Source organism: Streptomyces sp. NPDC005017 (assembly GCF_042873115.1).
GTDB lineage: Bacteria > Actinomycetota > Actinomycetes > Streptomycetales > Streptomycetaceae > Streptomyces.
This window is the reverse complement of sequence record NZ_JBIALD010000001.1, coordinates 114,579-170,605: the sequence shown is the minus strand read 5'-3', so window position 1 is coordinate 170,605 and position 56,027 is coordinate 114,579. Positions and strand designations below refer to the sequence as shown.

Annotated in this window: 50 protein-coding genes and 1 pseudogene (2 of these 51 cut by a window edge); 21 read left to right on the top strand and 30 right to left on the bottom strand. The window is 72.0% G+C overall.

Annotated features, from left to right (window positions below; translation table 11 throughout):
- From ACFYR0_RS00665 to ACFYR0_RS00640, 6 genes are all read right to left on the bottom strand, one after another.
- Positions 1-1,017, bottom strand: partial view of a BMP family protein gene (locus ACFYR0_RS00665; RefSeq protein ID WP_389320048.1) — the 5' portion only. Its footprint begins 30 nt before the window's first position; the window shows 1,017 of its 1,047 coding nt (coding positions 1-1,017); the start codon lies at positions 1,015-1,017; its stop codon lies off the left edge, out of view.
- A 652-nt stretch (positions 1,018-1,669) separates the two neighbouring features.
- Positions 1,670-2,902 carry a M20 family metallopeptidase gene (locus ACFYR0_RS00660; RefSeq protein WP_389320045.1) on the bottom strand — a complete coding sequence of 411 codons (1,233 nt, stop codon included), beginning with the start codon at positions 2,900-2,902 and terminating at the stop codon, positions 1,670-1,672.
- 376 nt (positions 2,903-3,278) lie between these two features.
- Positions 3,279-4,349 carry a hypothetical protein gene (locus tag ACFYR0_RS00655; RefSeq protein WP_389320042.1) on the bottom strand — a complete coding sequence of 357 codons (1,071 nt, stop codon included), beginning with the start codon at positions 4,347-4,349 and terminating at the stop codon, positions 3,279-3,281.
- 55 nt (positions 4,350-4,404) lie between these two features.
- Positions 4,405-5,343 carry an N-acetylneuraminate synthase family protein gene (locus tag ACFYR0_RS00650; protein WP_389320039.1) on the bottom strand — a complete coding sequence of 313 codons (939 nt, stop codon included), beginning with the start codon at positions 5,341-5,343 and terminating at the stop codon, positions 4,405-4,407.
- Between the two features lie 13 nt (positions 5,344-5,356).
- On the bottom strand, positions 5,357-6,595 hold the full coding sequence (locus ACFYR0_RS00645) for a cytidylyltransferase domain-containing protein (protein WP_389320036.1): 1,239 nt from the start codon (positions 6,593-6,595) through the stop codon (positions 5,357-5,359).
- A gap of 134 nt (positions 6,596-6,729) precedes the next feature.
- Entirely contained in the window at positions 6,730-8,025 is a 1,296-nt protein-coding gene (locus ACFYR0_RS00640; protein ID WP_389320033.1) for a DUF6716 putative glycosyltransferase, read from the bottom strand.
- 198 nt (positions 8,026-8,223) lie between these two features.
- On the opposite strand from ACFYR0_RS00640, the gene ACFYR0_RS00635 reads away from it, so the two are divergent.
- From ACFYR0_RS00635 to ACFYR0_RS00625, 3 genes are all read left to right on the top strand, one after another.
- Positions 8,224-9,210 (top strand): glycosyltransferase family 2 protein, encoded by a 987-nt coding sequence (locus ACFYR0_RS00635; RefSeq protein ID WP_389320030.1) that lies wholly within the window; start codon positions 8,224-8,226, stop codon positions 9,208-9,210.
- A complete protein-coding gene (locus ACFYR0_RS00630; RefSeq protein ID WP_389320027.1) occupies positions 9,210-10,538 on the top strand; it encodes an alpha-2,8-polysialyltransferase family protein in 1,329 nt (442 codons plus the stop codon). The genes ACFYR0_RS00635 and ACFYR0_RS00630 overlap by 1 nt, the downstream gene beginning before the upstream one ends.
- Positions 10,539-10,769: 231 nt before the next feature.
- Entirely contained in the window at positions 10,770-11,612 is an 843-nt protein-coding gene (locus tag ACFYR0_RS00625) for an FkbM family methyltransferase (protein ID WP_389320024.1), read from the top strand.
- A 69-nt stretch (positions 11,613-11,681) separates the two neighbouring features.
- Here the strand turns inward: ACFYR0_RS00625 and ACFYR0_RS00620 are convergent, their stop codons facing one another.
- Complete coding sequence (locus ACFYR0_RS00620; RefSeq protein ID WP_389320021.1) at positions 11,682-14,015, bottom strand: glycosyltransferase; 2,334 nt, start codon at positions 14,013-14,015, stop codon at positions 11,682-11,684.
- The gene (locus ACFYR0_RS00615) at positions 14,012-15,517 is read right to left on the bottom strand and encodes a glycosyltransferase family 29 protein (protein WP_389320018.1); all 1,506 of its coding nucleotides are present in this window, start codon (positions 15,515-15,517) and stop codon (positions 14,012-14,014) included. Before ACFYR0_RS00615 ends, ACFYR0_RS00620 begins: the two co-directional genes overlap by 4 nt.
- 207 nt (positions 15,518-15,724) lie before the next feature.
- Here ACFYR0_RS00615 and ACFYR0_RS00610 point away from each other — a divergent pair, with 207 nt between their 5' ends.
- On the top strand, positions 15,725-16,888 hold the full coding sequence (locus ACFYR0_RS00610; RefSeq protein ID WP_389320016.1) for an acyltransferase family protein: 1,164 nt from the start codon (positions 15,725-15,727) through the stop codon (positions 16,886-16,888).
- Between the two features lie 437 nt (positions 16,889-17,325).
- The gene (locus tag ACFYR0_RS00605) at positions 17,326-18,297 is read left to right on the top strand and encodes a class I SAM-dependent methyltransferase (RefSeq protein ID WP_389320013.1); all 972 of its coding nucleotides are present in this window, start codon (positions 17,326-17,328) and stop codon (positions 18,295-18,297) included.
- Here ACFYR0_RS00605 and leuE read toward each other — a convergent pair.
- Both leuE and ACFYR0_RS00595 read right to left on the bottom strand, forming a co-directional pair.
- On the bottom strand, positions 18,238-18,894 hold the full coding sequence (gene leuE, locus ACFYR0_RS00600) for a leucine efflux protein LeuE (RefSeq protein ID WP_389320010.1): 657 nt from the start codon (positions 18,892-18,894) through the stop codon (positions 18,238-18,240). The two genes, ACFYR0_RS00605 and leuE, sit on opposite strands and share 60 nt — an antisense overlap.
- A 69-nt stretch (positions 18,895-18,963) precedes the next feature.
- Positions 18,964-20,544 (bottom strand): methylmalonyl-CoA mutase, encoded by a 1,581-nt coding sequence (locus tag ACFYR0_RS00595; RefSeq protein ID WP_389320008.1) that lies wholly within the window; start codon positions 20,542-20,544, stop codon positions 18,964-18,966.
- 126 nt (positions 20,545-20,670) lie between these two features.
- On the opposite strand from ACFYR0_RS00595, the gene ACFYR0_RS00590 reads away from it, so the two are divergent.
- On the top strand, positions 20,671-21,510 hold the full coding sequence (locus tag ACFYR0_RS00590) for a L,D-transpeptidase family protein (RefSeq protein WP_389320005.1): 840 nt from the start codon (positions 20,671-20,673) through the stop codon (positions 21,508-21,510).
- Positions 21,511-21,885: 375 nt separating this feature from the next.
- Here the strand turns inward: ACFYR0_RS00590 and ACFYR0_RS00585 are convergent, their stop codons facing one another.
- The 9 genes from ACFYR0_RS00585 to ACFYR0_RS00545 all read right to left on the bottom strand — a co-directional run bounded on the left by ACFYR0_RS00585 (position 21,886) and on the right by ACFYR0_RS00545 (position 30,012).
- Positions 21,886-23,028 carry a hypothetical protein gene (locus ACFYR0_RS00585; RefSeq protein WP_389320002.1) on the bottom strand — a complete coding sequence of 381 codons (1,143 nt, stop codon included), beginning with the start codon at positions 23,026-23,028 and terminating at the stop codon, positions 21,886-21,888.
- Entirely contained in the window at positions 23,028-23,690 is a 663-nt protein-coding gene (locus ACFYR0_RS00580; RefSeq protein ID WP_389319999.1) for an RNA polymerase sigma factor, read from the bottom strand. Before ACFYR0_RS00580 ends, ACFYR0_RS00585 begins: the two co-directional genes overlap by 1 nt.
- Before the next feature lie 419 nt (positions 23,691-24,109).
- A complete protein-coding gene (locus tag ACFYR0_RS00575; RefSeq protein ID WP_389319996.1) occupies positions 24,110-24,973 on the bottom strand; it encodes a hypothetical protein in 864 nt (287 codons plus the stop codon).
- Positions 24,974-25,041: 68 nt separating this feature from the next.
- Entirely contained in the window at positions 25,042-25,650 is a 609-nt protein-coding gene (locus tag ACFYR0_RS00570) for an RNA polymerase sigma factor (protein ID WP_386377467.1), read from the bottom strand.
- Positions 25,651-25,773: 123 nt separating this feature from the next.
- Complete coding sequence (locus ACFYR0_RS00565) at positions 25,774-26,205, bottom strand: hypothetical protein (RefSeq protein WP_389319993.1); 432 nt, start codon at positions 26,203-26,205, stop codon at positions 25,774-25,776.
- A 366-nt stretch (positions 26,206-26,571) separates the two neighbouring features.
- The gene (locus ACFYR0_RS00560; RefSeq protein WP_389319990.1) at positions 26,572-26,979 is read right to left on the bottom strand and encodes a hypothetical protein; all 408 of its coding nucleotides are present in this window, start codon (positions 26,977-26,979) and stop codon (positions 26,572-26,574) included.
- A 109-nt stretch (positions 26,980-27,088) separates the two neighbouring features.
- The gene (locus ACFYR0_RS00555) at positions 27,089-27,649 is read right to left on the bottom strand and encodes a hypothetical protein (RefSeq protein ID WP_389319987.1); all 561 of its coding nucleotides are present in this window, start codon (positions 27,647-27,649) and stop codon (positions 27,089-27,091) included.
- A gap of 76 nt (positions 27,650-27,725) precedes the next feature.
- A complete protein-coding gene (locus tag ACFYR0_RS00550) occupies positions 27,726-28,214 on the bottom strand; it encodes a hypothetical protein (RefSeq protein WP_389319984.1) in 489 nt (162 codons plus the stop codon).
- A 199-nt stretch (positions 28,215-28,413) separates the two neighbouring features.
- On the bottom strand, positions 28,414-30,012 hold the full coding sequence (locus ACFYR0_RS00545; protein WP_389321066.1) for a glycoside hydrolase family 20 protein: 1,599 nt from the start codon (positions 30,010-30,012) through the stop codon (positions 28,414-28,416).
- A gap of 204 nt (positions 30,013-30,216) precedes the next feature.
- Between ACFYR0_RS00545 and ACFYR0_RS00540 the strand changes: the two genes are divergently transcribed.
- The 10 genes from ACFYR0_RS00540 (at position 30,217) to ACFYR0_RS00495 (ending at position 38,028) form a co-directional block, all read left to right on the top strand.
- The gene (locus ACFYR0_RS00540) at positions 30,217-30,774 is read left to right on the top strand and encodes a 2-oxo-4-hydroxy-4-carboxy-5-ureidoimidazoline decarboxylase (RefSeq protein WP_389319981.1); all 558 of its coding nucleotides are present in this window, start codon (positions 30,217-30,219) and stop codon (positions 30,772-30,774) included.
- Positions 30,775-30,964: 190 nt separating this feature from the next.
- Positions 30,965-31,345 (top strand): succinate dehydrogenase, cytochrome b556 subunit, encoded by a 381-nt coding sequence (gene sdhC / locus ACFYR0_RS00535; protein ID WP_389319978.1) that lies wholly within the window; start codon positions 30,965-30,967, stop codon positions 31,343-31,345.
- Positions 31,346-31,350: 5 nt separating this feature from the next.
- A complete protein-coding gene (locus ACFYR0_RS00530; protein WP_389319975.1) occupies positions 31,351-31,833 on the top strand; it encodes a succinate dehydrogenase hydrophobic membrane anchor subunit in 483 nt (160 codons plus the stop codon).
- 22 nt (positions 31,834-31,855) lie between these two features.
- Complete coding sequence (gene sdhA, locus ACFYR0_RS00525) at positions 31,856-33,610, top strand: succinate dehydrogenase flavoprotein subunit (protein ID WP_389319972.1); 1,755 nt, start codon at positions 31,856-31,858, stop codon at positions 33,608-33,610.
- Complete coding sequence (locus ACFYR0_RS00520) at positions 33,610-34,371, top strand: succinate dehydrogenase iron-sulfur subunit (RefSeq protein WP_389319969.1); 762 nt, start codon at positions 33,610-33,612, stop codon at positions 34,369-34,371. Before sdhA ends, ACFYR0_RS00520 begins: the two co-directional genes overlap by 1 nt.
- Before the next feature lie 102 nt (positions 34,372-34,473).
- Positions 34,474-34,938 (top strand): VOC family protein, encoded by a 465-nt coding sequence (locus ACFYR0_RS00515; protein WP_389319967.1) that lies wholly within the window; start codon positions 34,474-34,476, stop codon positions 34,936-34,938.
- A gap of 93 nt (positions 34,939-35,031) precedes the next feature.
- A complete protein-coding gene (locus ACFYR0_RS00510) occupies positions 35,032-35,427 on the top strand; it encodes a hypothetical protein (protein WP_389319964.1) in 396 nt (131 codons plus the stop codon).
- Entirely contained in the window at positions 35,424-35,975 is a 552-nt protein-coding gene (locus tag ACFYR0_RS00505; protein WP_389319962.1) for a thiol-disulfide oxidoreductase DCC family protein, read from the top strand. The genes ACFYR0_RS00510 and ACFYR0_RS00505 overlap by 4 nt, the downstream gene beginning before the upstream one ends.
- A 299-nt stretch (positions 35,976-36,274) precedes the next feature.
- Positions 36,275-37,258 carry a trypsin-like serine peptidase gene (locus tag ACFYR0_RS00500; RefSeq protein ID WP_389319959.1) on the top strand — a complete coding sequence of 328 codons (984 nt, stop codon included), beginning with the start codon at positions 36,275-36,277 and terminating at the stop codon, positions 37,256-37,258.
- 23 nt (positions 37,259-37,281) lie between these two features.
- Positions 37,282-38,028, top strand: a complete 747-nt coding sequence (locus ACFYR0_RS00495) for a TetR family transcriptional regulator (protein WP_389319956.1) — start codon at positions 37,282-37,284, stop codon at positions 38,026-38,028.
- Here ACFYR0_RS00495 and ACFYR0_RS00490 read toward each other — a convergent pair.
- Positions 38,021-40,432, bottom strand: a complete 2,412-nt coding sequence (locus ACFYR0_RS00490) for an MMPL family transporter (protein WP_389321063.1) — start codon at positions 40,430-40,432, stop codon at positions 38,021-38,023. The two genes, ACFYR0_RS00495 and ACFYR0_RS00490, sit on opposite strands and share 8 nt — an antisense overlap.
- Positions 40,433-40,604: 172 nt before the next feature.
- On the opposite strand from ACFYR0_RS00490, the gene ACFYR0_RS00485 reads away from it, so the two are divergent.
- On the top strand, positions 40,605-41,294 hold the full coding sequence (locus ACFYR0_RS00485; protein WP_386377452.1) for a response regulator transcription factor: 690 nt from the start codon (positions 40,605-40,607) through the stop codon (positions 41,292-41,294).
- Positions 41,291-42,757, top strand: a complete 1,467-nt coding sequence (locus tag ACFYR0_RS00480; RefSeq protein WP_389319953.1) for a sensor histidine kinase — start codon at positions 41,291-41,293, stop codon at positions 42,755-42,757. The genes ACFYR0_RS00485 and ACFYR0_RS00480 overlap by 4 nt, the downstream gene beginning before the upstream one ends.
- Positions 42,758-42,809: 52 nt before the next feature.
- On the opposite strand, the gene ACFYR0_RS00475 is transcribed toward ACFYR0_RS00480, so the two are convergent.
- From ACFYR0_RS00475 to ACFYR0_RS00465, 3 genes are all read right to left on the bottom strand, one after another.
- Positions 42,810-44,351 carry an ABC transporter substrate-binding protein gene (locus ACFYR0_RS00475; RefSeq protein WP_389319951.1) on the bottom strand — a complete coding sequence of 514 codons (1,542 nt, stop codon included), beginning with the start codon at positions 44,349-44,351 and terminating at the stop codon, positions 42,810-42,812.
- Positions 44,352-44,953: 602 nt separating this feature from the next.
- Positions 44,954-46,249 carry a metallophosphoesterase gene (locus tag ACFYR0_RS00470; RefSeq protein WP_389319948.1) on the bottom strand — a complete coding sequence of 432 codons (1,296 nt, stop codon included), beginning with the start codon at positions 46,247-46,249 and terminating at the stop codon, positions 44,954-44,956.
- An 87-nt stretch (positions 46,250-46,336) separates the two neighbouring features.
- Complete coding sequence (locus ACFYR0_RS00465) at positions 46,337-46,576, bottom strand: SCO4848 family membrane protein (protein WP_386377447.1); 240 nt, start codon at positions 46,574-46,576, stop codon at positions 46,337-46,339.
- Between the two features lie 91 nt (positions 46,577-46,667).
- On the opposite strand from ACFYR0_RS00465, the gene ACFYR0_RS00460 reads away from it, so the two are divergent.
- Positions 46,668-47,999 carry a D-alanyl-D-alanine carboxypeptidase family protein gene (locus ACFYR0_RS00460; RefSeq protein ID WP_389319945.1) on the top strand — a complete coding sequence of 444 codons (1,332 nt, stop codon included), beginning with the start codon at positions 46,668-46,670 and terminating at the stop codon, positions 47,997-47,999.
- Here ACFYR0_RS00460 and ACFYR0_RS00455 read toward each other — a convergent pair.
- Positions 47,953-48,861, bottom strand: coding sequence for a YihY/virulence factor BrkB family protein (locus tag ACFYR0_RS00455; protein ID WP_389319943.1), 909 nt, complete (start codon positions 48,859-48,861; stop codon positions 47,953-47,955). The two genes, ACFYR0_RS00460 and ACFYR0_RS00455, sit on opposite strands and share 47 nt — an antisense overlap.
- 135 nt (positions 48,862-48,996) lie before the next feature.
- Here ACFYR0_RS00455 and ACFYR0_RS00450 point away from each other — a divergent pair.
- Positions 48,997-49,134 (top strand): annotated as a pseudogene (locus tag ACFYR0_RS00450) (decaprenylphospho-beta-D-erythro-pentofuranosid-2-ulose 2-reductase); the annotation flags it as partial.
- Between the two features lie 52 nt (positions 49,135-49,186).
- Here the strand turns inward: ACFYR0_RS00450 and ACFYR0_RS00445 are convergent.
- The 3 genes from ACFYR0_RS00445 to ACFYR0_RS00435 form a co-directional block, all read right to left on the bottom strand.
- Positions 49,187-49,768: a 2'-5' RNA ligase family protein gene (locus tag ACFYR0_RS00445; RefSeq protein ID WP_389319940.1), complete on the bottom strand. Its 582-nt coding sequence runs from the start codon at positions 49,766-49,768 to the stop codon at positions 49,187-49,189.
- A 169-nt stretch (positions 49,769-49,937) separates the two neighbouring features.
- Positions 49,938-50,951: a tryptophan--tRNA ligase gene (gene trpS, locus ACFYR0_RS00440; RefSeq protein WP_389319937.1), complete on the bottom strand. Its 1,014-nt coding sequence runs from the start codon at positions 50,949-50,951 to the stop codon at positions 49,938-49,940.
- A gap of 263 nt (positions 50,952-51,214) precedes the next feature.
- Positions 51,215-52,666, bottom strand: a complete 1,452-nt coding sequence (locus ACFYR0_RS00435) for a glycine hydroxymethyltransferase (protein WP_389319934.1) — start codon at positions 52,664-52,666, stop codon at positions 51,215-51,217.
- A 278-nt stretch (positions 52,667-52,944) separates the two neighbouring features.
- On the opposite strand from ACFYR0_RS00435, the gene rocD reads away from it, so the two are divergent.
- Complete coding sequence (gene rocD / locus ACFYR0_RS00430; protein ID WP_389319931.1) at positions 52,945-54,150, top strand: ornithine--oxo-acid transaminase; 1,206 nt, start codon at positions 52,945-52,947, stop codon at positions 54,148-54,150.
- 38 nt (positions 54,151-54,188) lie between these two features.
- Here rocD and ACFYR0_RS00425 read toward each other — a convergent pair whose 3' ends face one another.
- The 3 genes in view from ACFYR0_RS00425 to ACFYR0_RS00415 are tightly spaced (at most 43 nt apart) and all read right to left on the bottom strand, a layout consistent with a single transcriptional unit that may run on beyond the window.
- Positions 54,189-55,373, bottom strand: a complete 1,185-nt coding sequence (locus ACFYR0_RS00425) for a glutathionylspermidine synthase family protein (RefSeq protein ID WP_389319928.1) — start codon at positions 55,371-55,373, stop codon at positions 54,189-54,191.
- 22 nt (positions 55,374-55,395) lie between these two features.
- A complete protein-coding gene (locus tag ACFYR0_RS00420) occupies positions 55,396-55,752 on the bottom strand; it encodes a hypothetical protein (protein ID WP_389319925.1) in 357 nt (118 codons plus the stop codon).
- Positions 55,753-55,795: 43 nt separating this feature from the next.
- Positions 55,796-56,027: the 3' portion of a PLP-dependent aminotransferase family protein gene (locus ACFYR0_RS00415; RefSeq protein ID WP_389319922.1), read on the bottom strand. The gene runs 1,160 nt beyond the window's last position; only the last 232 of its 1,392 coding nucleotides appear in the window; its start codon lies beyond the right edge, outside the window; its stop codon occupies positions 55,796-55,798.

Sequence of the window (56,027 nt, the reverse complement as noted above, 5' to 3'; positions counted from 1 at the left end):
GGTGATGCCTTCCTTGGCCGCGGCCACGGCCTCGGTCAGGCCGGCGATCTTGGCGAACTCGGGGTTGCTCTCGGACAGGCCGACGCCGTTCACCTTCAGGTCGAAGGTCTGCACGCCGGTCAGCGGCTTGCCGTCCTGGACCGACGCGGCCAGCGTGTACACCGCACCGCCGACGTCCTTCAGGGCGGAGGTGAGGATCTTGCCCTTGTACGCCGCGAGGGCTTCCTGCTTGTACTGGTCGGAGTCGACACCGATGGCCCAGACGCCGGCCTTCGAGGCGGCCTCGATGACGCCCTGGCCGGACAGACCGGCGGCGGCGTAGATGACGTCGGCGCCCTTCTCGATCTGACCCTCGGCGGCGGCCTTGCCCTTGTCGGGGCTGGAGAAGCCGCCCTCTTCGGCGGTCTGGGTCAGGTACTGGGAGATGACCTTGACCTTGGCGTTGGTGTCGGCCACACCCTGCTTGTAGCCGGCCTCGAACTTGTGGATCAGCGGGACGTCCACACCGCCCACGAAGCCGACCGTGTTGCTCTTGGTGGCCTTGGCGGCGGCGACGCCGGCGAGGTAGGAGGCCTCCTGCTCGGCGAACACGAGGGAGGCGACGTTCTTGCCCTCGACCACGGAGTCGACGATGCCGAAGGTGGTGTCGGGGTACTTCTTGGACGCGGCCTCCATGGCCGGGCCGTAGGCGAAGCCGACGCCGATGACCGGGTTGTAGCCCTGCTTGGCGAGGGTCTCCAGACGCTGCTGCTTGTCGGCGTCCGTCTCGCCCTCGGTGGGCTCGATGTCGGCCGTCTTGTAGCCGAACTCCTTCTGGGCCTTCTGCAGACCGGCGTACGCGGCGTCGTTGAAGGACTGGTCGCCCTTGCCGCCGATGTCGTAGGCGATCGCGAGGCCGAGGTCCTGCTTGTCGCCGCTGTCGCCACCGTCGCTGCTGGTGCCGCCGCAGGCCGTGGCAGCGAGCGCGATCGACGCGACCCCCACCGCGACGCGAGTCAGTTTGGATATCCGACGCATCTGAAGTTCCCCATTCTCCACAGCCCCGCAGTGGGTGCTAGGTTCGGCGCAGATTAACGCGCGTAGACACTCCTGGGAACGGGGTTCCGCGCGGCCGTTATCCATTCGTGCCGATGGCCGGTTACGCCCTCGTTACCCACTGGTTCGAAAAGGACAGAGGACCACAGGCCGCCCGCACTCACGGTCAGACTCCCTCCCCTCCGACCCGCCCGCAACCCGAGGGGGGCGGCTGAGGTGAGACCGGGGTGGACTGCCCGGGGAGGCCGGGCCTCGACGCGGCGTTTCGCCGCCGGGGCGTGTTTGGCGGGGGCGGGCGTTACCCAGCTCGGCGTCAGCGAGGTACCTCCCCCGGAGGGGGGACCCCAGCGCCCACCCGCGCCGCCCCTGGCGGCACGCATGCCCGCGGCGGCGGCGCGCGACCCCAGGCGGCAAGGCGACAGGCGACAGGCGACGGGAAGGCGCGTACGGCGGCAAGGGGACGGGGCGGGGGGTGTCCGCCCGCAGCGGCCGCCGTCAGACACCAGACCCCCCGTGGGGGGCGGGGGGGGGGCCCGGCGGCCGCACCCCCCCCGCCCCGGCCCCGCACCACCCACCCACGTACCGCGCTACAACACCAGGTCCCGCAGGAACACCGGACCCCGCAGGCGCGAAGCTACACGCCCTCGTCCACCAGCGCCGCCGCCGTGAACAGCTCCACCCCCACCGTGATCGCCGACTCGTCGACGTCGAAGTCACCCTGATGGAGGTCCCGCACGGTCCGCTCGCCCGGCGGACGGACCCCGAGCCGCGCCATGGCGCCCGGGACGTGCTCCAGGTACCAGGAGAAGTCCTCGCCCCCCAGACTCTGCTCGGTGCTCTCGACAGAGTCGGCCCCCCGCCGCGCGGTCATCGCGTCCCGCAGCAGCGCGGTCGCCCCGGCGTCGTTGACGACCGGCGGCACCCCCCGCACATACGTGATCTCCGACTTCGCCCGGTGCAGGTTCGCGACCTCGTCGATCGCCGCGACCACGAGGTCCGGCGCCTGCCGCCACGCCTCGATGTCCAGGCACCGCACGGTCCCGGACAGCTCGGCATGCTGCGGAATGACGTTCGAGGCATGCCCCGACTCGATCCGCCCCCATGTCACGGCCAGCCCGGCCCGCGTGTCCACCCGCCGGGCGATCAGCGCCGGCACGTCGGTGACGACCCGCGCGGCGGCCGTCACCAGGTCGGTCGTCAGATGCGGCCGCGCGGTGTGCCCACCGGGCCCGCCGAGCGCGATCTCCAGCCGGTCGCACGCGGAGGTGATCGCACCCACCCGCAGCCCGATCCGCCCCGCGTCCACCCGGGGGTCGCAGTGCACGGCGAGAATCCGCTCGACGCCGTCCAGCACCCCGCCCTCGATGGCGTCGGCGGCCCCGCCGGGCAGCACCTCCTCGGCCGGCTGGAACAGCAGCCGCACGGGCCGGGGCAGCAGCCCCCGCCGGTGCAGATCGGCCAGCACCAGCCCGGCCCCGAGCACGACGGTGGTGTGCACGTCGTGGCCGCAGGCGTGCGCCCGGTCGGGCACGGTCGAGCGATACGCGCACTCGGTCTTGGCGTCGGGGATGGGCAGCCCGTCGATGTCGGCCCGCAGGGCGAGCATGCGGGGGCCGCCGCTCCACACCCCGTCGGGCACACCGATGTCACAGACGAGCCCGGTCCCCATGTCGAGCACCCGCGGCTTCAGGCCCGCCCGCTCCAGCCGCGCCTTGATCGCCGCGGTGGTACGGAACTCCTGGTTTCCCAGCTCGGGGTGCATGTGCAAGTCGCGGCGGAAGGCCACGAGTTCGGCACGGAGCTCCTCGGGGAGGGTGCCGGGAAGCACGGCCTCCCCGGGAGGAACGGCCTCGGACTCAAGGGACATGGGTTGCTTCACCCTCTGAAGGGTAGGACGCCGGGACGGTCAACTGACCCGCGATCAACAAAAGTTCAGCCCGTTAGGGGAAGAAAACCTGACCGCCCCAGGCATAGCTGCGGACTGCGATGGGTAAACTCGCCCGCCCGTCAGCTTTTTCGATCATGAAATCCGCGACGAGCGACCTCATTCCCTCCACGGATACCACGGTTCACTCGAGTACGACGGGAGTGTTCGCCTGTCGGGACCTCACTGTGTCAGGTCACACACCACAACGGCCACCCACGAAGAACACGCTCAGTGACGAAAGCCCAGCCGGCCCAGCCAGCCCAGCCGACACAGCCCAATCGACCCGGTCAGCCCGCGCTCACCCCCCTCACCCCCCTCACCCCGCGGCAACCGCCGCCAGCCGTGTCACGTCACGCGCGGACCCCGTCACCCCGGACAGGAACCCCTGCGCCCGGGGCGACGCACCCTGCGTAAGCCACCGCGGGTCGATGTCGCACACGGCGACTCGAACGTCCGTACCAGCCAGCGCCAGCGGCAACGTGTGCACCACGGTCGAGGGGAAGCTCAGGATCGTCCGTCCGATGGGCCCACGCCGGGCGATCAGCTCCAGCGGAAGATCGGGCCGCACGACCTCCAGCTCCGTCTCGACGGCGAGCCGGTGCAGTTTCTCGGCGCTCTCGCGGCGATGGGCGAAGTAGCGCGTGGCGCCGTGCGTCCTGGCGAGGCCGGTCACGGCCTCCAGATAGCGGTCGCCGTCGACGACACCCGTCTCGACCAGCGATGTGCCGACCATGTCGGCGGTTCTGGTGATCCGCGGCGGCCCGAACCGGGCGCGGGTCCAGGCGAAGGAGTTGGCCGTGACCGTGACGCCGTCCGGGCTCTCGGAGATCGGCATGGACGAGAACACCTCGACCTGCCGCTGCCCGCCCGGGGCCAGGCGGCGGCGCGCGGCGGAGGAGACCGGCGCGAACACCAGGTCGCGGGGGCCGGGCCTGCTGCCCTTGCGGTGCCAGCGCACCAGTTTCTCGCCGCGCGCGAGCTGGGTGACGAACTCCATGGTGGCCGTGCCGTCGTCGACGACGACCAGCTCCCGGGCCCGGGTGATGGTCAGCAGCAGCTGGACGTACCGGGAGAACGGATCGCCCATGACGATCCGCTCGGCCCGGCGCAGCGGGCCCATGAGCCCGCCGATGGTGTGGAAGGGGGCCGCGGTGCCCCCGCGGGCCTCCTCCCAGCGGACCTCGTATCCCTCCTCGCGGGCCAGTTCCGCCATCCGGCGTAGCTGGCCGCGGGTCATCGGGTCGACGGGCGAGAGGACCACGAGTGCGAGCCCCGCGCCGAGCGCGTGCGCATGCGCGTGCGCCCATTCCAGTACGTTCAGCAGCTGTACCGGGCTCTCGACGAACGCGAGAGTGGGGGGGCCGGCATTCCCGGCGCGGGGGCTCATCGGCGGTACGACCGTCCCGTCGTAGGAGGATCTTGGTCCGGGTGGATCAGAGTGCTCAGACGGAGACCGGCTCGCCCGCGGCGGCGGCGATCTCCGCCTCGGCGACGACACCGGTGACACGGCGCAGCTTCTTCATCGGGCCGAGCTCGGAGTCGTAGACCTTCTTGACGCCGTCACCGAGGGACGCCTCGATGGTGCGGATGTCGCGCACGAGGCGGGTGAGGCCCTGCGGCTCGACGGAGGCCGCCTGGTCGGAGCCCCACATGGCGCGGTCCAGGGTGATGTGGCGCTCGACGAAGACGGCGCCGAGGGCGACCGCGGCCAGCGTGGTCTGCAGGCCCGTCTCGTGGCCGGAGTAGCCGATCGGGACGTTCGGGTACTCCTTCTCCAGCGTGTTGATCGCGCGGAGGTTGAGCTCCTCGGCCTTGGCCGGGTAGGTCGAGGTGGCGTGGCACATGACGATGTTGTCGGAGCCCAGGACCTCGACCGCGTGGCGGATCTGGCGGGGGGTCGACATGCCGGTGGAGAGGATGACCGAGCGGCCGGTGGCGCGCAGGGCGCGCAGCAGCTCGTCGTCGGTCAGCGAGGCGGAGGCCACCTTGTGGGCGGGGACGTCGAACTTCTCCAGGAAGGCGACGGCCTCGGTGTCCCACGGGGAGGCGAACCAGTCGATCCCCTTGTCCTTGCAGTACTCGTCGATCTGGCGGTACTCGTCCTCACCGAACTCCACACGGTGGCGGTAGTCGATGTAGGTCATCCGGCCCCAGGGGGTGTCGCGCTCGATGTCCCACTGGTCGCGCGGGGTGCAGATCTCCGGGGTGCGCTTCTGGAACTTCACGGCGTCGCAGCCGGCCTCGACGGCGACATCGATCAGCTTGAAGGCGTTCTCCAGCTCACCGTTGTGGTTGATGCCGATCTCGCCGCAGATGTAGACGGGCTTGCCGGGGCCGACCTCGCGCGAACCGAAGCTGCGCAGACGGGAGTTGGTGCTCATAACAGGGGTGTCCTTACTTGGTGGAGGGGTCGAGAGAGTCGAGCGAGGGTCCGAGAATCCAGCCGGCGATCTCTCGGATCGCGCCGTCGCCACCCGCGACGGTGGTGACCGCGCGTGCGGCGCCGCGCACGACGTCGTGGGCGCTCGCGACCGCCACGGGCCAGCCGACGACGGCGAAGCACGGGAGGTCGTTGACGTCGTTTCCGACGTAGAGCACGCGCTCCGGCGCGATGCCCTGCTCCTCGCACCACTGCTTCAGTGCGAGGTCCTTGCGGTCGATGCCGTGCAGCACCGGGAGCTTGAGCTTCCGGGCGCGGGCGGCGACCACAGGGTTCTGTTCCGAGGACAGGATCAGCATCTTCAGCCCGCTCCTGCGCAGGGCGGCGATGCCGAGCCCGTCTCCGCGGTGCACGGAGACGAACTCCCGTCCGTCGGAGTCGACCAGCACCCGGTCATCGGTCTGGGTGCCGTCGAAGTCGAGGACTACGGCGTCGATGTCGCCGTAGGCGGGAAGGGCGCCGGGGCGGTCCGCGTCGAACAGCGGGGCCAGCGCGCGGGCGCGTGCCAGGTCGTGCGGGTCGTCGATCTCCAGCACGCGGGCGGGGTCGGTGCGGACCAGTTCGGTGCGGCCGAAGAAGCGGTGGTTGTGGGTGCGGAACCCGGCGGCGTCCATGGCGTACGCGGCGCCGGTCTCCAGGTGGTCCTGGGGACGGTCCTGGCGGCGGGGCCGGTAGGACTTGTCGTGGTTGACGCCGACGCCGCCCTCGCTCTGGTCCTCGGCGTCGCGCCAGACGAAGCCGTGGAAGGGGGCGACGGTGACGGCGCTGTCGGCACCGCCCCGTACGACGGCCCCGGCCACGCCGTCGATGTCCTCGCGGACGACGAAGGGGCTGGTGCACTGCACGAGCAGGACCACGTCGACGGGCGAGCCGTGCAGGGCCTCGTGGGCGTCCATGGCGTGCAGGACGGCCGCCTCGGAGGTGGCGGTGTCCCCGGCGATGGCGGCGGGACGCAGCACGACCTCGGCACCGGCCGAGCGCGCGGCGGCGGCGATGGCCTGGTCGTCGGTGGAGACGACCACATCGGTCACGAACCGCGCCGCGACACACTCCCGCACCGCCCGGGCGACCAGCGGAACACCCCCGACGGGCGCGAGATTCTTCGCGGGCACGCCCTTGGACCCACCCCGGGCGGGAATGACAGCGAGCACGCGACGCACGGACGCGCCCGCGTCAGCCGACGAGTTGGACATGGGATGAACTCCTTGCGCAAGGTTCGCGGAGGGGATGGCGGCGAAGCCGCCTTCAAGGGGCGCGGGGAACTGCGCGACCGGCCCAGGCGGCGCGGCGGACGAAGGACGGCCCGAAGCGGCCCCCTGAGCGGAGCTCACAGCTCCCCCATCCGCCGGATGACAGGGGCGACGCGCTGCACCCCGTGCCGGTAGGCACCCCGCGCGGCCCGCCGCACGATCTGCCGGACGGCACCCGGCTCCCTGTCATGCGCGGGCGCCCCCGGCAGCACCGCCCCGTCGGGCCCTAGGTGATGCCGGGCGAGGATGCCGGGCAGATACCCGGGCGCGCTGGCCGGCGTGTAGTACGGCGTGAGCGGCGCACGCCCTCCCGGCTGCGCGAGCAGCTTGGCGACCCGCTCCCGCGCGGCGTCGAACGCCCCGTCGACGGCGACGCCCTGCCGGGCCACCCACTCCGCGTCCGCCGCCGGCCGGTGCCCCGCGTCGAGCTGCTCCCAGGAGGCGAGGCACCCGGAGCCGACGAAGTGGTGGTTGCCGAGGACCTCGCGGACCCCGAGGTCGGTGAGCACGACGGTGGGGATGCCGCGGTGCAGCGACTCCAGCGCGGCCGTCGAGCTGATCGTGACCAGCAGGTCGGTGCGGTCGAGGACCTCGCCCATGTTGCCGTACACCAGGCGGAAGTTGGACGGCAGATCGAGCTTCTGCGCCAGCTTCTGGTACGGCAGCTCCTCGATGTGCGTGGTGTGTTCACCCGGCTTGGAGCGCAGCTTGAGGAGCACCTCGCGCTCGGGGTGCAGCCGCGCGTGCCGGACGAGCCGCTCCAGCAGGTACGTCCGGTCCCTGCGGGAGTCAGGGACGGAGGGCTGGGCGGCGAACACCACGGTGTACGGGTCGTGTTCGCCCTCGTAGGGGGCGCCGCCGAGGAACGGCAGGGCCACCTCGGTGACCGAGTCGGCGTCGGCGCCGACCCCTTCGTACACCGCGCGGAACCGCTCGGCGTCCTGCCGGGAGTTGGCGAGGACGAGGTCCGCGCCGTGCCGCAGGAGCAGGCCGTCGGTGAGCTTCTCGTAGACGACGCCGACGTAGCCGGTGACGACGACGGGCCGCTCGGGGACGTCCTCCCACACGCGCTTGAGGCCGTGCAGCATGGCCTGGACGCCGCCGCCGACGAGGGAGAGGACGAGGACGTCGTACGACCCCTCGGCCATGGCGCGCAGGAACTCGACGGCCGTGACCTCGGTGAGGGAGTCGGCGGGCACGCCCACCTCGGCCAGCTGCCGGGCGGTGGGTGTGGCCCGGCCGCGCAGCAGGAAGCCGTCGAGGACGGTTTCACCCGGCGTGATGCGGCGCGCGGTCAGCGCACCCCATTTCCATCGGGTGTCCGAATCCGCGAGCACGGCGATCCGTGTGGGGTTCGTTGAACTAGGTGGCACGTCGAAGACGCTAGGAAGCGATTCCAAGTTATGGGCCAACCACGACTCAACGAAAAGTTAACAGCAGCCCACCGAGAGCCGAACTGGCCCCCGGAAAGGCCGAATGCACTCGTGGTGCACCGTTCCGACACATCGAGTTCACTCCCTGTACGCCCGTCGGCTAGTCACTCACCGGGCCTACCTTCTAGGCTTTCGCGAGTGCCAAAGCTTTCCGTGATTGTGCCGTTCTACAACGTCCAGCAATACGCGCCGGACACGCTCCGAAGTCTTCGTATGAACGCTCGAAGCGACTTCGAATTCGTGTTGGTGGACGATCATTCCCAGGACGAGACCCCGGCGATTCTCGAACGGGCTGCCGAGGAGCTCTCCGAGGTCGCCCGGGTGCGCCATGTCCGCCACGAGGTGAACGGCGGTCTCGCCACCGCCCGCAACACCGGACTGGACCTGGCGACCGGCGAGTACGTGACGTTCCTGGACGGCGACGACTGGCTGGCCCGCGGCTACCTGTCGGACCTGGTCGACGCCCACGAGCGGCTGGGCTGCGACTTCGTGCGTGTCGACCACGTCCAGGCCACCGCCCGCGCCCGGACCGTGCACCGGGTCCCGGTCGGCCTGCGCGGCGAGGTGCTGGACCCGCGCGCGGCCATCCTGCCCGCCGACCGCTCGACCTCCGTGGACTACGCCTACGCCTGGGCCGGCTGCTACCACCGCCGGCTCGTCGACCGGGGCCTGGTGCACTTCACGGACGGGCTGCGCACCGCCGAGGACCGGCCGTGGATCTGGAAGCTGCACCGGGAGGCCGATTCCTTCGCCGTGCTCGACCTGTACGGGGTGTTCTACCGGCGCGGAGTCGCCACCTCTCTCACCCAGATCGGTGACGTCCGCCAGCTCGACTTCATCCGTGCCTTCGACCAGGTCGTCGAGGAGACCGCGGCCGACCGGGACGCCGACCGGCTGCTGCCCAAGGCCGTGCGCACCTACTGCGCGATCATCGCCCACCATCTGTCGGAGATCGAGAAGTTCGAGCCGGCCGTCGCCAGGGAGCTGCGCGCGCGCAGCGCGGCCGCCATACAGCGCATGCCGCAGGACGCCCTCGGTGACGTGCTCGACACCATGGATCTCAAACGCTCCACCAAGCTGCGGCGGCTGCGGCGCCGGGCCTCCACTGCGAAGGCGGCTGCCTGATGTCCCGTACCACCCAGATCTTCTGCGTCTCCACGCTGTACGGCGCCGCGACCCTGGTGGCCGCGATCGACTCGGACTGCTTCACGGAGGCGGACCGCCGGGTGCTGCTGGTGTTCAACAACGCCGCGTGCCCGGAGACCACGCCCGCGGTGGACGAGATGCCGGGCTTCGAGCATCTGCGCGACCACTTCGACGACGTGCTCTCCTTCAACGAGGCGATCCACCCCTTCCACCCCGGCGCCTGGGCGCCGCGCGCCGACGACCTGCCGCTGTTCGAGCGGTATCTGCGGCTGCTGTGGGGCCTCGGCGACGACCGGGTCGAGCTGGTCCTGGAGTCCATCCAGGTCAACCCCGCGCTCAGCCTCGCCCAGATCTTCACCGGGGCGCCCGTCGACGTCTACGCCGACGGACTGATGAGCTACGGCCCCACCCGCAACAAGATCGACCCGCTGGTCGGCACCCGCGTACGGCGCCTGCTGCACCTGGACCTGGTGCCGGGCCTGACCCCGCTGCTGCTGACCGAGTTCGGCGTGCCCGCGCAGGTGCTGCCCACGCCCGCCTTCCTGAAGGTGATGAGCTGCCTGGCGGGAGCCTCCGGCGAGCTGCCCGTCCTGCCGGACGACGCGGCGCTGCTGCTCGGCCAGTACCTGTCCGCGCTGAACATCCTCTCCGCGAAGGAGGAGGAGGAACTGCACGTGCGGATGATGCGCGGGGCGGTCCGGCGCGGACACAAGGCCGTCGTGTTCAAGCCCCACCCGACCGCGCCCGCCTCCTACAGCCGCGCCCTGGAGACCGAGGCCGAGAGGCTCGGCGTCACGCTCACGGTCGTCGACACGCCCGTGCTCGCCGAGGTGCTCTTCGAGAAGGCCCCGCCCGCGCTGGTCGTCGGCTGCTTCTCCACCGCCCTGTTCACCGCGTCCGCGTTCTACGGCCTCCCGGTCGCCCGGATCGGCACCGAGCCGCTGCTGGACCGGCTCACGCCGTACCAGAACAGCAACCGGGTGCCGGTGACCCTGGCGGACGCGCTGCTCGCGGACCTGGAGGCGGAGGGCGGGGACGCGCTGCCCAAGGACCGGCTGACCGGGCTGCTCGAGGCGGTCGGCTTCACCATGCAGCCGCAGATCCTGCCGCGCCTGCGCCCGGCGGCGGAGCGGTTCCTCTCCACCCACCTCGGCGCGCGCACCCAGCGCTACTTCAAGCGCCGCCGGCTGACCACCCTGGGGCTGCCGGGCGGTATCCCGGAGCGGCTGTCCTTCCTGCCGCGCAACTCCACGGCCCGCCGGATGGTGCGGCGGGCGAAGGCGCTGAGGAAGGCCGTACGCCGCTGAGCCGGTCGCGAACCGATGAGCGCGTCGCGGGGCGGCGTCGGGGTCCCGAGAACCACGGGAACGCCGCCCCGGCCCGGAACCCAAGCGGAGATTAACGGAAGGGAACATCGACGGGAACTCCTGCTTGCGGCAGAAGCAATGGCAGTGCGGTCCCGTGACGGCTGACTCACGAGGCGGAATAGCTTTTCGCAAAGCTGCGACACGCCGGGCTCGCGGCTCTACGATCGCGGGATGCGTACTTCCCAGCTTGAAGAGTCCAATGCCCGGACGCTGGCCCACGCACCATCTGTCCGGCCGGTTGCCACGGGCGAGATCATCCGCACGCACCGCAAGAAGTTCCCCTACCGGGGCCTCGTGGAGATCGACTCCCCGTACTGTCCGCCGTTCGTCATGTTCTGCGTCAACGACGAGGCGGTCGCCCTGGACACCGTGTGGAACGGGCGGTTCGGCTACGAGCCCGGCAGCCTGTCCACCTGGTCACGGCTGGCCGCGAAGAGCGCGACGATAGCCGACGTCGGCGCGCACGTCGGCTACTTCTCGATGATCGCCGCGCTGGCCAATCCCAAGGCGAAGGTGCACGCATTCGAGCCGGTGGACGAGATCCACGCGCGGCTCGCGGTGAACCTGCGGATGAACAACGTCCAGAACGTCAGACGCTTCCAGGCGGGCGTGTCCTCCGAGGCCGGCTGGGCCGAGATCAGCGTCCGTTTCGCGGGGAACCTGCTCTCGACCGGCTCGTCCCTGGAACACGGGGCGGACGACGCCCAGTTGAAGCGGATCCAGCTGCTGGCCCTGGACGACGTCTTCGCCGGCACCAAGCTCGATCTGATCAAGATCGATGTGGAGGGCCACGAGATGTCGGTCCTCAAGGGCGCGCGCCAGGTGCTCAAGCGGGACCGTCCCACGGTGATGCTGGAGGCCCTGGCGGGCGCCCCGCTGGACCCGCTGCTCGCCGAGTTCGAGCCCCTGGGCTACGACGCCCACTGGGTGGCCGAGGCCGACGGCGAGCTGGTCCCGTCGTACGCCCCCCGCCCGCGTGCGACGCGCAACCTTCTGTTCACGCCCCACGCGTGAGCGTCCGCTCCCGCACCTCCTGACGCATGGGTGAGCCCCCGCACGGCCGTGCGGGGGCTCACCCATGCGTCAACCGCCCAGGATCACGCGGAGGTCGGCCGCGTTCGCCTCGGTGATCTTCCAGAGTTCCTGCTGGCGCCCGTGCACGTCCGCCACGGTCCCCGCGTGGTCGGCGAGCAGGTCCCTCGCCCGCTCCACCAGCCGGGCGGCCAGGTCGCGGTCGTGGACCGACACGCCCCACTCGGGGCGCTCGATGTCGGCGAGGAAGTACGCCATCTTCGGGTGCGAGATCAGGCTGATGATCGGTGTGCCGCAGCCGAACGGGATCATGCCCGCGTGGCCGCGCATGCCGATGACCAGCTTGGTGCGGGCGTACAGGGCGCGGATCTCGTCGTTCTCGAAGTCGTACATCGGGACGACCGGCAGCGACAGCCCGTGCTCGCGGCGCAGGTCGAAGGCCAGCTTCTCGTCGTCGAGGGAGTGCGCCACGATCTTCACCTCGGCGAGCGAGCCGAGGTCCTTCACGGCGCGGGCCATCTGGGCCAGGAAGTAGCCGTAGTCGTGGCCGAAGCGCAGGCCCGCGCGGTCGTAGGCGCCGTTGACCAGGATGGTGTCGTCGCGCGTGGCCGGGTCCTGCCAGTCCGCCACCAGCTGGCGGGTGACGGTCGTCGGACAGGGCTGGAAGCGGACCTTGTCGTGCAGGTGCTCCGGGATCATCGCGCGGACCTTGGCGATGGAGCCGTGGTTGCGCAGGCCGAAGAAGGAGGACTTCTCCACCAGCAGCCGCAGCGACTCACGGAAGCGCTGGGCGCGGTAGGACTGCCCGTCGAAGGCGTTGAAGCCGACCGCGTACACCGCGATGGGCACGTCGACGCGCTCAAGTAGCTCGTCCGGGACGTTCCACTGCCAGGCGCTGTTGCCGTTGGGCATGGTGTCCGGGATGAACAGGCCGCCGCCGCCGATGACCATGCCGCGGCGGGCGTTGACCCGCTCCAGGGCCGCCTCGTCGAACAGGCGGTGGGCGTGCACCGAGTGCCAGCGGCGGGCGCCGAAGTCCTCGTCGAAGGCGAGCCGGACGCTCTCGGGGAGCAGTTTGTCGCCCGCGTTGCCCTGCCGGTCCATGTAGAAGGCGACGTGGGCGAGCTGCTGTCCGGGGCTGCCCTGCTGCTGGACGGGGACGCCGACGGACCGCTGGTGCCAGACGCGGGCGGCGCGGTGCGTGGGGTCGACGGTGATGCCCTGGAGGGCGTACTGGTGGGCGGCGGTGTCCTCGCCGTGCACCCAGGAGATCTGGGCGAGGCGGGCGAAGGCGGTGGCGGCGCGGTTGGGCGCGGAGGTGGCCAGCAGCAGCTGGGCGCGGGCCTCGTCGTAGCGGGAGACGCTCATCAGGGCGTGCCCGTAGACCTCGTGCGGCCAGGCCTCGTCCACGGGGATGTGGACGCGCTCCATGATGTCGACGGCCGACTGGTAGTCGCCGGAGCCGATGTGCGCGAGGGCGACCTTGCGGGCGGTGTCGACGTCGCCGGTGCGTTCCACGTGCGGGGTGCCGAAGTGGACCACCAGGTCGCGGTGGAGGGTGCCGCCGCGGGAGAGGAAGGCGGACTGCAGGGCCGCGTCGCTCAGGTCGAACTCGGCCCACCGCTCCTGGGCCTGGGTGTAGCCGGCCTCGCCGCCCTGCCAGGGCTTGTGGCGGCCGGTGAAGTGCAGGATCGCGGTGTCGTCGGGGACCGGGAGGTCGCCGGACAGCCGCCGCTTGACGAAGTTGTACCTGGGGTCGAGACGCACGAAGTCGCCGTCCAGGACGGCGTTGAGGATGCCCTGGTCGTGCTTGTCGAGCTCGTAGGAGCCCTCGCGGCCGACCTTGTCGATCTTCGCGTAGAAGGCGTCGCTGAGGTACTCCTTCTGGATGACCAGCAGGCCGCTGTTGAGTTTGTGCTGGCCGTAGAAGAACTGCGGTACGGCGGCCAGGCCCTCGCGCAGGGAGAGCAGTTCCGCGAGCGGGCCGAGGACGACCATGTCGGTGTCCAGGGTGATCACGGTGTCGTAGTCGCGGATCTTGAAGACGTCGAGGATGAAGTAGGCCTTGCGGACCAGGTAGTTGTCCTGGTCGCCCTTGGCGTAGGTGTCGTAGTGGTCGGCGTCGACGCGACGGAAGTCGACCCGCGGGTGCAGGGCGCGGATCCTCGCGATCGAGGAGGGCTTGAGGTCGTCGTGCAGGACGACGAAGTCCTCGCACACCCCTGGGTTGGACAGGGCGAGGGAGCGCAGCAGGGCGAGGAAGCCCGGCAGGTAGTTCTCGTCGACGAAGCTGGCGAAGGCGATGCGGCGCTTGCCGGTGAGCGCGCGGGCGTCGGTGGCCGGAGCCGCGGAGCTCGGCGCGGCGGATATGTGGGTCGCGGTCATCGCAGGGAGATCCTCATGCCGGAGACGCTCTGGGCCCGTTCCATGACCCACGCCTTCTCGCTGGTGTATTCGTGCACGGACGTGATGGGCATCTTCATGGCGGCGTCGACGCGGTAGGCACCGGACTCGTAGAAGTCGAAGCCGACGAGGTCCAGGGTGGGGCTGACGTCGAGGAAGTCGAGCAGCCACAGCATGTTGAAGCCGCTGGTCGGGATCGAGGGCCAGACGTCGGCGCCGAGCTTGCCGATGTTGCGCAGGGGCCAGCGCAGCGTCTCGTCGCCGAGGTAGGTCTGGGCGCCGGGCACCAGCCGGGTGCGCAGGGAGTGCTTCCAGTCTCCGGAGATCCCGCCGAAGACCAGGCGGGTGTCGACCTTCTTGTCCCAGTTGAAGCCGTGCTTGTGGATGGTGACGTGGATGTCGGTGCGTCGGCCGGTGTGCGCGGCGTCGATCCTGTACGAGTTGAAGCGCACGACCAGGTCGTAGGCGTCGATCTCGGCGCCCAGCGAAGAGGTGCCCACCTTGCCGGAGTTGGCGATCAGGGCGATGGACTTCCCGGCGATCCGGTTGCGGAACTCACCGAGGGTCAGCCAGTTGACGCCGCCGTAGGTCGGGTCGGGCACGGGGCCGCGCATGCGGTTGCGGCGCTGCTCGGCGAACAGGGCTATGAGTTCTGTGAGCTGGGCGTCGGGGCGGACCTGGGCACTGGTGGCGAGGTCCAGGTAGTGGCCGAGGGCCTCCTGGAAGTCCTGCTCGGGCGCCTCGGCGCGGTCCATGGCGAGGAGCGCTCCCACCAGACGGGCCCGTGCGGTGTCCCAGTCGCCCTCGGCGTGCGCGGCGAGGCCCTCGGCCCAGGTGCCGGTGGCGGGCCGGCCGGCGAACCCGGTCGCGGCCGGGACGGTGGTGCGCAGCAGGGCGAGCATCTCGCGGCGCCGGTCCTGGGCGACGCGCAGGCCGGCGGTCTTCGCTCGGACCCCGAAGCCGTCGTCGTCGGTGAGCGCCAGATAGCGGTCGAAGGCCTCGACGGCGGCCTCCGGGCGGCCCGCCGCCTCCAGCAGCCGGCCGCGCAGCCGCCAGCCGGCGCGGGAGTTCCTGCGCAGGGTCAGGACGGTGTCGCTGATGAGCAGGGTGAGGTTCAGCTCGTCGTCGTAACCGCAGTCGAGCGCCTTGTTGCCGACGGCCAGCAGGGCGTCCAGCAGGTCGTTGCCGATGGCGGGGCTCGTGGTCCGGGTGCCGCGGCGCAACAGGCCGCCCGCTCCGGCCGGGGCCGGTTCGGACTGCTCCTGGGCGGCCCACAGGGCGAGCAGCTTGCGCAGCTGTTCGGCCAGGGCGGTGCGGCGGGGGTCGAGACTGCCGACGAGCTTGCCGCTGTGCGCGGCGCACGCGCGCAGGCAGTCGTCCAGGTCGGCCGGGGTGACCTGTGCGGTCGGCGGGCCGGCGTCCGTGGGCGCGGATGCCGGGTCCCCGGACCGGGGACGTGACCATCGGCTGCGAACCCTCGTCATGGTGCTCCTGCTCTGGGATGAGGCGTAGAAGGCAAAGAAGTTGCCAAAGCATGCGTGAAGGTCGGAGAACAGTAAGAAACCAATGCGACGTGGAGGTGAACCGATCAGGACCGTCAGGCAAATCGTGCTTCCCTCGAACGGAATTCCGTGGAATGACATCTAGGGTTGGCCCGTTGACACTTCCGGTGACTGACGAGGATTGGCTCCATGACCGAAACGGTCGTCGGCACTCCGGCGCCCCCGCCCGTCACGACCGCACCCGGGAAAGCCCTCGGCAACGCACCGGCACGGGCCGGGAATTCCGGCGGACGGCTGCGCGCCCTCGACGGACTGCGGCTGCTCGCGGCGCTGTTGGTCGCCCTTTATCACTACGGCGGCCGCGGCGGCGAAATCAGCGAGGCGTGGGGCTCCTCGGCGAAGACGCAGTTCCCGACGCTGCACCCGTGGTTCGCCTACGGCTGCCTCGGTGTCCAGATCTTCTTCGTCATCAGCGGTTTCGTGATCTGCATGAGCGGCTGGGGCCGCCCGTTGCGCTCGTTCTTCGCCTCCCGCGTCTCCCGGCTGATGCCCTCGTACTGGGTGGCCGTCGTCTTGGTCACGGCGGTCTTCGCGCTGCCGGTGGTGGCGTACGAGGCGATCTCCCCCAGTGACGCCCTGCTGAACCTGACGCTGCTGCAGCAGCCGCTGGGCGCCGACCGGGTGCTCGGTGTGTGCTGGACGCTGTGGGTGGAGGTCCGCTTCTACGCGCTGTTCGCCCTGTGCGTCGTGCTGCCGGGGGCGAGCCGGCGCCGGGTGGTGCTGTTCTGCGTGGTGTGGACGATGGCCGCCGCGATCGCCGACGCGGCGGACCAGCCGCTGCTGGACCTCGTCCTGATGCCGGAGTACGCGCCCTTCTTCGTCGGCGGCATCGGCGTCTACCTGCTGTACCGCGACCGCCGGGACGTCATCGCCTGGGGCATCGTGGCGATCAGCTGGCTGACCGGTCAGCACTACGCGGTCGCCGAGCTGTGGCACCCGCCGGGGCCGGGCCACTTCTCCTACCGCTCGGCGTACGTGATCATCGCGATCGTCACCTTCGGCTTCGTCGCGGTGCTCGCGGTGGCGCTGGGCTGGCTGCGCCGGGCCGACTGGCGCTGGCTGACCGTCGCGGGCGCGCTGACGTACCCGTTCTACCTGGTGCACGAGCATCTGGGCTGGGTCGCCGTGGAGACCTTCCACCGGCACCTGGGGCTGCCGTCCTACGCCACGCTGGCCGCGACCCTCGCCTGCATGCTGTTCCTGGCCTGGCTGTTCAACCGGTTCGTGGAGCGGCGGGCGACGCCGCTGCTGCGGGACGCGTTGTCGCGGGAGGTGCCGGACAGGGTGCGCTGAGCCGGGCCTGCCCGGTATCCCCGCCGCGGGTCTCCCGCCCCGGGCCTCCTGTCCCCCGGGTGACTGGGGGGTGAGGCTGCGCCGGGGTGGGGTGGGGTGGGGTTGGGGTTGGGGTGGCCGGGTCCCGTGGGGCGGGGGGTGTTCGTGGCGGGCTGGCCGTCCGTCGTGGCTGGTCGCGCCCCGCGGCGGAGCCGCTGATCAGCACGGCCCCGCGCCCCTTGAGGGGGGTGGGCCTTCTCGGCACAGCGATGTGCCGGGGGCTTGGCGGGGGTACCCCGAGTGGTGGGCCCGTCGTGCGAGGGGTGGGGGGTGGGGTGAGACTGGGTCGGGTCGGGGCGGGTTCACGCGTCGTTCAGCCGCGCCGGCGTTTGGCTCGCTCCCCCGGGGAAGGCGCCGGGAGCGAAGACCTCGTCCCCGTGCAAGGAGTGCCCGATCCCATGACCGCCGCACACACCACCACCGCCCGGCCGATGAGGCTCGAAGACGTCCCCGGCTGGTTCCCCGTCCTCGACCAGGTCCTGTTCGACTGGTTCCTGGACCGCCAGGAGGCCGCCGGCCTGTCCGGTGACCTGCTGGAGGTCGGGGTCTACCTGGGCAAGAGCGCGATCTTCCTCGGCCGGCACCGCCGCGAGGGCGAGCGGTACACGGTCTGCGACCTGTTCGGCGGCGAGGCCCCGGACACCGCCAACCGCGCCGAGTCGGCCAAGTCGTACGGCAGCCTCACCCGGCGGGCGTTCGAGGACAACTACCTCGCCTTCCACAGGGAGCTGCCGCGCGTGCTGCACGGCCCCAGCTCCCTGGTGCCCTCCGAGGTGCGCCCCCGCTCCTGCCGGTTCGTGCACGTCGACGCCTCGCATCTGTACGAGCACGTGTACGCCGACATCGGCGCCGCCCGCGAGGTCCTGCTGCCGGACGGCGTGGTCGTGCTGGACGACTTCCGCTCCGAGCACACCCCGGGCGTCTCGGTCGCCGCCTGGGAGGCCGTGCTCAACCGGGGCCTGCGCCCGGTCTGCCTGAGCACACAGAAGCTCTACGGCACCTGGGGCGACCCCGAGGCCGTACAGGAGGAACTGCTGGCGATGGCGCGCTCGCGCGAGGACTGCCGGCTCGGCGTCCAGGAGGCGGCGGGCCACCGGCTGATCAGGCTGAAGTCCGACAAGGCCATGCGCGCCCCGGACTTCCCCCTCTCCCGGTACGCCGACCACGCCCCGCTCACCGTCGTACCGACAAAGGCCCCGCCCGCACGCTCCCGTCCGCCGCACGGGCGGCCCGCGGCGCAGCCTGCCCGGCGCCGCAGCCGCACCCGGCGGATCGCGGCCGACCTGCTGCCGCCCGTGGTGACCCGGGCGCTACGCGCCGGCGAGCGACAGCTTCACCGCAAAGCCCAGGAACAGCGCGCCGGCCGCTGACGTGGCCCCGGCCGCGAGCCGCCTGCGGCGCCGGAAGGTGTCGGCCAGCCGGGTGCCGCCGAATATCAGCAGCGACAGATAGAGGAAGCTCGCCGTCTGGAGCAGGGCGCCCAGGACGACGAAGGAGAGCGCCGGGTAGGCGTAGTGCGGGTCGACGAACTGCACGAAGAACGAGATCAGGAACAGGATCGCCTTCGGGTTGAGCAGCGAGACCACCAGCGCCCGCCGGTAGGGGTGCTCCTCGGACGGCTCCACGGACGCGACGGCGGCCTCCACCAGGGGCCGCTCGCCGCGCGCCTTCCACATGGCCCGTGCCGAGCGCAGCATGCCGTACGCCATCCAGGCCAGATAGGCGGCACCGGCGTACTTCACGACCATGAACAGCAGCGGGGTCGTGGTGAGCACGGAGGCCGCGCCGAGCGCCGCCAGCGTCATCAGGACCGCGTCACCGGTGAAGACACCGGCCGCCGCCGCGTAGCCGGTGCGCACGCCCTTGCGGGCCGCGACGGAGAGCACGTAGAGGGAGTTGGGGCCGGGCAGCAGGACGATCAGGACGAGGCCTGCCAGATAGGTGGGGAGATCGATGACGCCGAACATGAGAGGGAGTGTCGCACGCGGGTCCGACACTCCCCCGGCCTGTCCGCCTGCCGGTCGTCCGCCCGCAGGTCAGAAGGTGTCCGAGGGCACGTACGTGCCCCACACCCCGCGCAGGGCGTTGCAGACCTCGCCGACGGTGGCCCGGGCCCTGAGGGCGTCCTTCATCGGGTAGAGGACGTTGTCCTCGCCCTCGGCGGCCTTCTGGAGTGCCTGGAGCGCGGCGTCCACGGCGGCCTGGTCGCGCCCGGCGCGCAAGGAGGCGAGGCGCTCGGCCTGCCGGGCCTCGATGGCCGGGTCGACGCGCAGCGGCTCGTAGGGCTCCTCCTCGTCGAGCCGGAACCGGTTGACGCCGACCACGACCCGTTCGCCGGAGTCGGTCTCCTGCGCGATCCGGTAGGCGTTGCGCTCGATCTCGCCCTTCTGGAAGCCGTGCTCGATGGCGGCGACCGCGCCGCCCAGGTCCGCCACCTTCCGCATCAGCTCCAGCGCGGCCGTCTCGACCTCGTCGGTCATCCGCTCGACGACGTAGGACCCGGCGAAGGGGTCGACGGTGGCGGTGACGTCGGTCTCGTAGGCCAGGACCTGCTGGGTGCGCAGCGCCAGGCGGGCGGACTTGTCGGTGGGCAGGGCGATGGCCTCGTCGAAGGAGTTGGTGTGCAGCGACTGCGTGCCGCCCAGCACCGCCGCCAGGCCCTGGACCGCGACCCGGACCAGGTTCACCTCCGGCTGCTGCGCGGTCAGCTGCACCCCCGCGGTCTGGGTGTGGAAGCGCAGCATCATCGACTTGGGGTTCCGCGCGCCGAACTCGTCCCTCATCACCCGGGCCCAGATCCGGCGCGCGGCACGGAACTTCGCGACCTCCTCCAGGATCGTCGTACGGGCGACGAAGAAGAAGGACAGCCGGGGCGCGAAGTCGTCGACGTCCATGCCGGCGGCGACGGCGGTACGGACGTACTCGATGCCGTCGGCGAGGGTGAAGGCGATCTCCTGCGCGGGCGAGGCACCCGCCTCGGCCATGTGGTAGCCGGAGATCGAGATGGTGTTCCACTTCGGGATCTCGGCCCGGCAGTACCTGAAGATGTCGGCGATCAGCCGCAGCGAGGGCTTGGGCGGGAAGATGTACGTCCCGCGCGCGATGTACTCCTTCAGCACGTCGTTCTGGATCGTGCCGGTGAGCCGGTCCGCGCTCACCCCCTGTTCCTCCGCCACCAGTTGGTACAGCAGCAGAAGGAGCGCGGCCGGGGCGTTGATGGTCATCGAGGTGGACACCTTGTCCAGCGGGATCCCGTCGAACAGCACCCTCATGTCGTCCACGGAGTCGATCGCCACGCCCACCTTGCCGACCTCGCCGTGCGCGATCGGCGCGTCGGAGTCGTGGCCCATCTGGGTCGGCAGGTCGAAGGCCACCGACAGGCCCGTGGTGCCGTTGGCGATCAGCTGCTGGTAGCGGGCGTTGGACTCGGTGGCCGTGCCGAACCCCGCGTACTGACGCATCGTCCAGGGGCGGCCGGTGTACATCGACGGGTACACGCCCCGTGTGAACGGGTACGCGCCCGGCTCGCCCAGCTTCCCGGCCGGGTCCCAGCCCTCCAGCGCCTGCGGCCCGTACACCGGCTCGATGGGCAGTCCGGACTCCGACTCGCGTGCCATGGTGTGCCTCCGCGTCGCTTCGTTGGACCTACCTCACAACGATGCGGCCTCGTTCGCAACCAGTCACGCGGGGGGAGACATCTCATGGGACACAGGTGACGAACGGCGGAACGACGGGGGTAGGACATGCGCGGTCCTGGAGCAGGGAGAGCGGTCGCCGCGGCGGCCGCGCTGGCGGTGCTGAGCGGATGCACCGCGGGGGCCGCGGGCCAGGAAGGGAACCGGTCGCCGGTACGGGTGGAGGCCACCCGGACGCAGCCCGCCGCGCCGTCCGGCCAGGGCGCCGCGGACGGCAAGCCCGGCGCCGGGCCGACGAAGGCGAAGCCGAGCCCTCCGAAGGTGCTCTGGTCGCGCGGCGACGACGGGCGGGACATCCGCGAACTCCAGGCCCGGCTGCGCCAGGTCGCCTGGCTCTTCGACGGCCCCACGGGCACCTACGACGAGCGCACCGAGGAGGCCGTGAAGGGCTTCCAGGGCAAGCGTGGACTGCCGCGCACGGGGCGGACCGACACCGTCACCTGGCAGCGGCTGCTCGGCATGACCCGTGAACCCGGGCGGTGGGAGCTGTATCTGATGGGCGGCCAGCCCGCCGACGCGCCCGACGAGCGCTGTATGACCGGCCGGGTGCTGTGCATCAGCAAGGAGAGCCGCACCCTGCGCTGGATGATCGACGGGCGGACCCTGCGCGCGGTCCCCGTCCGGTTCGGCTCGCAGTACACCCCCACCCGGGAAGGCGTGTTCAGGGTCTACTGGAAGTCCCGGCACCATGTGTCCACGCTCTACGACTCGCCGATGCCGTACGCCATGTTCTTCAGCGGCGGCCAGGCGGTGCACTACTCGGCCGACTTCGCGGCCCGGGGCTACGCGGGCGCCTCGCACGGCTGTGTGAACGTACGGGACGAGGCGGCGATCGCGGATCTCTTCGCGCAGGTGCGCGGCGGCGACAAGGTGGTTGTGCACTGGTGAGGACGTGTGGGGCGCGGGTGGGACCGGGGGAACGTGTCCCACCCGCGCCGAATGCACGAGCCCTGGGGTACGGGGGGAACCCCGGCTCAGTGCTAGGCCGATGACCAGTCGGCTCACCTACTACTGCGCCTGAGCCCGCGAAAACGTCACACCTGAGCCGAGAATTCTCAGACCCCCAACAAAACCGCAGGTCAGAGCCACACCTGTGACAGCACCATCCCGACGCCGCGAAGAACACCCGCCCGAAAAGGGGCGCGGGGAACCGCGCAAGACGACAGCATCGTCCCGACGCCGCGAAGAACACCCGCCTGAAAGGGGCGCGGGGAACTGCGCGACCAGCCCGCCCCGGCCCCGCATCCACCAACGGCGCTGGACCTAGCCCCGCCCCTCACGGCCCCGCTCGCCGCGACCCCGGTCGCCATGGTCGCCATCGCCACGGTCACCGCCATGGTCGCCGTCGCCACGGTCACCGCCATCGTCGCCGTCGCTGTCACCACGGTCACCGCCGTCACCGCCATGACCACGCCCCTGGTCACCACCGCCACGGTCACCGCCCCCACGGCCCCGCTCATGCCCACCCCGATGGCGATCGCCGCCGCCCTCGTCGGAGTCGGAGTCACCGTCGCCGCTCCGGCCCTTCTCCGCCCCCCGCCCCGCCTTGCCGCTCCCGGCGCCGCCCTGGTCGTCGCCGTCCTGGCCACCCCGGTGCGCGGGGCTGTCGAGTTCGGCGAGGAGGCCCTTGCAGTAGGACCACACCCGTCCGGAGCCGCCCGCGGCACCCTCCAGAGCCCGCCTGCGGTCGGCCGCGAGGTGCCGCCCGTCACGCACCGCCCGGCAGGCGGAGGCGGCGTTCCGCAGACCGCGGCCGGTGCCCTCACGGGCGTCCGGGGCGAGGCCGTTGCGGCCTCCGGGCGTACGGCCGCCGCCTCCGGCGACGTCCCGGCCCGCTCCGCCGGGCTCGCCGGACGTCTCGGGCCGCGCCGTGCCGCCCAAGGCGTCCGGCGACGGGGTGACCGTCGGCAGCCGCGGGGGCGCGGCCGTGGAGACCGAGGAGGCGGGGCCGGGTTCGGCGTCGTCGAAGGGCGTGGGCAGCACTCCGGTTCCGGCCGCCAAGGCCACCCCGCCGACCATGCCGACGGCGAGCGAGGCGGCCAGGGCGTAGCGCAGCGGGCGGACCCAGCGGTGGCCGCCGGGCGCGCGCCGGGAGGCACCGAGCCGGAACAGCCCGGCGTCGGGAGTGCCCGCGCCGCCCGCGCGACGGGGGGCGGAGGAGGCGTCGGCGTGCTCGGCGAGGACGGCCGGACGGCCGGCGCGCGCACTGCGGAACGCGGCCAACGCGGCGGCCTCGCCGGGGAGTTCGGTGCTGGTCGGGGCGGGCTCCGAGGACAGTGCGCCCAGGGCGTCGGCCAGTCGCTCGGCCTGCGCACGCGCATCGGCGTCGACAGCGTCCAGTGGCTCTCCGCGCAGCAATCGCTCCGCCGTTTCGCGGTCCAGCCACCCGTACTGCTCGTCGGCCATCACATGTCCCTCTGCGTCCGCGGACGCGTATGCGTCACACTCGCGGACGTCACCCTCCGGCCGTGCGGTTCTCGCTGCGCGGGCATGGCGTCGAGCGCCCCCGTGGATTCCGGATCCTCGCCGAGGAGTTCGGCAAGCCGTTTCAGTCCGCGGTGCGCGGCCGTGCGGACGGCTCCGGCCCGCTTGCCGAGGGTCTCCGCGGCGGACTTGGCGTCGAGGCCGACGACCACGCGCAGGACGACGGCCTCGGCCTGGTCCTGCGGGAGACGGGCGATCAGGGAGAGCGTGCGGCCGGTGGCCAGGGCCTCGATGGCCTCTCCCGCGGTGTCGGACTCGGCGGGCTTGCCGGTCAGTTCGGTCTCGTCGCCGCCGATGGCGGGGCGCCGGCCGCGCATGCGTATGTGGTCCAGGGCACGGTTGCGGGCTATCCGTGCGGCCCAGCCGCGGAACCGGTCGGCGTCGCCGTCGAACCGGTCGAGGTCGCGGGCTATCTGGAGCCAGGTCTCGGAGGCGACGTCCTCGGCGTCGGGCTCGCCGACGAGCGTCCGGACGTATCCGAGCAGCCGCGGGTGCACCGTGCGGTACACAGTCCGGAACGCGGTCTCGTCCCCGGCCTGTGCCGCAAGCACCGCGGCGGTCAGCTCCGCGTCGTCCCCCAGCACCGCGCCCCTTTTGCGCACCGATCCGGTCGTGCGCCGGGCCCCTGGGGAAACACAGCCCAGGCAGTCCGACGCGAAAGGCACGTTACGGCCTGAAACCGCTCCCCGTCCATGCATGTAGAAGACACGTACAAGATGCAACTAACTCGTGACGCGGTGGACGAGTGCGGGGTGTGACACAAATCGCGGCCGCGGCGCTGAAGGAAGTACGGGCCGCCGCGCGGCCCGTCCGCGCGACGGCCGGGGCCTCTCCTGTGGGGGGTGGCGGCCCCGGCCGTTGCCTTCGGCTCCGCACCGCCCGCCCCGCGGGCACGCACAGGAACGCCCCGGACGCGATGCGCCGGGGCGTTCCTGTGCGTGTTGGTCCGGTACCGCGCGATGCCCGCCTCCGTCACCGGCCTCGCGGCCCCGGCGGGTCACGGTCACGGGTTCTTGTCGGTGCCGCCCTCGGTGCCGTTCGCGGTGCCGTTCGCGGTGTTGCCGGAGTCGTTGCTCCGGCCGGCCGGCTCCTCGGTGCGGTTGGCGTCGTTCCGGCCGCCGTCCGGGCCGCCGCCCTGGCCGCCGCCCTGCCCGGTGGCCTGGCCGTTGTTGCCGTCGACGCCCTGGCCTTTGTCCTCGCCGTTCCGGTTGCCCTGCCCGGAGTCCGGGGAGGCCGTGGAACCGGCGGCGCGCAGGACCTCCGCGCAGTAGGCCGGGACGCGGTCCTCGCCGCCGGCCGCCCGCACCATGCGCTGCCAGGCGGTCGCGTCCAGCGCGTTGCCGCGTTCGGTGACCCGCTCGAAGGACCGGCAGTGCGCCTCGGTGTCCTGGGCGGCCGTCGGGCGGCCGTCGGGGCCCTGCCCCTGGGACGGGCCGCCGGTGGAGGCGGAGGCGCCCGGCTGGTCGGAGGCGCTCCTGGACGGGGACTGCGGCCCCTCGGCCGTGTCGTCGGGCCCGGTGTCGCCGCCGACGGCCGCGTAGGCGACGCCGCCGAGGGTGAGGCCGGCCAGCAGCACGGCGAACGTGGAGCGCACCGGTCGCGCGGCACGCGCGTGGCGCGGCCGCCAGTCGTCGCGCCGCCGGGTGCGCGCCCGGTGCTCCCCGGCCTCCCGTGCCTCGAGGAACGCGGCCACGGCCCGCTGCTCGGCCTCGGCGTCCGGCACGGTCCGCCGCAGCGCGTCGGCGAGGAAGGCCTCCAGGGCGGGGGCGTGGAACGTGTCGGCGGGCGGCGGCTCGGGGGTGCGGCGACCGCCGGCGTGGTGGTGCCGGTGATCGGGTGCTGCCCCTTCGTTCAGCCGCTCACCCATGTCCGCATCCGTTTCCGTTCGGCCTGTCCGGCCTGTCAGCCTGTCCGACGGTCTGTCGCCGTCGTCGTTCATTTCGACTCCCCCAGCGTCCGGGAAGCCTCATCCGTCACACCCAGCTGCCGCGCCAGGCGCTTCAGGCCCCGGTGGGCGGCCGTCCGCACCGCGCCGGGGCGCTTGCCGAGGACCCGGGCGGCCGCCGGGCCGTCCAGTCCCACCACGACCCGCAGCAGTACCGCCTCGGCCTGGTCGCGCGGCAGCGACCGGACCAGTTCCAGGGCCCGCTCCGTGGAGAGCGACTCCAGGGCCTGCTCGTGGGTGCTGTGCGGCCCCGGGAGCTCCAGCATGTCCTGCTCCAGCGCCGAGCCCCGCGGGCGCACCCGCAGCCGGCGCAGATGGTCCAGGGCCCGGTGCCGGGCGATCGTGGCCGTCCAGCCGCGGAAGCCCGCCCCGTCGCCCTTGAACCGCCCGAGATCCCGGGCGATCTCCAGCCAGGCGTCGGACGCCACGTCCTCGGCGTCGTCGCCGACGAGTCCGCGCAGATACCCGAGCAGTCCCGGCTGCACCAGCCGGTACGCGACCGCGAAAGCGGCCTCGTCGCCGTCCTGCGCCCGTGCGACCGCCGCGCCCAGCTCCCCGTCGTACGCCTGCGCGCGCCGGGGTTCCCCTCCCTGGCCCAAAACCGTCCTCGTTCGCACCGGTTCGCCTGCGGGTTCCCGCCGTTCGGCACACTCCGTCGGTGCCGACGCCCCCGTCTCAACAGCGCCGCGCCTCACGGAAGTGTCACAGTCCCCCACCCGTGTCTACGCAGCCGTCCGCCGGGCCCGGCCGTGCAGGGTCAGATAGAAGGTCTGGAGGGACTCCTCCGGGCCGCCCGTCTCGAAGCGGTTGCGGACCTTGCCGAGCGGGTTCCAGACCCGGCCGTCGGGCAGCCGCACCCCGACCGGCTGCGCGAACCAGGCGCGCTGGTCGGCGTCGAGGTCGACCCACACCCCGCCGGCCCGGCGCACCAGCACCTCGCCGACGTACGCCCCGAGTCCCGCGAGCGTGTCGCGGACGGCGTCGGCGTCGGCGCCGCCCTTGCGCAGCCCGTCGATCAGCCGGTCCACCACCCGCAGGCTGGCCACGGACCAGTCCAGCGGTATCCGGTGGCGCGCCGTCAGCCGGGCGGTGAACCGCACGGCGTACGGCCGCATACCGGCGGCCCGCGGCAGACGCCCGTCCCAGGTGTCCATGAGCCCGCCCCTCCGTCGTCGCCTCCGGAGAACTCCGGACGGTTCCCCGTCCGATCCAGCGGGCGCGGCCCCGGGAACATCACGGGTCGCAGGCGTGTGCCATCCCACACGAGAAGCTTGGCGCCCCCATGCAACCTTTCGGGTCCTCGCGCGTCGGCGGGGCGCGGTGACGCTCCGCCGGACCGGTGCGCTCTACAAGTGGCACCTGTGTGACAGGTGGTGCCGCCGGGGTCCCGCCGTACCGCAACCTGACGGCGTACGGCCGGGACGCCGGACCGGCCGGGGGCTCCGCACGGTGACCCCGGCCGGTCCGAGCCGGTCCACGACCGCGACGCCGCGGAGATCCGCCAGAAGGGCCCCGGGCCCTCAGAACCCGTCGACGCGGCTGCCGCTGGTCGCGTCGCGGCACAGCAGGCGCAGGGAGCCCACGCCGGAGAAGCAGCGGCGGGCCTCGTCTATCGGGTCCCACAGCTTGCCGTCGGGGGTGCGCACCCAGTGGTCGTTGCCGGTCGCCCACCACTCGGCGCCGGTCTGCCGGACGATCACCTCGCCCGCGTACGCCCCCAGCCCGCGCAGCACGGCCTCGAAGGCGGCGAACGGCGGCTCCTCGCGCCGCAGGTCCTCGATCATCCGGTCGACGCGCCACAGACTCTGCGCCGAGTAGTCCAGGCGCAGCCGCGCGCCCTCCCGCATCGTCGCCACGGCGTCGGCGGCCCAGCGGGCGGGCTTCGCGGCGGCCTGGGGCCTGGTCTCCTGAGGTGTCGTCGTCGTCACATAGGCAAGAGCGAGGTCAGGGGCGGTTTCGTCACTCCCCCCGGGCGCGTTCCCACAACCCGCGCAGGACCGCCCCGCCCCGGTCACAGGATCCGCCGCCCGTGAGAGTTCAGCCCTCCTGCTGCCGGGTGCGCCGTGACACCACCGCCCGCAGCACCCGGCGGCCCTCCGTGGAGACCTCCAGGGCGCGCCGCAGTCCTGCCGTGCCGTGCCCCGCGAGCAGCTCCAGAACGGCGACCTGGCGGCGCAGCTCGGCCTCGACGAGCGGGGACACGCCCTCGGTGCGGCCCGCGCGGCTCGCGTCGACCGAGTCCGCGGAGTTCTCGGCCGGGTCCAGCAGCCGGTGGATCTGGAGCGAGGCGACGGAGCAGGCGTCGGCCCACACCCGTACCTCGGCCGCCGAGCGCTCGGCGGGCGCGGCCTCCAGCATGCGCCGGGCGAGCGTGGCGGCCTCGTCGGGAACGCTCCCGGACGCCTCCAGTTTCCCGCGCGCCTCGTCCAGCAGGCCGCCCCACACGGTCGGATCGGCGCCGTCGGCGAGGCTGGCCCACAGCGGGCGCAGCAGCTCGTCGTCGCCGCCGAGCAGCGGCACGCACCGATCCAAACAAGCCAGCCCGCTGGCGGCCAGTCCGCGCTCGTCGGCCTGCGCGATCAGTTCCACCAGACTCATGCACGCCTCCCTGAACGGGGCGCCATCCGTCACGGAGCCCGCACTTTCCCTTTCTGCGCGTAACGGCCCGGTTGTGTCACAGGGGCACCACACCGAGCCGGTCGAGCAGTCGGAAGAAGAGGTTTTCGGCCAAGGGATCGGGCTCCGCGGTGAACACGTCGAGCAGTACGCCGGGGTCGGCGGTGCGCCCGGCCTCGGCGGCCCAGGCGGCCGCTCGCTCCGCGGCGTCACGGGGGTCGAGGAAGTAGTCCTCCACCGACAGGCCGTCCTGACCGAGGTACCCGGCCATGGCCGCGCGCCCCAGACAGGCCGACCACGCCCCGCTCTCCGGCGCCGCCGCCTCGATCACCACGCAGTCGCTGTCCATCACGTACCCGAACAGCGCCGGTGCCTCGGTCTCCCGGGCGAGCGCGTTCATGCTGCCGACGTCGCCCTCGCCGCTCGGGTACTCCCACACCTGCCAGTCGTCCGGTGCCGAGACGTGCGGCCGCAGCCCCTCGACGGGCAGCAGCTCCCCCAGCGGTCGTGGGCCGCGGCCCACGACGAAGTACCCCCAGTAGCCCATGTCCGGCCCCCCGACTGTCGTGTGCAGGCTCGCGCCGAATACATCACAGCTCCGGGAAGCGGCGCAGGCGGATCGGACAATCCGCCCCGGGCCGGGCGCCGGCCGCCCATCGCCCAGCCGGTCCGGCGGGACTGAAGGCGCGCGGCCCGGGGCGCGGGGCGGGGGGCTCGTGGTGCGGGGCTCGGGGCGCGGACCGTCCTCAGTCCACCCGGTCCGCCAGGGCGCGGAACTCCGTCCAGGACAGCGCCGGCCGGCCGGCGTCCCAGAGCTTCTGGGCGGTGGCCCGCAGCGGCATCCGGATGCCGGCGGCGACCTGGGCCTCCGTCTGCGAGTCCGCCAGGTCGCACCACACGGCGAGCGAACCGCCGAGGATCTGGGCGTCGTAGCGGGCCGGGACGGCCTCGGTGCCGCGCAGGACGCGCGGGGTCCACTGCTCGTAGATCCGCTCCCCGGTGGGGTAGACGAAGGTCTGCGGCTCACCGAGGACGTAGTAGAGGAACTCGTCGTTGTAGTTGATCACCTCGCGGCCGGCGCTCAGATAGTCGGCGGGCGGGCGGGCGCCGATCTCCTTGCCGGTCCAGTAGGCGACCTGGATGTCGGCGTCGGCCTTCACGGACGTGCCGCGGTAGAAGCCGTCGTTCCACGCGCGCGGGGCGCGGCCGAGGGTCCGTGCCGTGTCGGCGCGGTCGTCGAGCCAACCGGTGGCGAGGTCGGCGACGCCCGCGCCGGGGCCGTGGGCCTCGCGCGCGGCGGTCGCGAGCTGCGGGTAGGACGCCTCGGGGTCGGACCTGGTGAGCGCCTGGTACTCGTCGCCGCCCAGGTGCCAGGGCTCGCCGGGGAACAGCTGCGCGTACTCGCCGTACAGGTCGTCGAGGATCTCGGCGGCGTCGGGGTCGGAGATGTCGACCGCGCCGCGCGTGGGCGCGCCCGCCGCGTCGCGCAGCTGCAGCCCGGGGTGGGCGTCGATGACCGCGCCGAGATGCCCGGGCGAGTCGATCTCGGGCACGACGGTGATGTGCCGGCTGGCGGCGAGGGCGACGATCCGGCGGACCTCGGCCTTGGTCAGATGCTGCCGGGAGACGATCTCCGGGTGGGTGTCCGACTCGATGCGGAAGCCCTGGTCGTCGGAGAAGTGCAGCCCGAGCTGGTTGAACTTCAGATCGCCCAGCTCCCGCACCCGGTCCTCGATCCACCGGGCGGAGAAGTGCTTGCGGGCGGTGTCGACCATCAGTCCGCGCACCGGCTTGGCGGGCTCGTCGCGCACGACCCCCTCCGGAGCCGTGCCGCCGCCGCGGACCACCTGCTTCAGCGTCCGGGTGCCGTAGAAGACGCCCGCGTCGTCGGGCCCGCTGATGGTCACCCGCCCGTCGCGCACGGTCATGCTGTACGACTCCGGGTCCGCGCCCTCGTCGCCGCTGAGCGCGAGCAGCACGTCCCCGGCGCGCACGTCCCGGCTCTCCCCGGCGTAGGACAGTCCCAGCTCCCCGGCGAGCAGCCGTGCCTCGTCGCGCAGCCCGGCGTCGTCGGCCACCACCCGGTAGGACTTCCGCGGCCGCCAGCCGGGCCCGCGGGCGGGGGTGTGCTCCCGCACGGCGGGGATGGTGCGTGGCGCCTCGGACAGCGGGTAGCTGCGGGTCGGGCTCGGCGAGGGACCGGGGGACGTACTCCCGTCTCCCCCGCTGCTGGTCGGAGCGGCGGCGGGCGGGGAGGCGTCGTCGTCGCCCCCGGAGGCCCACACCCCCACGCCCACGCCGAGGACCACGACGGCCACGCCGATCAGCAGCGCGCGCCACCACACCTTCCGTTCCGCTCGCCCCGACCGCCTCGCGCGGGAGCGCCTGTGCCGACTCACGGACCCAACCTACGGCCGCCGGGCGAACCCTTCGTCCACCACAGGTTCGGAAACTCTCCCTTCCGGGTGAAATTCGGGCATCCGTCGGACAGGTGATGACCGGTCTCGATACGGTGTCGGCACATCTCCCACACCTTCCCCTGCCGAAACGTGACTCGTCTCCTTCCCGAGCAGACCCGCGCCGAGCCGTCCCCGCTGGAGCGCTTCAACTCGGTCCCCGCCGCCGAGGCCCGCCGCACGCTCCTCATGTGCCTGCGCAGCCTCCGCTGGGCCGACCGGGTCACCGCCCACCGTCCCTACCCGGACCTCGACTCGCTGCTGGCCGCCTCCGACGAGGCCGCCTACGACCTCACCCCCGACGACCTCGCCGAGGCCCTGGCCGACGAGACGCTGCCCGACCTCCCGGAGGACGTGTACGAGGCGGCCCACACGGCGCTGAGCGCGGCCGGCACGGCGTACGAGGCGCGATTCGGACACGCGTTCGTCATCTATACGGGCGACACGCCGCCGGAGGAGACGCTCGACCGTTTCCTGGAGGGCATCCGGTCACGATTGACGAACGATCCCGAGGACGAGCGGGTGCTGGCGGCGGAGGAACTCCGCAGGCTGGCGAGGGGCCGGCTGATCAGCGCCCTCAGGGAGCCCTCCGTACGGGCAGCCGCGCCGCAACGCGCTGACCTCGGCAAACATTCCGCATCCGGCAAATAGCGGCACAAGCCCCCACACATCACGGAATACTCACCCATCCGCGTGCCACTTTGATCACACAGGTAGGCCCCCGCTGAGCCCAGCGCGTACGCGTCGCTACGATGCTGGGGGCCGGTGGACCGTACCCGGCCGGGCCCGACCGACAACCGAAGCCGGCGCGGCCCTAGTCCCCGCTCCCGGAGGGTCTTCCGTGCCGGCTGGAACGCTGTACCGCGGCCGGGAAGGAATGTGGTCCTGGGTGGCTCATCGAGTCACCGGCGTCCTCATCTTCTTCTTCCTGTTCGTACACGTCCTGGACACCGCTCTCGTGCGTGTCTCCCCCGAGGACTACGACGAGGTCGTAGCCACGTACAAGACGCCGATCGTCGCGCTGCTGGAGTACGGCCTCGTCGCCGCCATCCTGTTCCACGCGCTCAACGGTCTGCGCGTCATCGCCGTCGACTTCTGGTCGAAGGGCCCGCGCTACCAGAAGCAGCTGCTCTGGACCGTCGTGGGTCTCTGGGTCGTCCTGATGGCGGGTGCCGTCTACCCCGTCCTCGGCCACGCCGCTCGTGAAGTGTTCGGGAGCTGACGCGCATGTCCACGACTGAAATCAACGCTTCCGGCATCGGTCCGGTCGAGGGCGCGCCGGTCTACGGCGTCGACAACCCCGCGCCGGTCATCGAGGCCCCCCGCAAGCGGACCAAGAAGACCCCACGGTCCACCCGTGGCAACTTCGAGATGGCGGCCTGGCTCTTCATGCGCCTGTCCGGCATCGTGCTGGTCGTCCTCGTCATCGGCCACCTGCTGATCCAGCTGGTGCTGGACGGCGGTGTCTCCAAGATCGGCTTCGCCTTCGTGGCCGGCCGCTGGGCGAGCCCCTTCTGGCAGGTCTGGGACCTGCTGATGCTCTGGCTGGCCATGCTGCACGGCGCCAACGGCCTGCGCACGGTCATCAACGACTACGCGGAGCGCGCGAACACCCGGCTGTGGCTGAAGGGCCTGCTCTACACGGCCACGGTGTTCACCATCCTGCTGGGCACGCTGGTGATCTTCACCTTCGACCCGAACATCCGCTAGGCACGGGGCTGAGGAATACCTGATGAAGATCCACAAGTACGACACCGTCATCGTCGGCGCGGGCGGCGCCGGTATGCGCGCCGCCATCGAGTCGACGAAGCGCAGCCGCACCGCCGTGCTGACCAAGCTCTACCCCACCCGGTCCCACACGGGCGCCGCGCAGGGCGGCATGGCCGCCGCGCTCGCCAACGTGGAGGAGGACAACTGGGAGTGGCACACCTTCGACACGGTCAAGGGCGGTGACTACCTGGTCGACCAGGACGCCGCCGAGATCCTGGCGAAGGAGGCCATCGACGCCGTCCTCGACCTGGAGAAGATGGGCCTGCCGTTCAACCGGACCCCGGACGGCACCATCGACCAGCGCCGCTTCGGCGGTCACTCCCGCAACCACGGCGAGGCCCCGGTCCGCCGGTCCTGCTACGCGGCCGACCGCACCGGCCACATGATCCTCCAGACGCTGTACCAGAACTGCGTCAAGGAGGGCGTGGAGTTCTTCAACGAGTTCTACGTCCTGGACCAGCTGATCACCGAGGTCGACGGCATCAAGAAGTCGGCCGGTGTGGTGGCGTACGAGCTGGCCACCGGTGAGATCCACGTCTTCCAGGCGAAGGCCGTCATCTACGCCTCCGGCGGCACCGGCAAGTTCTTCAAGGTGACCTCCAACGCGCACACCCTGACCGGTGACGGGCAGGCCGCCTGCTACCGCCGCGGTCTGCCGCTGGAGGACATGGAGTTCTTCCAGTTCCATCCGACCGGCATCTGGCGCATGGGCATCCTGCTGACGGAGGGCGCCCGCGGTGAGGGCGGCATCCTCCGCAACAAGGACGGCGAGCGCTTCATGGAGAAGTACGCGCCGGTCATGAAGGACCTCGCGTCCCGTGACGTCGTCTCCCGCTCCATCTACACGGAGATCCGCGAGGGCCGCGGCTGCGGTCCCGAGGGCGACCACGTCTACCTCGACCTGACGCACCTGCCGCCGGAGCAGCTGGACGCCAAGCTCCCGGACATCACGGAGTTCGCGCGCACCTACCTCGGTATCGAGCCCTACACGGACCCGATCCCGATCCAGCCCACCGCGCACTACGCCATGGGCGGCATCCCGACGAACGTCGAGGGTGAGGTCCTGTCGGACAACACCACCGTCGTCCCGGGCCTGTACGCGGCCGGCGAGGTCGCGTGCGTGTCGGTCCACGGCGCCAACCGTCTGGGCACCAACTCGCTGCTGGACATCAACGTGTTCGGCCGCCGTGCGGGCATCGCCGCCGCCGAGTACTCCCAGAAGGCCGACTTCGTCGAGCTGCCGGAGAACCCGGAGTCGCTGGTCGTCGAGCAGATCGAGCGGCTGCGCACCTCCACGGGCACCGAGCGGGTGGCCACCCTCCGCCGCGAGCTCCAGGAGACCATGGACGCCAACGTCATGGTGTTCCGCACCGAGCAGACGATCAAGACGGCCGTCGAGAAGATCGCCGAGCTGCGCGAGCGCTACAAGAACGTGGCGATCCAGGACAAGGGCAAGCGGTTCAACACCGACCTGCTGGAGGCCGTCGAGCTGGGCAACCTGCTCGAACTCGCCGAGGTCATGGCCGTCTCCGCGCTGGCCCGCAAGGAGTCCCGCGGCGGTCACTACCGCGAGGACTACCCCAACCGCGACGACGTCAACTTCATGCGCCACACCATGGCGTACCGCGAGGTCGGCGCCGACGGGTCCGAGACCGTGCGTCTCGACTACAAGCCCGTCGTCCAGACCCGCTACCAGCCGATGGAGCGTAAGTACTGATGGCTACCCCTGTTCTGGACAAGGTCGAGGCGGACTCCGCGGCCTCCCCCTACATCACGGTCACCTTCCGGGTCCGCCGGTTCAACCCGGAGGTCTCGGCCGAGGCGACGTGGGAAGACTTCCAGCTGGAGATCGACCCCAAGGAGCGCGTCCTCGACGGCCTCCACAAGATCAAGTGGGACGTGGACGGCACCCTGACGTTCCGCCGCTCCTGCGCGCACGGCATCTGCGGCTCCGACGCCATGCGGATCAACGGCAAGAACCGCCTGGCGTGCAAGACGCTGATCAAGGACATCAACCCGGACAAGCCGATCACGGTCGAGCCCATCAAGGGCCTGACGGTCCTGAAGGACCTGGTCGTGGACATGGAGCCGTTCTTCCAGGCGTACCGGGACGTGATGCCCTTCCTGATCACGAAGGACACCAACGAGCCGACGCGTGAGCGCCTTCAGACGGCCGAGGACCGTGAGCGCTTCGACGACACGACGAAGTGCATCCTCTGCGCCGCCTGCACCTCCTCCTGCCCGGTGTTCTGGAACGACGGCCAGTACTTCGGACCGGCGGCCATCGTCAACGCGCACCGCTTCATCTTCGACTCGCGTGACGAGGCCGGGGAGCAGCGGCTGGAGATCCTCAACGACAAGGACGGCGTGTGGCGCTGCCGCACGACCTTCAACTGCACGGACGCCTGCCCGCGTGGCATCGAGGTCACCAAGGCGATCGCCGAGGTGAAGAAGGCGCTGATCACGCGCCGCTTCTGAGCCCGGAAACGCCCGAGGGCCCTGCTCCGTACGGAGCAGGGCCCTCGGCGTTTTCCGCGCCTTCCCGGCGGGCCGGTGGGACAAGGAACCTAATGTGATGCCATGTCAGATGACGAGTCCTACGAGCTGCTCGGGTTCGACAACGTACTGCTGCCGGTCGGGCGGCTCGGCGAGGCGGTGGAGTTCTACGAGCGGGCCGGGTTCACGGTGGGGTTCCGGTTCGACGAGGCCGGGATCGCGCTGCTGAAGGCCGGGGGCGAGACGCCCGGGATCCTGCTGCGGCAGGAGGAGGCGCTGGGGCACCGGCCGCCGCCGTGGTCCTCCGCGCGGATCTGGCTGGAGGTGCCGGACGTGCGGGCGGCGGCACGGGCACTGCGGGGCGCGGGGGTCGCACTGCTCGACGAGCCCTTCCCGGTGGCCACGGGGTGGACGGTGGAGATCGCCGACCCGTGGGGGAACGTCATCGGGTTCACGGACTACTCCAAGCGGCCGGAGCTGGGGCGCAGGCCCCTGACTCCCGAGCAAACCCCTTCGTCATGCACCGAGTTGGCGGCACACCGACCGTGACGCAGGTCTCCGGACTATCGCGTTGAACGCGTTCAAAACCAGGTCTACAGTCAGTCCTGTCAGCTTTTTGAACGCGTTCAGAAGGGGGAGGCCATGGACCGCGTGGTTGTCACGTACACCATCTACCTGGCCATCAGCATCGCGCTCACCGTCTGGGTGGCCCGCACACTCAGCCGCAACGGGCGCATCTTCCTCGCGGATGTCCTCCGCGGGAACGAGGAGCTCGCCGACGCCGTCAACCGCCTGCTGGTGGTCGGCTTCTATCTGGTCAACCTCGGCCTGGTCGCCCTGTTCACGACCCCCAGCGGGGACGTCTCCACCAACGCGGGCATGTTCGAGAACCTGTCGGCCAAGCTCGGGGTGGTGCTGCTGGTGCTGGGCATGATGCACCTCGGCAACGTCTACTTCCTCAACCGCATCAGGCGCCGGGGCCGGATGGAGCGCGAGCAGGTACCGCCGGTCGAGCCGCAGGGCTGGGCGGAGGCGTGAACGCCGGGGCACCGGGGCCGGGCAAGGACCCGACGGCCGGGCCCGCCGGCCAGGACCGGGACGCCGCGCGCGCCCCGGTCCGCCGACTCACCGTGCTCTACGACGCCGAGTGCCCGCTGTGCGCCCATGTGCGCGACTGGCTGGGCCGCCAGGCGCAGTTGGTGCCGCTGGACCTGGTCCCGGCCGGGTCCGCCGAGGCCCGCGCCCGTCACCCCCGCCTCGACCACGCCGCCACGCTCGACGACATCACCGCCGTGGGCGACGGGGGCCAGGTCTACCGGGGCGCCGCCGCGTGGGTCGTCGTCCTGTGGGCGCTGCGCGAACACCGGCCCCTCGCCCACCGGTTGAGCAGCCCCGCCGGGATGCGGCTGGCCAAGGGCGCGGCGCTGGCGGCCGCGCGATGGCGCGAGGGCCGGTGGAGCCGCGACGAGCGGGGCGAGGCGGTGTACCGCCGGGCGGACGGATGGACGTACGACCCGTCCCGGGGCTGGAGTCACAGCCCGCCGGGGTGCGAGGGCGGGAGCTGCGCGCCGGGGCAAGGGGCCTGAGGGGCCCGCGCCGGTGAGGGGCCCGCGGGCCGACGCGGACGGGAGCTGCACGCCGGGGCAAGGGGCCTGAGGGGCCCGCACCGGTGAGGGGCCGCACCGGTGAGGGGCCAGCGGGCCGACGCGGGCGGGAGCTGCGCGCCGGGGCAAGGGGCCTGAGGGGCCCGCACCGGTGAGGGGCCCGCGGGCCGGCGCGGGCGGGCGGCACCCGGATCCTCGTGAGTTTGGCATGAACCCTTCCATTTTGGAGGCCGCGTTGGCACCCTGCCCCCGCAGCTCGCCCCCACACAGAAGGAGTCCGCGTGAGAGGCACACCCCGCATCTCCGGCACCCTCCTCGGCGCACTGACCTGCGTCGCCGCGCTGCTCGTCACCGGCGCCTCGGCCACCCCCGCGGGTGCCGCCCCGACACCCGGCCCCGCCGTAAGGCAGGTTTCGGCCGCCGCGCGGGAACACGCGCGGGACTTCTGGACCCCGCAGCGGATGCGCGCCGCGAAACCGCTGGACCTGCTGAGCGTCGGCCGGCACGCCGGCTCCGGCACGGCACCCCGCGAGGGCACGCCCCGCACGGTCGCGCCCACCGCCCCGGACGTAGGCGTCCAGGCCTTCCCGAACGGCGGCGGCGCCTGGACCGGCGGCGGCAGGGTGGTCTCCACGGCCGGCCGGGTCTTCTTCTCCTACCAGGGCCGTACGGCGTCCTGCTCCGGCAACGCCGTCACCAGCGCCAACAAAAGCACGGTCGTCACGGCCGGCCACTGCGTGAAGCTGGAGGGCGCCTGGCACACGAACTGGGTGTTCGTACCGGGCTACCACGACGGCCAGTCGCCGTACGGCCGGTGGACCGCGACCAGGACCCTGTCCACACCCCAGTGGACGGCGAGCGAGGACATCAACTACGACATCGGCGCGGCGGTCGTCGCCCCGCTGGACGGCCGGTCGCTCACGGACGTCGTCGGCGGGCAGGGCATGGCCTTCGACACGGGCTACAGCCAGCGCATGTACTCCTTCGGCTTCCCGGCGGCCGCCCCCTACGACGGGGAGAAGTTCGTCTACTGCAGCGGCACCACCAGCCGGGACTTCCTGCTCTCCCGCGACCACGGCATGACCTGCAACATGACCGGGGGCTCCAGCGGCGGCCCGTGGTTCACCCAGTTCAGCGAGGCCACCGGGACGGGCCTGCTGTCCTCGGTGAACAGCTTCAAGTACAACTTCCTGCCCAACCGGATGTACGGCCCGTACTTCGGCGCCGACGCGCAGAACCTCTACCAGGCGGCGCAGTCGTCCTGAGCCGCACTGGTTAGGCTCGTTCCGTGCCCCCGAAGAACGCCGGCCCCGAGCCCAGCAAGTCCGAGCAGACCCGCGCGCTGATCCTGGAGACCGCCATGCGGCTGTTCCAGGAGCGCGGCTACGACAAGACCACCATGCGGGCCATCGCCCAGGAGGCCGGGGTCTCCGTCGGCAACGCGTACTACTACTTCGAGGGCAAGGAACACCTGATCCAGGGCTTCTACGACCGGATCGCCGCCGAGCACCAGGCGGCGGTCCGGGAAGTCCTGGACCGCGAGACCGAGCTGGAGGCGCGGCTTGCGGGCGTGCTCAGGGCGTGGCTGGACGTCGCCACGCCGTACCACGAGTTCGCCGTCCAGTTCTTCAAGAACGCCGCCGATCCCGACAGCCCCCTCAGCCCCTTCTCCCCGGAGTCGGAGCACGCCCGCGAGGAGGCGATCAGCGTCCACCGCGAGGTGCTCGCGGGGGCGACGAGGACCAAGGTGCCGGAGGAACTCCGCGACGTGCTGCCGGAGTTGCTGTGGCTCTCCCAGATGGGTCTCGTCCTGTACTGGATCTTCGACCGCACCGAGGGGCGGGAGCGCAGCTACAAGCTCGCCGCGCGAGGTGCCCGGCTCACCTCGCGCGGCGTCGCCCTGTCCCGCTTCCGTGTCCTGCGCCCCCTGGTCCGCGAACTGCACGAGCTGTTCACGGACTTCCTGCCGGGGATGACGAGGGTGCCGCCCACGCCGGGCAGGGGCGGGAAGGACAGCCTGGCGGACCCTAGTTGACCGGGTCGACCTCTCCCTCGGCGACCAGCTCCACGTCGTACACCAGCGGCCCGTCGCCCACGGCCACCTGCCGGGCCCGGGCGCCGTGCCCGCCCGCGCTCGCCGACAGCAGGTAGGTGCCCGGGCCCGGGACCGCGACGACGTAGGAGCCGTCGGCCAGGGAGGTCACCCGGTCCAGCTGCCGGCCGCCTCGGGTGTGCAGGGTGACGGAGGCGACGACGGGCTCACCGTCGGGCGTGCGGATGAAGCCGTGGACCACCGAGGACGGGCCCCCGGCCGGGTCGTTCTCCCGCGCCGGCTTCTCCTCCGAGGGCTCCACCGCCAGATGCGGCAGCCGCTTCTCCAGCCCGGCCGGGAGCCACCAGTTGGCGTTGCCGAGCAGATGCATCGCCGCCGGAACCAGGGCCGTGCGCAGGATGAACGCGTCCAGCGCGACCGCCGCCGCCAGGCCGATGCCCGCCATCGCGCCCTCCATGTCGCCGCTCAGCACGAACGCGCTGAACACACAGATCATGATCAGGGCCGCGCAGTTGATGACCCGGCTGGTCTCCGCCAGGCCGACCCGGACCGCGCGGGCGTTGTCCTTGGTGTGCACCCACTCCTCGTGCATCCGGCTGACCAGGAACACCTGGTAGTCCATCGACAGGCCGAACAGCAGGGACAGCATGATGACCGGCAGGAACGCCGTGATCGGGCCCTCCTTGCCGATGCCGAGCAGCTCCGTGCCCCAGCCCCACTGGAAGATCGCCACCAGGACACCGAAGGACGAGGCGGCCGCGATCAGGTTCATCACCGCGGCCGTCAGCGGGACCACCAGGGAGCGGAAGGCGACCAGCAGGAGCAAAAAGCCCAGCGCGATGATCGTTCCCACGAAGTACGGCAGCCGGTCGCCCGTCACCTGCGCGAAGTCCTTGAACACCGCCGTCACACCGCCCACATGGGCCTCGGCGCCCGTCGGCGGGATCACCTCGTCGCGCAGCCGGTCGATCAGCTGGTCCGTCGCCTCGGACTGCGGGGAGGTCGTCGGGACCACCTGGATCACGGTGACGCCGTTCACCTCGGGTGCCGCCGCCACCTGGGCCACGCCCCGCGCGCCGCGGATGCCGTCGACCAGCGCCTCGGGGGCCGCGCCCTCGACGACGACCTGGAGCGGGCCGTTGACGCCCGGCCCGAAGCCCTCGGCGAGCAGGTCGTAGGCCTGGCGGGTGGTCTGGGACTCCTGGTGGTTGCCCTGGTCGGTGGCGCCGAGCCGGAGCGAGAGGACCGGCACCGCGAGCGCGGCCATGACCACCACCGCGAGCAGCGCGACCGACCGGGGCCGCCGTTCGACGACGGTCGACCAGCGGGCGGCGAGACCACTGGCCTCCTCCGGCTCGGGGCCGGTCGCGGCCAGCCCGCGCCGCTGGCGGCGGCTGAGCACCCGCATGCCCAGCAGGCCGAGGAGGGCGGGCAGCAGGGTGATCGCCGCGAGGACGCTGAGCACCACGGTCAGCGAGGTCGCGATGACCACGCCGTCCAGGAAGCGCAGGTTCATCACCAGCATGCCGGCCAGCGCGATGCACACCGTGCCGCCCGCGAACAGCACGGCCCGGCCGGAGGTGTTGAGCGCGGTCGCGGCCGAGTCCTCCGGGGTGCCGCCGCGCAGGATGCCGCGCCGGTGCCGGGTGACGATGAACAGCGCGTAGTCGATGCCGACACCGAGGCCGATCAACGAGCCCAGCAGCGGGGCCACTTCGGGCACATTGGTGACATGGCTGAGCATCATCGTGGCCAGCATGCCGAGGCCGACGCCGAAGACCGCCACGACGATCGGCAGCAGCATCGCGAACAGCGAGCCGAAGGCGAGGAACAGCACGATCGCCGCGGCGACGATGCCGACCAGCTCGGCCGTGCCCTGCGGGGGCTCCTGGGTGCGGGCGATCGCCTGACCGCCCAGTTCCACCTGGAGCGAGTCGTCCGCCGCCGCCCGCGCAGTGTCGACGACGTCCTCGACCAGTTCCTTGGGGATCGCGTTCGCCTCCTGGGTGAACGTGATCTGCGCGTAGGCGATCCGCCCGTCCCGGCTGATCTGCGTCACACCCGCCTCGCCCGTGTACGGTCCGGCCACCTGGCCGACCCCGTCCATCCGGGCGATCTCCGCCAGCGCGGGCTCGATCCGGGACCGTACGGCGTCGTCCCGCACCGATCCCCCGTCGGTCCGCCACACCACCGTGTCCGTGTCGCCGGCGCGCTCCGGGAACGCCTTCTCCATCAGGTCGTACGCCCGCTTGGAGTCGGTGTCCGGGAGGGAGAAGACGTTAGCGTAGTCCGTCCCGGCCGCCGACCCGGCGAAGCCCAGGCCGAACAGCGCCCCCACCCACAGCAACAGGACCGCCAGCCGGTGCCGATAGCACCACCGTGCCAATGCCGCCACGTTCAAAGCCCCTTCGTCCTCGTCATCCGGTCGGCCCCCCGAGGTCCACGGCACCAGCATCGGGCGGAGCCCGCGCACGAGGACACCGCGCACGGGGGACTCTCAAGGAACTCCAAGGCGGCCGGGGGGCCACGGCCCGCCGGGCGGCGTCGATACTGGGGGCATGACGACGGCCCCTGGCACCGTGCTGGTCGTGGAGGACGAGGAGAGCATCGCCGACGTCCTCGCCATCGCCCTGCGCTACCACCGCTTCGAGGTGATGACCGCGACCGGCGTCCGCGAGGCACTCGCGCTCGCCGAGCGGACCCCGCCCGACGCGGCCCTGCTCGACGTGATGCTCCCGGACGGCGACGGGCGTGCCCTCGGGCGCGAACTGCGCGCCCGGCGGCCCGAGCTGGCGATCGTGTTCCTCACCGCCCGGGACGCCCCCGCCGAGATCGTGGGCGCGCTCGGCTTCGGGGACGACTACATCACCAAGCCCTTCGACATCGACGTGGTCGTCGCCCGGGTGACCGCCGTGCTGCGCCGCACCCGCCCCGCCGACGTGCTCCCGCGGCGGCCGCCGCTGCGCTACGGCGACCTGGAGCTGGACGAGACGACGTACTCGGTGCACCGCGCGGGCCACACGGTCGAGCTGACCCCCACCGAGTACGCGCTGCTGCGCTTCCTGGTGCGCAACGGCGGCCGGATCGTGCCCAAGGAGCAACTCCTGCGTCACGTCTGGCAGTACGAGCACACCCCGCCCGAGTCGACCGTCGTGGAGACCTACATCAGCTATCTGCGGCGCAAGCTGGACGTCCTGGGGGCGCCGGTGATCACCACCCGGCGCGGTGTGGGATACGGACTGGCATGAGGCGGCGGCGCAGGCAGGGTCTGCACTCCCTGCGGGTGCAGCTGACGGTGGCGAACGTGGTGCTGCTGTCCCTGGGCATCGTCATGGCGACCGCCGTCAGCCTGATGGCGGCCCGCTTCTATCTGCTCGACAAGATCGACACCGAGCTGAAGGCGTCCCGCACCTCACTGCGCACCGCCGGGTTCACCTTGCGGCAGCTGGACGCGCTGCGGGAACTGGGCGTCGCCATGGACAGGTTCGGAACCGGCGCCGGGACCGACCCGCTGCCCGCGCCCGCCGTGCTCTACGTCGCCGTGGACCGGGCCGGTGACCCCGTGGGGCTCGGCCCGCTGCAGCCCACGCCGCGCCAGCGGGCGCTGGCCGCCGCCGTGACCGATCCGGCGGCGGTGGCCGCCGAGGAGGAACCGAGCGACGTCTCCGTGCGGGGCGAGCCGTACCGGCTGGTCGGCGCCCGGCTCCCGGACGGCACCATCGTCCTCATCGGCACCTCCACCGGGGCGCTGCACGAGGGCATGGGCAAGGCGCTGCGGCTCGATCTGGCCTTCGGCACGCTGCTGCTGGCGGTGCTGGGCTGCGTGACGATGGTCAGCGTGATGCGCCGGATGCGGCCGCTGGAGGACATGGTGGAGACGTCCTCGGCGATCGCCGAGGGCGACCTGGCCGCGCGGGTGCCCTCCAGCAGGCATCCCACCCAGGAGGTCGAGCAGCTGCGGCTCGCCCTCAACGCCATGCTCCACCAGGTGGAGTCGGCCCACCGCACCCGCGAGCGCAGCGCGGCACAGCTGCGGCGGTTCGTCGCCGACGCCTCGCACGAGCTGCGCACCCCGCTGGCGGCGATCCGCGGCTATCTCCAGCTGTACGACAAGGGCATGCTCCAGGACCCGGCGGAGCGCAGGCGCGCCTGGGACCGGGTGCTGGCGGAGACCGACCGGATGGGGCGCCTGGTCGACGAGCTGCTCACCCTGGCGCGGCTGGACCAGCGGCCCGAACTGCGGCTGCGCAACGTCGACCTGAGCCGGCTGGTGCGCGAGGCGGCCGAGGACCTGCTGGTGCAGCAGCCGGACCGGCCGGTCGCGGTAGCCGCCGAGGGCGCGGTGCTGGTGCGCGCCGACGAGTCGGGGCTGCGCCAGGTGCTGGGCAATCTGCTGGGCAACGTCCGGGTGCACACCTCGGCCGAGGTGCCGGTGCGCCTCGGTGTGGAGCGGGCGGACGGGGTCGTGCGGCTGTGTGTCGCGGACCGGGGTCCGGGCCTCGGCGAGGAGGACGCGGGCCGGGTCTTCGACCGCTTCTTCCGGGCCGGGGGCGGCGCGGGCAGCGGGCTGGGCCTGGCCATAGTCCAGGGGGTCGTACGGGCCCACGGGGGCGAGGTGTCGGTGGTGACGGCGCCGGGCGAGGGCCTGGCCGTGACGGTGACCCTGCCCGCGCGGGGGGAGGGCGGCCTCCCCCCGCCCGGCGACGAGTAGGGCGTGTTCCGCGCAGCGGCCGGGGCCTGCGGAACACGCCCCCGGCGGGACGTCAGATCCAGTTCAGGCGCCACAGGCGGAACACGCCCGTGCCGTCCGAGAGGTACTGGCCGCCGCCGATGTCCAGGGTGGTGACGACGTACTCCTTGCCCTGCCACAGCGGGATGACCGGCACGTCCTCGGCGACGGTCTGCTGGAGCTCCTTGAAGGCGTCGACGGACTGGCCGCGGTCGGCGAACTGCTGGCTCTTGCGGACGAGCCCGTCGACCTCCTTGCTGGAGTAGCCGGTGTTCATGGTGCCGTCGGTGCCGACCAGCGGGGAGCCGAAGGTGTCCGCGTCCGGGTAGTCCGCGACCCAGCCCACGGCGTAGGCGTCGAGCTGGCCGCCCGCCCAGCGCTTCTGGAAGTCGGTCCACTCGTAGCCCTTGAGGCTGACCTTGAACAGGCCGTCCTTCTCCAGCTGCTTCTTGATCGTCTTCGCCTCGGCCTCGGCGGCGCCGCGGCCCTCGCCGTAGCCGTAGGTGAACTCGACCGGGAGGCTCACTCCGGCCTCCTCGAGCAGGTCGCGGGCCTTGGCGGCGCTCTGCTCGGGGTAGGCGTCGAAGAACGACGTGGTGTGGCCGGTGATGCCGGCCGGGATCAGCGAGTAGAGCGGGTCGACCGTGCTGTCGTAGACGTTGACGGCGAGGTCCTCGCGGCTGATCAGCCAGGCCATGGCCTGCCGGACGCGCACGTCGTGCAGCGGCTTCCCGGCGCGGGTGTTGAAGTAGAGGTTGCGGGTCTCGACGCCGTCCGCCTCGGACACCCGCAGGTCGGGGTCGCTGGGCGAGAGCTGGGCGAGGGTCTCCGGCGGCAGCTGGCGCGCGGCCACGTCGACCTCCTTGGCCTCCCAGGCGCGGCCGAGCGCCTCGGAGTCCTCGAAGTAGCGCAGCTCGACCGGCTTCCCGGTGCCCTTGAGGGCGCCGCGGTAGCTGCCGTTGGGGGCGAGGCGCGCGCTGCCGTCCTTGGAGTACGAGCTGAGGGTGTACGGGCCCGTGCCGTCCACCGAGTCGCCCTCGCGCAGGGCGTCGGCCGGGTACTTCTCGCTGTCGACGATCGCGCCGGCGCCGGTCGCCACCTTGAACGGGAACGTGGCGTCGGACGAGGCCAGCTTGAAGGTGACCGTGTGGTCGCGGGCCTCGACGGTGTCCAGCGTGGAGAACAGCGAGGCCGGACCGACATCGGAGTTGATCTTGCGCATCCGGTCGAAGGAGAACTTCACGTCCTCCGCCGTCATCTCGCGCCCGCTGGGGAACTTCACCCCCTCGCGCAGCTCGCAGCGGTACGTCCGCAGACCCGCGCCGGTGAACTCGCAGTCCTCGGCCGCGTCCGGGACCGGCTCGGCGGCGCCCGGCTCGAACGTGAGCAATGACTGGAACACGTTGCTGAACAACGCCCATGATCCGGCGTCGTAGGCCCCCGCGGGGTCCAGTGACGTCACCGCGTCCGTGGTGCCGACCGCGATCGGGTCGTCGTTCTCCTCATGTGACGGCAGCAACTGCCAGCCACCCACTCCCGCGACTGCGATCACCAGCAGTGACACGAGAATCCGCATGCGAATCGATCGCACCGGTGCCCCTCCCCAGGCCTTTCAAAGGCCACCTCCCCAGTGGCCGCGCTCAATTAATCACACCGGCCTGACCTGGCGGAAGGGGCCCCCGGGCAGTTGAGGAAGAAGTTTGCGAAGAACGTTATGAGAACGTTTCACAGGCTGTTCTCGGCCAAATTCCGAAGCGCTCGGCAGGACGGCCGCGAGCACCCCGGAGACCGCGAGCACGACCGCCCCGCGGACCAGGACCACCCGGTCCGCGGCACGCCGCGGCGCGGGCACCGCGCGCAGGGCCCGGGTGAGCGGCAGGGAGCCGAGCGCGGCGCACGCCGAAAGGACCAGGGAACCCGCCGGTGAGGCGGCCAGGAGGCCGTCCCCGCCGGTACCTGCCCTCCCCGCCGGTCTCGCCGCCCAGGCGCAGCAGGGCGGCGGCCCCGAGCCGGACCACCGCGCAGCCGCCGGTGAGCAGCGTCTCGAACAGGGCGAGGCACAGCCGTCCGCGCGTGGTCCCGGTGAGAGCGAGGCACAGCCGTCCGCGCGTGGTCCCGGTGAGAGCGAGGCGCTTGCATCAGGCCCCCGGTGTGTGCGGCTGCGGGCGGCCTCCCCCGTCAGGCCCGCTTCGACGCCAGTTGCACGACGGTGATGTCCGAGGGCGCTCCCACCCGGGTGGGCGGGCCCCAGGCGCCCGCGCCGCGGGAGACGTACAGCTGGGTGTCGCCGTGGCGCTCCAGGCCCGCGAGGGTCGGGTTCGCGGCGGCCGCGACGAGGTTGCCGGGCCAGAGCTGGCCGCCGTGGGTGTGGCCGGAGAGCTGGAGGTCGACGCCGTGCTCGACGGCCTCGTCGATCTGCACCGGCTGGTGGGCGAGCAGCACGCAGGTGCGGGCCCGGTCGCGGTCGCCGAGGGCGCGGGCGAAGTCGGGGCCCTGGCCCTCGTTCTCGCCCGCGATGTCGTTGACCCCGGCGAGGTCGAGGTACGGCAGCTCGGTGCGGGCGTTCTCCAACGGCAGCAGGCCGAGGCGGCGCACCTCCTCGACCCACTCGCCGGCGCCGGAGAAGTACTCGTGGTTGCCGGTGACGAAGTAGGCGCCGTGCCGGGCCCGCAGCCCGGCGAGGGGGGCCGCGGCCGGGCCGAGGTTGGCCACGCTGCCGTCGACGAGGTCGCCGACCACGGCGATCAGGTCGGGCTGCGTGGAGTTGATCGTGTCGACGACCTTCTGCGCGAAGCCGCGGCCGAGCACGGGGCTCAGGTGGATGTCGCTGACCACCGCGATCCGGAAGCCGTGCGCCGCGCGCGGCAGCTTCGCCAGCGGCACGGTGACCCGCTTCACCCCGGGGCCGCGCAGCACGCCGTACGTGCCGTAGCCGACGGTCCCGACGGCGGCCGCGGCGGCGGCCCCGGCGACGACGCGGGAGACGAACAGGCGACGGCTGGGGCCGGTGGGCTGCCCGGAGCCGGACCCGCCGGACCCGCCGGACTCGGCGGACTCGGGCTCGGGCTGCGGGCCGGGCCGCGGCTTGGCGGGCGGGCCGCCGACCGTCGCGGGTTCCGGTTCCGTGCGCCGTGTCTCCGTCGCGGTCGTCCGCTCCGGGCGGCGGCGGTCCAGGAGGATCCGGAGCAGCGGCCGTACGAACTCACCCGCGACCACGGCCAGGAACAGGTACAGCGCGAGCGCGAGCCAGAGGAAGCCCGGCCAGGCCAGGGTGCGCTGGAGCCAGAAGGGGGCGTCGGTGCGCTCGGCCACCATGGCGCCGACGAACAGCGCCCAGCCTCCGGCGATCAGCCCGGCGCCCGCCCGGCGGACCCAGCCCGGGGCGGCGGTGGTGTCCCGGAACAGGCGGCGCCACACATACCAGTTGGCGGCGACCATCACGCCGAGTGCGAGCAGTGCGAAGAGGATGACCACGCTGTCGTGTCCCTGATCCCGTGATGACCATCTCGTGCCGACGGTCCCGCTGAGGTGTCCGGCGCGCCGCCGCGCCCGACGGTGCCGCTATGACGTCGCGCGCAGTGCGCGCAGTCCACGCAACCCGATGCCACCGACGACCGTCCCCAATACGAAGGAGACGACCGCCAGCAGCAGATGCACCCAGAAGTACGCCGTCGGGTCGCCGTCCTCGAAAGCCAGCCCGCTGCCGTCCTTGACCAGGTTCTTGACGAAAGTGATCCAGATGACCCAGCTCCACACCCCGAAAGCGAGCAGGAACCAGGAGACGGGGCGGCTGAGTTTCATAGCACCAGTATCACCGCCGGGTGGCCGGTTCCGTGGCCGGGGTGGGGAGGGGCCCGCGACGTCGCCGGACGGTGCCTGTACGTTCTCGATCGTGCCCGCACCCCAGAAGACCCTGAGGCGATCCCTGCTGGTCGCTTCCGCCGCCTTGTTGACCGCGTCCCTGACCGCCCCGGCCGCCCTCGCGGCGCCGAGGCCCTCGCCGAGCGCCTCGGTGACCCCCTCGGCGACTCCCCCGGCGGGCATGTCGACCGTCGGCGGCGCGCGGCTCGGCCGGCCGGGCACCCAGGTCGAGCTGGCGCCCGGCGTCCCGGTGCTGCCCAAGGGCGTCACCGCGCGGTCCTGGATCGTGGCCGACGCGGAGTCGGGGGAGGTGCTCGCCGCGCACAACGCGCACTGGCGGCTCGCCCCGGCCAGCACCCTGAAGATGCTGTTCGCGGACACGCTGCTGCCGAAGTTCCCGCGCACCGAGAAGCACAAGGTGGTCCCCTCCGACCTCGCGGGGGTCGGCTCCGGCTCCAGCATGGTCGGCATAAAGGAGGACGAGACCTACACCGTGCACGACCTGTGGCTGGGCGTCTTCCTGCGCTCCGGCAACGACGCCGTGCACGTGCTGTCCGCGATGAACGGCGGTGTGGAGGCCACCGTCGAGGCGATGAACAGGCACGCCGAGGAGCTCCAGGCCCTCGACACCGAGGTGATCAGCCCCGACGGCTACGACGCCCCGGGCCAGGTCTCCTCCGCCTACGACCTGACGCTGTTCGCCCGCTCCGGGCTCCAGAAGAAGGACTTCCGCGAGTACTGCTCGACCGTGCGGGCCCAGTTCCCCGGCGAGACGAGGAAGAACAAGAAGGGCAGGACCGTCCGGCAGTCCTTCGAGATCCAGAACACCAACCGGCTGCTGACCGGCGACTACGACATCTCCCAGTACCGCGGCATCGCCGGAGTCAAGAACGGCAACACCACCAACGCCGGCTCCACCTTCACCGGGGTCGCGGAGCGCAACGGCAAGGTGCTGCTGGTCACCGTGATGAACCCGGAGAAGGACGGCCACAACGAGGTCTACAAGGAGACCGCCCAGCTCCTGGACTGGGGCTTCCTGGCGTCGGGCAAGGTGACGCCGGTCGGCGAGCTGGTGGCGCCGAAGGGCGCGGCGGGCGCGCAGCCCGGCGCGACGGCCTCCGGTGCGGCGGGCGGCGCGGGCGACGGGGCGGCGGCGTCCGGCTCAGGCTCCGGCTCCGGCTCCGGTGACAAGGCGGAGGACGGCGGCGGCCAGGCGGCGGTCGGTGCCGCGGAGCCGGGCGGCTCGGGCGGCGTCGGGATCGCCGCGGCGATCACCGCGGGGGTGCTGGCGCTGCTGGCGGCCGGGGTGTTCCTGGTCAACCGCCGCTGGCCGCTGCCGGAGTTGATGCGTCGTCGTCGGTGACCGCCGCGGTCGTCTCCTCCTTCTGCGTCGCCGTCCAGGCGGCGCAGAACAGCAGCAGTTTCGCCGTGAAGTTGATCCACAGCAGCAGCGCCACGGGCACTCCGAACGCGCCGTACATGCTCTTCGTGGCGACGCCCTGGATGTAGCCGCTGAGCAGCAGCTTCAGCGCCTCGAAGCCGACGGCGCCGATCAGCGCGGCGACCAGCAGGGCGCGGCGGTGCGGCTCGACACCGGGCAGCAGGGTGAGGACGTAGACGAGGACGAGGAAGTCGGCGAGCACGGCGACGGCGAACGCGGCCGTGTGCAGCAGGATGCTGCCGATCCCGCCCCGTTCGATGCCGAGCTGGTCGACGATCCAGCCGACCGCGGCCGAGGCGACGCCGGAGACGCCCAGCGTGACGAGCAGCGCGCCGCCGAGGCCGAGCAGCACCCCGGCGTCCTTCGCCTTGGCGACGAGCGGGTTCTCCTCCTTGTCCGGCAGCTCCCACACCGCGCGCAGACAGTCCCGCATCGAGCCGACCCAGCTGACACCGGTGACCAGCAGCAGGGCACCGGCGATCAGACCGACCGTGCCCGCGTTGTCGACCAGCGCACCGATGTTCAGCTCGTCGGAGATGCCGGGCACCTGGTCGGCGATCTTGTCCTGGAGCTCCTGCTGCTGGTCCTCGCTGAGGGTGGCGGCGGCGACCGCGGCGGCCACCGTCAGCAGCGGGAACAGCGCGATGAAGCTGACGAACGTCATCGCGGCGGCCAGCCGGGTCCACTTCACCCGGTCCAGCCGCTCGTACGACCGCCAGGCGTGCGTGGTCGCCAGCCAGGTGACGGCCGGTCCGACGACGGGGAGTTTCTTCAGCCAGTCCATGGTCCGACCCTGCCCTGTCCGTGGGACACCGATGTGTGGGTACCCCGGAACGGCGCAGCTTCAGCACGATGGGACGGCATACCATTGATCACCCATTCCGGGTAGATACGGCACGTTTTGATGACGTCCGGCCTGCCCGAGGCGGTCGCGACCGCTGTCGAACCGGGGCTGCGGCGCAGATCGGAGACGGTGTGGGTGCCGGGCGTGCTCAGGCTGGTGACGTCGGCGGTACGGCACCCGCCGCGCGGGGTGTTCCGGCGGCTGCCGCTGTAGAAGCGCGCGGGGGCCGCCCGTTGGGTGCGCGACGGGCCGTGCGGGACACGCCCTAGACGGCAGGCAGCGGGCCCTGTTCCACCGACGCCGCCGTGGCCTGGGGCGGCACCACGGAACCGCCGAAGAGATACTCGCGCAGCATGCGCCACGCCCCGTCGGTGCCCTGCTCGTAGAGCGCGAAGCCGGTGCACGGCCAGGCGGCCTCGTAGTCGGCAAGTTCAGCGAAGGCGCGGTCCATGGCCGCCTCGTCGATGCCGTGGGCCACGGTGACGTGCGGGTGGTACGGGAAGTGCAGCTCGCGGGCGACCGGCCCGGAGGCGTCGCGCACCTGCTGCTGGATCCGGGCGCAGTCCTCCCCGCCCTCGACGACCTTGACGAACACCACCGGCGACATCGGGCGGAAGGTGCCCGTCCCGCACAGCCGCATCGGGAAGGGCCGCCCGGCCGCGGCGACATGCGTCAGATGCGCCTCGACGGCCGGCAGCAGCGCCGGCTCGACCTCGGTGGGCGGCAGCAGGGTGACATGCGTGGGGATGCCGTGAGCCGCGGCGTCGCCGAAGCCCGCGCGTCGCTCCTGGAGGAGGCTGCCGTGCGGCTCCGGGACCGCGATCGACACACCGATCGTCGTCCCCACGTCGTCTCCTGTCGTCGTGTCGGTGGCTGGTACCGGCGGACCGGGCTCACGCCCGGCCGTCCCGGCTTTCGAGGGTACGGCCAAGGCCGTGCTCCGGGCAGGCGCAGCCGAAGTGATGTGCAGCGCTCTGCCGCTGGAACGGATGTGCGGTGGTGCGCCCCTGGCCGGCTCAGTGCTTGGCCGACAGGAAACCCACCCGGTCGTAGGCCTGCGCGAGCGTCTCCGCCGCGACGGCACGGGCCTTCTCCGCACCCTTGGCCAGGATCGAGTCCAGCGTCTCCGAGTCGTCCAGGTACTGCTGGGTCCGCTCCCGGAAGGGCGTCACGAACTCGACCACGACCTCGGCGAGGTCCGTCTTGAGCGCACCGTAGCCCTTGCCCGCGTACTTCTCCTCCAGTTCGGCGATTCCCGCACCCGTGAGGGTCGAGTAGATCGTCAGGAGGTTGCTCACGCCCGGCTTGGCCTCGGCGTCGTAGCGGACCACCGTGTCGGTGTCGGTGACGGCGCTCTTGACCTTCTTCGCGGTCGCCTTCGGCTCGTCGAGCAGGTTGATGAGACCCTTCGGCGTGGACGCCGACTTGCTCATCTTGATCGCCGGGTCCTGGAGGTCGTAGATCTTCGCCGTCTCCTTGAGGATGTACGGCTTGGGGATCGTGAAGGTGTCCCCGAAGCGGCCGTTGAACCGCTCGGCGAGGTCACGGGTGAGCTCGATGTGCTGGCGCTGGTCCTCGCCCACCGGCACCTCGTTGGCCTGGTAGAGCAGGATGTCGGCGACCTGGAGGATCGGGTACGTGAACAGGCCGACCGAGGCGCGGTCGGCGCCCTGCTTGGCGGACTTGTCCTTGAACTGCGTCATGCGCGAGGCCTCGCCGAAGCCGGTGAGGCAGTTCATGATCCAGGCGAGCTGCGCGTGCTCGGGCACATGGCTCTGGACGAACAGCGTGCAGCGCTCGGGGTCGAGCCCGGCCGCGAGCAGCTGCGCGACGGCGAGCCGGGTGTTGTCCCGAAGCTCCTTCGGGTCCTGCGCGACCGTGATCGCGTGCAGGTCGACGACCATGTAGAACGCGTCGTGGGTCTCCTGGAGCGCCACCCACTGGCGGACGGCACCGAGGTAGTTGCCGAGGTGGAACGAGCCCGACGTGGGCTGGATTCCGGAGAGCACGCGAGGTCGGTCAGAGGCCATGCCCACCATTCTCTCAGGTCGCGGGGAGCGGTCGGGTCCTGGTCCGGAACAGCCGGGTACCGATCCGTCTCCGGCGGTGTAACAAGGGACCCTGGCCGCTGTCGGTCGTCGCCCCTGAGACGAGGAACACAGTGCCGCCGGGTACGGCGGGGCGGTGCGCGGCGGGCAGGTGCCGATACGCCGCGCGACGGCCCGGGAGGAGTCCGGGCCGTCGCGGGGGCAGCCCCGTCGGGAGCTGATCGATCGGTGAGTCGCGGGTGGCGTCAGCCGAGGTCGACCTCGGGGTAGAGCGGGAAGCCCGCCACCAGGTCGGTGGCCCGGTGGGAGATCTCCTCGGAGATCTTCGCGTCGAGGACGTGGGAGGCCTTGGAGGGAGCGCCGGACTTGGTGGTGCCGGCCTCGGTGGCGGTGAGGACGCGGTCGATGAGACCGGCCACCTCGTCCATCTCGGCGGTGCCGAGGCCGCGGGTGGTCAGGGCCGGGGTGCCGACGCGGATGCCGGAGGTGTACCAGGCGCCGTTCGGGTCGGCCGGGATCGCGTTGCGGTTGGTGACGATGCCGGAGTCCAGCAGGGCGGCCTCGGCCTGGCGGCCGGTGAGGCCGTAGGAGGTGGCCACGTCGATCAGGTTGAGGTGGTTGTCGGTGCCGCCGGTCACCAGGGCGGCGCCGCGCCTCATCAGGCCCTCGGCCAGCGCGCGGGAGTTGTCGACGATCCGCTGGGCGTAGTCCTGGAAGGACGGCTGGCGGGCCTCGGCGAGGGCCACGGCCTTGGCGGCCATCACGTGCGGGAGCGGGCCGCCGAGCACCATCGGGCAGCCGCGGTCGACCTGGTCCTTCAGGGAGTCGTCGCACAGGACCATGCCGCCGCGCGGGCCGCGCAGCGACTTGTGGGTGGTGGTGGTGACGATCTGGGCGTGCGGGACCGGGTCGAAGTCGCCGGTGAGGACCTTGCCGGCGACCAGGCCCGCGAAGTGGGCCATGTCGACCATGAGCGTGGCGCCGACCTCGTCGGCGATCTCGCGCATGATCCGGAAGTTCACCAGACGGGGGTAGGCGGAGTAGCCGGCGACGATGATCAGCGGCTTGAACTCGCGGGCCTGGGCGCGCAGGGCGTCGTAGTCGATCAGGCCGGTGGCCGGGTCGGTGCCGTAGGAGCGCTGGTCGAACATCTTGCCGGAGATGTTCGGACGGAAGCCGTGGGTGAGGTGACCGCCGGCGTCCAGGGACATGCCGAGCATGCGCTGGTTGCCGAAGGCCTGGCGCAGCTCGGCCCAGTCGGCCTCGGTGAGGTCGTTGACCTGGCGGGCGCCGGCCTTCTCCAGGAAGGGGACCTCGACGCGGTCGGCGAGGACCGCCCAGAACGCGACGAGGTTGGCGTCGATGCCGGAGTGCGGCTGGACGTAGGCGTGGCGGGCGCCGAACAGGGCCTTCGCGTGCTCGGCGGCCAGCGACTCGACGGTGTCGACATTGCGGCAGCCGGCGTAGAAGCGGCGGCCGACGGTGCCCTCGGCGTACTTGTCGCTGAACCAGTTGCCCATCGCGAGGAGGGTCGCAGGGGAGGCGTAGTTCTCGGAGGCGATCAGCTTGAGCATCTCGCGCTGGTCGTGGACCTCCTGGCCGATGGCGTCGGCGACGCGCGGCTCGACGGCGCGGATCACGTCGAGGGCCGCGCGGAAGGCGGTGGACTCGGTGGAGAGGGGCTGCTGCTCGGGCATGTCGGCCTCCGGACGGCGTGTGTGGTCACGGTTCACGGCTGGCCCAGGCGCACGGCACTGATCTCACACGGGCCGCTCCCCGATGGTCGTTCCCATCCTCGGGTCCTGCCGTCATCCTCCCGTCTGCCGAGAGGGGTCTGGCAGGACCCAGCGCGCCAGTCACGGCCCTCGGCCAGCCTACCGGGCGGTTCCTCGCGCGCGGCTCCCGCGTCCACCATGCGGGCGACGATAGAAGGTAGGTCTGCCCTCATTTGTCTGCCACACCTCCGGGAGACGCCATGACCGCCACCGACGCCCTCATCGCCGCCGCAGAGGCGCACAGCGCGCACAACTACCACCCCCTGCCGGTGGTGGTGGCCACGGCCGACGGGGCGTGGATGACGGATGTGGAGGGGAGGCGGTATCTGGATCTGCTGGCCGGCTACTCGGCGCTCAACTTCGGGCACGGCAACCGGCGGCTGGTCGAGGCGGCGAAGGCACAGCTGGACCGGGTGACGCTGACCTCGCGGGCCTTCTACCACGACCGGTTCGCCGCGTTCTGCACGGAACTCGCGGACCTGTGCGGCATGGAGGCGGTGCTGCCGATGAACACCGGGGTGGAGGCGGTGGAGACGGCGGTGAAGACCGCCCGGAAGTGGGGGTACCGGGTCAAGGGCGTGCCCGCGGAGATGGCGAAGGTCGTCGTCGCGGGCGGCAACTTCCACGGCCGCACGACGACGGTGATCAGCTTCTCGACGGACCCGGAGGCGCGGGCGGACTTCGGGCCGTACACGCCGGGCTTCGAGATCGTGCCGTACGGGGATCTGACGGCGATGCGGTCGGCGCTGACGGAGAACACGGTGGCGGTGCTGCTGGAGCCGATCCAGGGCGAGTCGGGGGTGATCGTGCCGCCGGCCGGCTATCTGCCGGAGGTCCGCAGGCTGACCCGGGAGCGGAACGTGCTGTTCGTGGCGGACGAGATCCAGTCCGGGCTCGGGCGCACGGGGCGGACGTTCGCGTGTGAGCACGAGGGGGTCGTGCCGGACATGTATGTGCTGGGCAAGGCGCTGGGCGGCGGGATCGTGCCGGTGTCGGCGGTCGTGTCGAGCGAGGAGGTGCTCGGGGTGTTCCGGCCCGGGGAGCACGGGTCGACGTTCGGCGGGAACCCGCTGGCGTGCGCGGTGGCGCTGGAGGTGCTCGCGATGCTGCGGACGGGCGAGTACCAGGAGCGGTCGGCCCTGCTCGGCGAGCGGCTGCACGGGGAGCTGTCGGCGCTGTCCGGCGGCGGGCGGGTCACGGCGGTGCGGGGGCGCGGTCTGTGGGCGGGGGTCGACATCGCCCCGGCGTACGGGACGGGGCGGGAGGTCTCGGAGCGGCTGCTGGAGCGCAGGGTGCTGGTGAAGGACACCCATGGGCACACGATCCGGATCGCGCCGCCGCTGGTGATCTCCGAGGAGGACCTGGGCTGGGGGCTGGCCCAGCTGCGGGAGGTGCTGAGCGCGTAGCCCCCGGCCCTCGCCGGAGCCGGGGCCGCGACCCCGCGTCAGAGGATCACATGCGGCAGGAAGCGGGCGTACTCGTCGGTGACCAGGCCGGAGGACTCGCGGATGCCGAGGCCGGCGGACTCGCCGTCGACGACCCAGGCGCCGAGGACGACGTGGTTGCCGTCGAAGGCCGGGAGGGGGGCCAGCTCCTGGTAGCAGCAGGGCTCGTCGCGCGGGACGGGGGCGGTGCCCGGTGGGTGCACGGTGACGCCCGCGCCCTCGCGGCCGAGCAGCGGCTTGGCGACGTAGCCGGTCGTGGCGGCCGGCTCGCGGGGGCCGTCGAGGTGGGCGGCCAGGAGGTTGGGGTGGCCGGGGTGGAGCTCCCAGAGGACGGCGAGCAGGGCCTTGTTGCTGAGGAGCATCTTCCAGGCCGGTTCGATCCACAGGGTGGTGCCGGTGCCGCCGCCGTTGTCGAGGGTGTCCAGGACGTGGCCGGCGAAGCGGTCGGTGGTGAGCCACTCCCAGGGGTAGAGCTTGAAGACGCTGCGGATGAACTTCAGGCGCTTGTCGACGAACCGGCGGGAGAGGCGGTCCCAGCCGATGTCCTCCATGGAGATCCACTCGGTGCCGAGCCCGGCCTGTTCGGCGGTCTCGCGGAGGTAGGCGACCGTCATCAGGTCCTCGCCGAGTTCGTCGGCGCTGGAGTGGGCGAAGTACAGGGGGCTGCCGGGCGGGAGCAGGGAGGCCTGGCGCCGCCAGGCGGAGACGAGGCGTTCGTGGAGGGAGTTCCACTGGTCGGCGCCGGGGAAACGTTCCTCCATCCAGAACCACTGCGGGCTGGCGGCCTCCACCAGGGAGGTGGGGGTGTCGGCGTTGTACTCCAGCATCTTGGCGGGGCCGGTGCCGTCGTAACGGAGGTCGAAGCGGCCGTAGACGGAGGGGAGTTCGTCGCGGCGGTGCCAGGCCTCGGTGACCGCGCGGGCGAGGCGCGGGTCGGTGATGCCGAGGTCGGCCAGGCGGTCGGTGCGCACGATGTGGGCGGCCGCGGCGAGGCACATCTCGTGGAGTTCCTCGACGACCTCCTCCAGCGCCTCGACCTCCTCCAGGGAGAAGACGTAGTAGGCGCTCTCGTCCCAGTAGGGGCGCAGGGAGCCGTCGGGGTGGCGGGTGAGCGGGTAGATCAGGCCCTGCTCCTCGACGGTCTGCTGCCAGCCGGGGCGGGGTGCGATCGTGCGGCGTTCCATGGCGGTGTCCGTGCGGGCGGGGTCAGCCGCCGCCGCTGCCGCCCGAGCAGCCGAAGCCGCCCCGGTCGACGGCCTCGCTGCGGCTGAAGGTGCCGTAGTCGGCGTAGCCGCGGTCGACGTCGGCGTCGTAGTACCAGGCGGCGTCCCGGGTGCCGGACTTGCGGTTCTTGCCGCTCTTTCCGTACGAGGAGGAGGACGACGAGCCGGACTTGCAGTTGCTGTCGGCGACGACCTTGTAGCCGTTGAGGTGGTCGTAGCTGTCGCGGTCGACGCAGCGGCGGTCCGGGTCGGAGCCGCAGGACGTGAGGGCCGCCGCGACGACACCCATGCCGCCGAGGACGACCGTGCCGGAGCGCAGCCGTCGCCGTGCTTCTGCCATGTCGGTTGTCTCCCCCGAGAGTTCGTGCGTCTGCCCGCACACCCTAGTGGAGGGCCGCGCACAGTGCGTCGAGGGTCCCGGCCCAGGCATGGTCGGGCGGGGTGCCGTAGCCGATGACCAGGGCGTCGGGGGCGTCGCCTGCGGCGGCGGGGTGGCGGTGGAAGGACAGCCCGTGCACGGCGAGACCGTGCCAGGCGGCGGCGCGCAGGACGGACCGCTCGGTGCCCGGCGGCAGCCGCAGGACGGCGTGGAGTCCGGCCGCGATGCCGGTGACC

What these genes read in the sequence shown, in the direction of transcription:
- ACFYR0_RS00485 (WP_386377452.1), top strand. Translation starts at nt 40,605, where the DNA reads ATGACGACGGCCCCTGGCACCGTGCTGGTCGTGGAGGACGAGGAGAGC.
- ACFYR0_RS00650 (WP_389320039.1), bottom strand. Translation starts at nt 5,343, where the DNA reads ATGAGCACCAACTCCCGTCTGCGCAGCTTCGGTTCGCGCGAGGTCGGC.
- ACFYR0_RS00605 (WP_389320013.1), top strand. Translation starts at nt 17,326, where the DNA reads ATGACCGCCGCACACACCACCACCGCCCGGCCGATGAGGCTCGAAGAC.
- trpS (WP_389319937.1), bottom strand. Translation starts at nt 50,951, where the DNA reads ATGGCCTCTGACCGACCTCGCGTGCTCTCCGGAATCCAGCCCACGTCG.
- ACFYR0_RS00520 (WP_389319969.1), top strand. Translation starts at nt 33,610, where the DNA reads ATGGCTACCCCTGTTCTGGACAAGGTCGAGGCGGACTCCGCGGCCTCC.
- ACFYR0_RS00655 (WP_389320042.1), bottom strand. Translation starts at nt 4,349, where the DNA reads ATGAGCCCCCGCGCCGGGAATGCCGGCCCCCCCACTCTCGCGTTCGTC.
- ACFYR0_RS00510 (WP_389319964.1), top strand. Translation starts at nt 35,032, where the DNA reads ATGGACCGCGTGGTTGTCACGTACACCATCTACCTGGCCATCAGCATC.
- ACFYR0_RS00550 (WP_389319984.1), bottom strand. Translation starts at nt 28,214, where the DNA reads ATGGGCTACTGGGGGTACTTCGTCGTGGGCCGCGGCCCACGACCGCTG.
- ACFYR0_RS00610 (WP_389320016.1), top strand. Translation starts at nt 15,725, where the DNA reads ATGACCGAAACGGTCGTCGGCACTCCGGCGCCCCCGCCCGTCACGACC.
- ACFYR0_RS00615 (WP_389320018.1), bottom strand. Translation starts at nt 15,517, where the DNA reads ATGACGAGGGTTCGCAGCCGATGGTCACGTCCCCGGTCCGGGGACCCG.
- ACFYR0_RS00630 (WP_389320027.1), top strand. Translation starts at nt 9,210, where the DNA reads ATGTCCCGTACCACCCAGATCTTCTGCGTCTCCACGCTGTACGGCGCC.
- ACFYR0_RS00585 (WP_389320002.1), bottom strand. Translation starts at nt 23,028, where the DNA reads ATGGCCGACGAGCAGTACGGGTGGCTGGACCGCGAAACGGCGGAGCGA.
- ACFYR0_RS00575 (WP_389319996.1), bottom strand. Translation starts at nt 24,973, where the DNA reads ATGGGTGAGCGGCTGAACGAAGGGGCAGCACCCGATCACCGGCACCAC.
- ACFYR0_RS00480 (WP_389319953.1), top strand. Translation starts at nt 41,291, where the DNA reads ATGAGGCGGCGGCGCAGGCAGGGTCTGCACTCCCTGCGGGTGCAGCTG.
- leuE (WP_389320010.1), bottom strand. Translation starts at nt 18,894, where the DNA reads ATGTTCGGCGTCATCGATCTCCCCACCTATCTGGCAGGCCTCGTCCTG.
- ACFYR0_RS00515 (WP_389319967.1), top strand. Translation starts at nt 34,474, where the DNA reads ATGTCAGATGACGAGTCCTACGAGCTGCTCGGGTTCGACAACGTACTG.
- ACFYR0_RS00590 (WP_389320005.1), top strand. Translation starts at nt 20,671, where the DNA reads ATGCGCGGTCCTGGAGCAGGGAGAGCGGTCGCCGCGGCGGCCGCGCTG.
- ACFYR0_RS00555 (WP_389319987.1), bottom strand. Translation starts at nt 27,649, where the DNA reads ATGAGTCTGGTGGAACTGATCGCGCAGGCCGACGAGCGCGGACTGGCC.
- rocD (WP_389319931.1), top strand. Translation starts at nt 52,945, where the DNA reads ATGACCGCCACCGACGCCCTCATCGCCGCCGCAGAGGCGCACAGCGCG.
- ACFYR0_RS00530 (WP_389319975.1), top strand. Translation starts at nt 31,351, where the DNA reads ATGTCCACGACTGAAATCAACGCTTCCGGCATCGGTCCGGTCGAGGGC.
- ACFYR0_RS00455 (WP_389319943.1), bottom strand. Translation starts at nt 48,861, where the DNA reads ATGGACTGGCTGAAGAAACTCCCCGTCGTCGGACCGGCCGTCACCTGG.
- ACFYR0_RS00425 (WP_389319928.1), bottom strand. Translation starts at nt 55,373, where the DNA reads ATGGAACGCCGCACGATCGCACCCCGCCCCGGCTGGCAGCAGACCGTC.
- ACFYR0_RS00475 (WP_389319951.1), bottom strand. Translation starts at nt 44,351, where the DNA reads ATGCGGATTCTCGTGTCACTGCTGGTGATCGCAGTCGCGGGAGTGGGT.
- ACFYR0_RS00660 (WP_389320045.1), bottom strand. Translation starts at nt 2,902, where the DNA reads ATGTCCCTTGAGTCCGAGGCCGTTCCTCCCGGGGAGGCCGTGCTTCCC.
- ACFYR0_RS00420 (WP_389319925.1), bottom strand. Translation starts at nt 55,752, where the DNA reads ATGGCAGAAGCACGGCGACGGCTGCGCTCCGGCACGGTCGTCCTCGGC.
- ACFYR0_RS00620 (WP_389320021.1), bottom strand. Translation starts at nt 14,015, where the DNA reads ATGACCGCGACCCACATATCCGCCGCGCCGAGCTCCGCGGCTCCGGCC.
- ACFYR0_RS00435 (WP_389319934.1), bottom strand. Translation starts at nt 52,666, where the DNA reads ATGCCCGAGCAGCAGCCCCTCTCCACCGAGTCCACCGCCTTCCGCGCG.
- ACFYR0_RS00565 (WP_389319993.1), bottom strand. Translation starts at nt 26,205, where the DNA reads ATGGACACCTGGGACGGGCGTCTGCCGCGGGCCGCCGGTATGCGGCCG.
- ACFYR0_RS00595 (WP_389320008.1), bottom strand. Translation starts at nt 20,544, where the DNA reads ATGGCACGCGAGTCGGAGTCCGGACTGCCCATCGAGCCGGTGTACGGG.
- ACFYR0_RS00625 (WP_389320024.1), top strand. Translation starts at nt 10,770, where the DNA reads ATGCGTACTTCCCAGCTTGAAGAGTCCAATGCCCGGACGCTGGCCCAC.
- sdhA (WP_389319972.1), top strand. Translation starts at nt 31,856, where the DNA reads ATGAAGATCCACAAGTACGACACCGTCATCGTCGGCGCGGGCGGCGCC.
- ACFYR0_RS00645 (WP_389320036.1), bottom strand. Translation starts at nt 6,595, where the DNA reads ATGTCCAACTCGTCGGCTGACGCGGGCGCGTCCGTGCGTCGCGTGCTC.
- ACFYR0_RS00465 (WP_386377447.1), bottom strand. Translation starts at nt 46,576, where the DNA reads ATGAAACTCAGCCGCCCCGTCTCCTGGTTCCTGCTCGCTTTCGGGGTG.